49 protein-coding genes and 1 pseudogene (1 of these 50 cut by a window edge) are annotated in these 57671 nt (G+C 72.8%); 21 read left to right on the top strand and 29 right to left on the bottom strand.

What is annotated here, in order from left to right; genetic code table 11:
* From clpS to FRADC12_RS19145, 3 genes are all read right to left on the bottom strand, one after another.
* A protein-coding gene (gene clpS, locus FRADC12_RS19155) for an ATP-dependent Clp protease adapter ClpS (protein ID WP_013426957.1) crosses the window boundary here: on the bottom strand, nucleotides 1-122 show its 5' end (the start). 169 nt of this gene lie to the left of the window's left edge; only the first 122 of its 291 coding nucleotides appear in the window; the start codon lies at nucleotides 120-122; the stop codon falls past the left edge of the window.
* A gap of 108 nt (nucleotides 123-230) precedes the next feature.
* Complete coding sequence (locus FRADC12_RS19150; protein WP_157488926.1) at nucleotides 231-929, bottom strand: NUDIX hydrolase; 699 nt, start codon at nucleotides 927-929, stop codon at nucleotides 231-233.
* A 23-nt stretch (nucleotides 930-952) separates the two neighbouring features.
* Nucleotides 953-2347: a nicotinate phosphoribosyltransferase gene (locus FRADC12_RS19145; protein ID WP_045877667.1), complete on the bottom strand. Its 1395-nt coding sequence runs from the start codon at nucleotides 2345-2347 to the stop codon at nucleotides 953-955.
* An 893-nt stretch (nucleotides 2348-3240) separates the two neighbouring features.
* On the opposite strand from FRADC12_RS19145, the gene FRADC12_RS19135 reads away from it, so the two are divergent.
* The 6 genes from FRADC12_RS19135 (at nucleotide 3241) to FRADC12_RS19110 (ending at nucleotide 10429) form a co-directional block, all read left to right on the top strand.
* A complete protein-coding gene (locus FRADC12_RS19135) occupies nucleotides 3241-4737 on the top strand; it encodes a helix-turn-helix domain-containing protein (protein ID WP_045877665.1) in 1497 nt (498 codons plus the stop codon).
* A gap of 22 nt (nucleotides 4738-4759) precedes the next feature.
* On the top strand, nucleotides 4760-5776 hold the full coding sequence (locus tag FRADC12_RS19130) for an NAD-dependent epimerase/dehydratase family protein (protein WP_045879866.1): 1017 nt from the start codon (nucleotides 4760-4762) through the stop codon (nucleotides 5774-5776).
* Between the two features lie 283 nt (nucleotides 5777-6059).
* The gene (locus tag FRADC12_RS19125; protein WP_045877664.1) at nucleotides 6060-6626 is read left to right on the top strand and encodes a hypothetical protein; all 567 of its coding nucleotides are present in this window, start codon (nucleotides 6060-6062) and stop codon (nucleotides 6624-6626) included.
* 4 nt (nucleotides 6627-6630) lie between these two features.
* Nucleotides 6631-8883 carry an ABC transporter permease gene (locus FRADC12_RS19120; protein ID WP_045877663.1) on the top strand — a complete coding sequence of 751 codons (2253 nt, stop codon included), beginning with the start codon at nucleotides 6631-6633 and terminating at the stop codon, nucleotides 8881-8883.
* Nucleotides 8880-9644 carry an ABC transporter ATP-binding protein gene (locus tag FRADC12_RS19115; protein ID WP_045877662.1) on the top strand — a complete coding sequence of 255 codons (765 nt, stop codon included), beginning with the start codon at nucleotides 8880-8882 and terminating at the stop codon, nucleotides 9642-9644. The genes FRADC12_RS19120 and FRADC12_RS19115 overlap by 4 nt, the downstream gene beginning before the upstream one ends.
* Nucleotides 9641-10429, top strand: a complete 789-nt coding sequence (locus FRADC12_RS19110) for an ABC transporter ATP-binding protein (RefSeq protein ID WP_045877661.1) — start codon at nucleotides 9641-9643, stop codon at nucleotides 10427-10429. The genes FRADC12_RS19115 and FRADC12_RS19110 overlap by 4 nt, the downstream gene beginning before the upstream one ends.
* 439 nt (nucleotides 10430-10868) lie before the next feature.
* On the opposite strand, the gene FRADC12_RS19105 is transcribed toward FRADC12_RS19110, so the two are convergent.
* From FRADC12_RS19105 to FRADC12_RS19090, 4 genes are all read right to left on the bottom strand, one after another.
* Complete coding sequence (locus tag FRADC12_RS19105) at nucleotides 10869-12233, bottom strand: ABC transporter substrate-binding protein (protein ID WP_045877660.1); 1365 nt, start codon at nucleotides 12231-12233, stop codon at nucleotides 10869-10871.
* Nucleotides 12234-12427: 194 nt separating this feature from the next.
* Nucleotides 12428-13219 carry a pentapeptide repeat-containing protein gene (locus FRADC12_RS28570; protein ID WP_157488924.1) on the bottom strand — a complete coding sequence of 264 codons (792 nt, stop codon included), beginning with the start codon at nucleotides 13217-13219 and terminating at the stop codon, nucleotides 12428-12430.
* Between the two features lie 385 nt (nucleotides 13220-13604).
* On the bottom strand, nucleotides 13605-14093 hold the full coding sequence (locus FRADC12_RS19095; protein ID WP_045879864.1) for a hypothetical protein: 489 nt from the start codon (nucleotides 14091-14093) through the stop codon (nucleotides 13605-13607).
* Between the two features lie 232 nt (nucleotides 14094-14325).
* Nucleotides 14326-15162 (bottom strand): ABC transporter ATP-binding protein, encoded by an 837-nt coding sequence (locus FRADC12_RS19090; protein ID WP_045877659.1) that lies wholly within the window; start codon nucleotides 15160-15162, stop codon nucleotides 14326-14328.
* Here FRADC12_RS19090 and FRADC12_RS33270 point away from each other — a divergent pair.
* Nucleotides 15106-15597, top strand: a pseudogene (locus FRADC12_RS33270) (dienelactone hydrolase family protein); the annotation flags it as partial. The gene FRADC12_RS19090 and the pseudogene FRADC12_RS33270 sit on opposite strands and share 57 nt — an antisense overlap.
* A gap of 48 nt (nucleotides 15598-15645) precedes the next feature.
* Here the strand turns inward: FRADC12_RS33270 and FRADC12_RS19085 are convergent.
* A complete protein-coding gene (locus FRADC12_RS19085) occupies nucleotides 15646-16107 on the bottom strand; it encodes a DUF2752 domain-containing protein (protein ID WP_045879863.1) in 462 nt (153 codons plus the stop codon).
* A 210-nt stretch (nucleotides 16108-16317) separates the two neighbouring features.
* Between FRADC12_RS19085 and speB the strand changes: the two genes are divergently transcribed.
* The gene (gene speB, locus FRADC12_RS19080; protein ID WP_198152965.1) at nucleotides 16318-17406 is read left to right on the top strand and encodes an agmatinase; all 1089 of its coding nucleotides are present in this window, start codon (nucleotides 16318-16320) and stop codon (nucleotides 17404-17406) included.
* Between the two features lie 477 nt (nucleotides 17407-17883).
* Here the strand turns inward: speB and FRADC12_RS19075 are convergent, their stop codons facing one another.
* Nucleotides 17884-18729, bottom strand: a complete 846-nt coding sequence (locus tag FRADC12_RS19075; RefSeq protein ID WP_084011000.1) for a TrmH family RNA methyltransferase — start codon at nucleotides 18727-18729, stop codon at nucleotides 17884-17886.
* A gap of 35 nt (nucleotides 18730-18764) precedes the next feature.
* On the opposite strand from FRADC12_RS19075, the gene FRADC12_RS19070 reads away from it, so the two are divergent.
* Both FRADC12_RS19070 and add read left to right on the top strand, forming a co-directional pair.
* A complete protein-coding gene (locus FRADC12_RS19070; RefSeq protein ID WP_045877658.1) occupies nucleotides 18765-20201 on the top strand; it encodes an 8-oxoguanine deaminase in 1437 nt (478 codons plus the stop codon).
* Between the two features lie 55 nt (nucleotides 20202-20256).
* On the top strand, nucleotides 20257-21327 hold the full coding sequence (gene add / locus FRADC12_RS19065; protein WP_045877657.1) for an adenosine deaminase: 1071 nt from the start codon (nucleotides 20257-20259) through the stop codon (nucleotides 21325-21327).
* A 196-nt stretch (nucleotides 21328-21523) separates the two neighbouring features.
* Here the strand turns inward: add and FRADC12_RS19060 are convergent, their stop codons facing one another.
* Complete coding sequence (locus FRADC12_RS19060; protein WP_045877656.1) at nucleotides 21524-21841, bottom strand: hypothetical protein; 318 nt, start codon at nucleotides 21839-21841, stop codon at nucleotides 21524-21526.
* A 526-nt stretch (nucleotides 21842-22367) separates the two neighbouring features.
* Between FRADC12_RS19060 and FRADC12_RS19055 the strand changes: the two genes are divergently transcribed.
* The 3 genes from FRADC12_RS19055 to FRADC12_RS19045 all read left to right on the top strand — a co-directional run bounded on the left by FRADC12_RS19055 (nucleotide 22368) and on the right by FRADC12_RS19045 (nucleotide 25548).
* Nucleotides 22368-23303 carry a helix-turn-helix domain-containing protein gene (locus FRADC12_RS19055; RefSeq protein WP_502685270.1) on the top strand — a complete coding sequence of 312 codons (936 nt, stop codon included), beginning with the start codon at nucleotides 22368-22370 and terminating at the stop codon, nucleotides 23301-23303.
* A gap of 50 nt (nucleotides 23304-23353) precedes the next feature.
* Entirely contained in the window at nucleotides 23354-24580 is a 1227-nt protein-coding gene (locus tag FRADC12_RS19050) for a hypothetical protein (RefSeq protein ID WP_157488923.1), read from the top strand.
* A gap of 206 nt (nucleotides 24581-24786) precedes the next feature.
* The gene (locus FRADC12_RS19045; RefSeq protein WP_045877654.1) at nucleotides 24787-25548 is read left to right on the top strand and encodes a GNAT family N-acetyltransferase; all 762 of its coding nucleotides are present in this window, start codon (nucleotides 24787-24789) and stop codon (nucleotides 25546-25548) included.
* 507 nt (nucleotides 25549-26055) lie between these two features.
* Here the strand turns inward: FRADC12_RS19045 and FRADC12_RS19040 are convergent.
* The 7 genes from FRADC12_RS19040 to FRADC12_RS19005 all read right to left on the bottom strand — a co-directional run bounded on the left by FRADC12_RS19040 (nucleotide 26056) and on the right by FRADC12_RS19005 (nucleotide 36197).
* A complete protein-coding gene (locus FRADC12_RS19040) occupies nucleotides 26056-27339 on the bottom strand; it encodes a DUF6986 family protein (protein ID WP_045877653.1) in 1284 nt (427 codons plus the stop codon).
* Between the two features lie 92 nt (nucleotides 27340-27431).
* Entirely contained in the window at nucleotides 27432-27758 is a 327-nt protein-coding gene (gene uraH, locus FRADC12_RS19035; RefSeq protein ID WP_045879859.1) for a hydroxyisourate hydrolase, read from the bottom strand.
* 1095 nt (nucleotides 27759-28853) lie between these two features.
* Complete coding sequence (locus FRADC12_RS19025; protein WP_045877651.1) at nucleotides 28854-30404, bottom strand: allantoicase; 1551 nt, start codon at nucleotides 30402-30404, stop codon at nucleotides 28854-28856.
* A 343-nt stretch (nucleotides 30405-30747) separates the two neighbouring features.
* Entirely contained in the window at nucleotides 30748-32145 is a 1398-nt protein-coding gene (gene allB / locus FRADC12_RS19020) for an allantoinase AllB (RefSeq protein ID WP_045877650.1), read from the bottom strand.
* A complete protein-coding gene (pucD, locus tag FRADC12_RS19015; protein ID WP_084011380.1) occupies nucleotides 32135-34603 on the bottom strand; it encodes a xanthine dehydrogenase subunit D in 2469 nt (822 codons plus the stop codon). The genes allB and pucD overlap by 11 nt, the downstream gene beginning before the upstream one ends.
* 92 nt (nucleotides 34604-34695) lie before the next feature.
* Entirely contained in the window at nucleotides 34696-35304 is a 609-nt protein-coding gene (locus FRADC12_RS19010; RefSeq protein ID WP_045877648.1) for a (2Fe-2S)-binding protein, read from the bottom strand.
* Nucleotides 35301-36197 carry an FAD binding domain-containing protein gene (locus FRADC12_RS19005; RefSeq protein WP_045877647.1) on the bottom strand — a complete coding sequence of 299 codons (897 nt, stop codon included), beginning with the start codon at nucleotides 36195-36197 and terminating at the stop codon, nucleotides 35301-35303. Before FRADC12_RS19005 ends, FRADC12_RS19010 begins: the two co-directional genes overlap by 4 nt.
* A 468-nt stretch (nucleotides 36198-36665) precedes the next feature.
* On the opposite strand from FRADC12_RS19005, the gene FRADC12_RS19000 reads away from it, so the two are divergent.
* The gene (locus FRADC12_RS19000) at nucleotides 36666-37781 is read left to right on the top strand and encodes a Rieske 2Fe-2S domain-containing protein (RefSeq protein ID WP_045877646.1); all 1116 of its coding nucleotides are present in this window, start codon (nucleotides 36666-36668) and stop codon (nucleotides 37779-37781) included.
* A 176-nt stretch (nucleotides 37782-37957) separates the two neighbouring features.
* Nucleotides 37958-39292 (top strand): ATP-binding protein, encoded by a 1335-nt coding sequence (locus FRADC12_RS18995; protein WP_052711006.1) that lies wholly within the window; start codon nucleotides 37958-37960, stop codon nucleotides 39290-39292.
* Nucleotides 39293-39394: 102 nt separating this feature from the next.
* Here the strand turns inward: FRADC12_RS18995 and FRADC12_RS18990 are convergent, their stop codons facing one another.
* The 5 genes from FRADC12_RS18990 to FRADC12_RS18970 all read right to left on the bottom strand — a co-directional run bounded on the left by FRADC12_RS18990 (nucleotide 39395) and on the right by FRADC12_RS18970 (nucleotide 45222).
* Nucleotides 39395-41038: an adenine deaminase C-terminal domain-containing protein gene (locus FRADC12_RS18990; RefSeq protein WP_045877644.1), complete on the bottom strand. Its 1644-nt coding sequence runs from the start codon at nucleotides 41036-41038 to the stop codon at nucleotides 39395-39397.
* Between the two features lie 398 nt (nucleotides 41039-41436).
* Complete coding sequence (locus tag FRADC12_RS18985) at nucleotides 41437-42327, bottom strand: ABC transporter permease (RefSeq protein WP_084011379.1); 891 nt, start codon at nucleotides 42325-42327, stop codon at nucleotides 41437-41439.
* The gene (locus FRADC12_RS18980; protein WP_084010994.1) at nucleotides 42324-43172 is read right to left on the bottom strand and encodes an ABC transporter permease; all 849 of its coding nucleotides are present in this window, start codon (nucleotides 43170-43172) and stop codon (nucleotides 42324-42326) included. The genes FRADC12_RS18985 and FRADC12_RS18980 overlap by 4 nt, the downstream gene beginning before the upstream one ends.
* A gap of 7 nt (nucleotides 43173-43179) precedes the next feature.
* On the bottom strand, nucleotides 43180-44064 hold the full coding sequence (locus FRADC12_RS18975) for an ABC transporter ATP-binding protein (protein WP_045877643.1): 885 nt from the start codon (nucleotides 44062-44064) through the stop codon (nucleotides 43180-43182).
* Between the two features lie 57 nt (nucleotides 44065-44121).
* Nucleotides 44122-45222, bottom strand: coding sequence for an ABC transporter substrate-binding protein (locus FRADC12_RS18970; protein ID WP_232303893.1), 1101 nt, complete (start codon nucleotides 45220-45222; stop codon nucleotides 44122-44124).
* Between the two features lie 328 nt (nucleotides 45223-45550).
* On the opposite strand from FRADC12_RS18970, the gene FRADC12_RS18965 reads away from it, so the two are divergent.
* From FRADC12_RS18965 to FRADC12_RS18955, 3 genes are all read left to right on the top strand, one after another.
* Nucleotides 45551-45853, top strand: coding sequence for an urease subunit gamma (locus FRADC12_RS18965; RefSeq protein ID WP_045877641.1), 303 nt, complete (start codon nucleotides 45551-45553; stop codon nucleotides 45851-45853).
* An 82-nt stretch (nucleotides 45854-45935) separates the two neighbouring features.
* Nucleotides 45936-46271, top strand: coding sequence for an urease subunit beta (locus FRADC12_RS18960; protein ID WP_045879856.1), 336 nt, complete (start codon nucleotides 45936-45938; stop codon nucleotides 46269-46271).
* Between the two features lie 121 nt (nucleotides 46272-46392).
* Nucleotides 46393-48120, top strand: coding sequence for an urease subunit alpha (locus tag FRADC12_RS18955; RefSeq protein WP_045877640.1), 1728 nt, complete (start codon nucleotides 46393-46395; stop codon nucleotides 48118-48120).
* A 30-nt stretch (nucleotides 48121-48150) separates the two neighbouring features.
* Here the strand turns inward: FRADC12_RS18955 and FRADC12_RS18950 are convergent, their stop codons facing one another.
* The 3 genes from FRADC12_RS18950 to FRADC12_RS18940 form a co-directional block, all read right to left on the bottom strand.
* Nucleotides 48151-48582, bottom strand: a complete 432-nt coding sequence (locus tag FRADC12_RS18950; protein ID WP_255355250.1) for an SAM-dependent methyltransferase — start codon at nucleotides 48580-48582, stop codon at nucleotides 48151-48153.
* Nucleotides 48583-48859: 277 nt separating this feature from the next.
* Nucleotides 48860-49756 (bottom strand): phytanoyl-CoA dioxygenase family protein, encoded by an 897-nt coding sequence (locus FRADC12_RS18945; protein ID WP_084010988.1) that lies wholly within the window; start codon nucleotides 49754-49756, stop codon nucleotides 48860-48862.
* A gap of 196 nt (nucleotides 49757-49952) precedes the next feature.
* Nucleotides 49953-50261 (bottom strand): hypothetical protein, encoded by a 309-nt coding sequence (locus FRADC12_RS18940; protein WP_052711004.1) that lies wholly within the window; start codon nucleotides 50259-50261, stop codon nucleotides 49953-49955.
* 128 nt (nucleotides 50262-50389) lie between these two features.
* Between FRADC12_RS18940 and FRADC12_RS18935 the strand changes: the two genes are divergently transcribed.
* Entirely contained in the window at nucleotides 50390-51151 is a 762-nt protein-coding gene (locus FRADC12_RS18935) for an urease accessory protein UreF (RefSeq protein WP_502685269.1), read from the top strand.
* On the opposite strand, the gene FRADC12_RS18930 is transcribed toward FRADC12_RS18935, so the two are convergent.
* The 3 genes from FRADC12_RS18930 to ureG all read right to left on the bottom strand — a co-directional run bounded on the left by FRADC12_RS18930 (nucleotide 51141) and on the right by ureG (nucleotide 53650).
* Nucleotides 51141-51443, bottom strand: coding sequence for a winged helix-turn-helix domain-containing protein (locus FRADC12_RS18930; protein WP_232303892.1), 303 nt, complete (start codon nucleotides 51441-51443; stop codon nucleotides 51141-51143). The two genes, FRADC12_RS18935 and FRADC12_RS18930, sit on opposite strands and share 11 nt — an antisense overlap.
* A 242-nt stretch (nucleotides 51444-51685) precedes the next feature.
* Complete coding sequence (locus FRADC12_RS18925; RefSeq protein WP_045877638.1) at nucleotides 51686-52765, bottom strand: urease accessory protein UreD; 1080 nt, start codon at nucleotides 52763-52765, stop codon at nucleotides 51686-51688.
* A gap of 66 nt (nucleotides 52766-52831) precedes the next feature.
* Nucleotides 52832-53650, bottom strand: a complete 819-nt coding sequence (gene ureG / locus FRADC12_RS18920; protein WP_045877637.1) for an urease accessory protein UreG — start codon at nucleotides 53648-53650, stop codon at nucleotides 52832-52834.
* A 235-nt stretch (nucleotides 53651-53885) separates the two neighbouring features.
* On the opposite strand from ureG, the gene FRADC12_RS18915 reads away from it, so the two are divergent.
* Nucleotides 53886-55547 carry an MFS transporter gene (locus FRADC12_RS18915; RefSeq protein ID WP_232303891.1) on the top strand — a complete coding sequence of 554 codons (1662 nt, stop codon included), beginning with the start codon at nucleotides 53886-53888 and terminating at the stop codon, nucleotides 55545-55547.
* Between the two features lie 188 nt (nucleotides 55548-55735).
* Complete coding sequence (locus FRADC12_RS18910; RefSeq protein WP_045879851.1) at nucleotides 55736-56392, top strand: TetR/AcrR family transcriptional regulator; 657 nt, start codon at nucleotides 55736-55738, stop codon at nucleotides 56390-56392.
* A gap of 725 nt (nucleotides 56393-57117) precedes the next feature.
* Here the strand turns inward: FRADC12_RS18910 and hpnH are convergent.
* The coding region (gene hpnH / locus FRADC12_RS18905) for an adenosyl-hopene transferase HpnH (protein ID WP_084010984.1) at nucleotides 57118-57671 on the bottom strand (554 nt) is incomplete at its 5' end.

Here is a 57671-nt window from a genome sequence, read left to right as displayed (position 1 = left end):
TAGGTCACGTAGGACATCAGGTTGATCGGGTCGTTCCAGACGATCGTGACCCAGGGTCGATCGTCACTGAGCGCCTCTTCGATCTCCTCGACGTCCGCGGGTGAGACGGCGGTGGCGGTCACGGCACCTATTGTTACGCACCCCGCCGCTCCCTACCCGTCGGCTGGTGAACCTCCGACACGGTCCGTCGCCGGCACGCGCCTCTCGGGCACCGAGCCCGCGACGGTCCGTCAGACCGAGCGGCGCAGCAGCGGTGGATACAGCGCGGTCGCCGACCCCCGCCGGTAGAGCTGGGCCGGCCGGCCGCCACCGCGCGGCGAGCTGACGGCGCCGACCGGGACGACGAAGTCCGGCGTGCTCAGCACCTTGCGGCGGAAGTTCGGCGGGTCGAGGCTCACGCCCCAGGCCGCCTCATAGACCCGGCGCAGGTCAGCGAGCGTGAACGGCTCCTCGCAGAAGGCCGCCGCCATCGGGGTGTACTCCAGCTTGCCGCGGGCCCGCTCGACCCCGTCCGCGACGATGCGCGGATGGTCGAACGCGAGGGTCGGCCCGTCGGGTGAGCCCAGATCCTCGACCGGCCACCAGCGGGCCTGCTGGCCCCGGCGGCCGGGCTCCGGCTGCGGCAGGTTCGGCAGCAGGGCCAGGTAGGCGACGCTGACGACCCTGGTGCGTGGGTCGCGGCCCGGGTCGCCGTAGGTATAGAGCTGCTCAAGGTGGCCGGCCGCCGTCACGCCGGTCTCGTCGGCGAGCTGGCGGCGGGCCGAGGCGTCCAGGTCCTCGTCGGAGCCGACGAAGCCGCCGGGCAGCGCCCAGTAATGGGTGAAAGGGGCCTCGTCCCGCTGGATGACCAGGACGCACAGGCGGCCCGAACGCAGCGTGAGCAGGACAACGTCGACGGTGACGCTGATCGCCGGCGGCCCTGGACTCACGGCGTCCAGCTTCTCGCACGGCGTCAGGGATGCGGCACCGAGGTGATAACCGGCAGGCAGGGGTGGCCGAACGCGACGTCGCGGGCCCGCTGCGGCAGGTCGGCGACGGCGGCCCGGTGATGGTCGCGGGCCCGGCGCAGCCCGACCGGGCCGGTAGCCGTGGGGTCGACGACCGCCCCGTCGCGCATCAGCTCGACGAGCAGTGGCCGGTCCCGGCCCGGACCAGCGAGGCTGCCGCCCACGGGGTGTGCCTGCTCGGCGGGCCCGTCCAGGGCGGCCGGAGCGAGACCGTCGACGGACTGGCCGCGCGAGGCGGCCCCGCCGGGACGCTCGCCGGCCGGCAGCACGAGGTCCACGACGGCGACCCCACCCGCGTCGTGCCGGCGCAGCACGTCTTTGCGGCCGCCGCGGGTGCTCTTGCCGATGGAGGTCTTCGCGACCGGCCGGCCGTCGATCTCGACGAGCTTGTAGACGAAGCCGGCGGTCGGCGCGCCCGAGCCGGTGACCAGGCTGGTGCCGACGCCGTAGCCGGCGGCCGGCACGCCGGCGAGCCGAGCGATGCTGTGCTCGTCGAGGTCACCCGTGACGATGATCCGGGTCTCGGTGGCGCCCAACGCGTCGAGCTGGGCCCGGGCGGCCCGCACGCCGGCGGCCGGGTCGCCGCTGTCGATCCGGATGGCGCCGAGGCCCGGTCCCGCCGCCGCGACGGCCGCGGCGATGCCCGCCTCGACGTCGTAGGTGTCGACCAGCAGCGTTGTGTCGACGCCCAGGGTGTCGACCTGGGCGTCGAAGGCTTCCCGTTCGGTCGGGTGCGCCAGAGTGAACGCGTGCGCGGCGGTGCCGCTGCTCGGCACCGCCCAGCGCCGGGCTGCCTCCAGGTTCGACGTGGCCGCGAACCCGACCAGGTACGCCGCCCGGGCCGCGGCGACCGCCGCCTCCTCGTGGGTGCGCCGGGAGCCCATCTCGATCAGCGGCCGGCCCCCGGCCGCCTGCACCATCCGGGCACCGGCGGCGGCGACGGCACTGTCGTGGTTGAGCACCGACAACGTGAGCGTCTCCAGCAGCACGCATTCGGCGAACGGGCCCTCGACCACGAGCACGGGGGTGCCAGGCAGGAAGGGCTCACCCTCGGCGAAGCCGCGGATGTCGCCGGAGAAGCGGTAGCTGGCCAGCCAGTCGGCGGTGGCCGCGTCGACGACGCCGCTGCCGGTGAGCAGGCTGAGCTCCTCGGGGCCGAACCGGAAGTCGGCGAGCGCGGCGAGCAGCCGGCCGGTGCCGGCGACGACACCGTAGCGGCGGCCGGCGGGAAGCGAGCGGGCGAACACCTCGAAGGTGGCACGCCGGTACGCGGCGCCGGACTTCAGCGCGGCGCGCAACATGGTCAGCTCGTAATGATCAGTGAGAAGCGCCGTGGACATCCGCACCAGGTTAGGTATCCGCGGCCCGCGACGCGGCTCAAAAGTCCGATTGGGGGCGAGTGGCTCAGGGCACGCGGCTCGGAGGGCGCTTGCGCGCCCGCTCGCCACGCGCCGGTCGGGGCGCTGAACGCCCCGACCAATGCTGGACCGAGGCGCACGGCGATGACACTGGCCGACCTGATCCAGGGCCGGGACCTCGGCTGAGTACCGCTGACGTGGCTGGCCGGGGGCCGGGACCAGGCTTAGTCTCGCTGGGGCTACAAACCGCCCGAACCGGCCGAAAAGGCCATGACTGGATGTCCTGCGCCCGTCTCGAGGCTGGGCGGCGGGCTGCTGTCCGGGGTGAGGTGCCGGGTGGTCCCGCGGATGCGGGTAACCGAGCACACAGGTAGATCACGCCCGACACGGGCCGCGGCTATAGAAAGCCGGGCGGGATCGGGCAGGCTAGGACGTGCACGGTCCGACCGGGCGTGGGCTGATGAACAGGTCACATCATTCGCCCAGCACCGCAGTGCCGCAAGCACGTGGTGGCCGCCGCGAACCCCAGCAGGGGCGCCGGCGGCGGCGTGCGATCGTGACTGTGTGCACGGCAACTATGCGGGGGTTTTTCTCGTCGTGGTCGGCGGGGCCCTACTTGCCCTACTGGTCATGGCACGTAGGGCCAGCCGGAGCCTCGCGCGAGACGTCTGGGGCCGGATGAGGCTGCTGCGCTGGATCGGAGTGGCGATTGTGATCGTCGTCGCACTGGCACTGGCGGGCGTGATTCCGGGCCGGTAAAGCGGGCAGCCCGAAAGGATCTGCACGATTTATGCCAGTGAGTCCGCAGATGTACCACTAGCTAGGCTCACGTCCTGTAACCAACGTTCCGCCGCTACGACCCGAGAGGATCCCGGGTGACCGGTCAGACCTGGCTGTGGACACCGCCACCGCCGACCCCTGTTCCTGTCGGCGTCGGGCAACTCCTCCGCGCCTACCGGCAGGCGCACGGGCTCACGCAGCAGCAGCTCGCGGACCAGCTCGGGTTCGACCAGTCCTACGTGTCCAAGGTCGAGAGTGGCCGTCGGGCCATCCACGACATCTCCACGCTGCGCCACATCGCCCGCCACCTGGAGCTCGCGCCCGAGGACGTGGGCCTGGCCCCCGGCACGCTCGCCGAGCGGCGCCGCGAGCCCGGCCGGGACTCCCTGTCCGAGCAGGCCACTGCCAGCCAGCGCGCCTGGCGGGTCACCCGGGACACCCTCAACCGCAACCGGATCCGGCTGGCCAAGGCGGCCGCCGGGCTCTACCCGGAGGCCTACCGCCTCTGCCCCGGCCTGCTGGCCAGGCCCGGCTGGATCTGGCCGCAGCCGCTGGACATCAGCGACGTCGGCCTGCGCTGGTCCGACGAAGTCCCCGAGCCGGCCATCACCGGCGGCGAGCCCGAGACCGACGGCGCGCGCCCGCTGATCGCCGACGGCGGCCCGTACGTGCGCTACCAGCGCTACACCCGCGCCATGCGTGACCTGGACCGCCCGACGCTGTTCGAGAACCGGCTGAGCTTCCGGCTGGTCGACATCACCCGCGACGACCTGGGGTCAGGCCAGACCGGCGATGGCGGGAACCCGATGCTGGCCTTCGGCCACACCACCTACTTCGACGCCGTCGACGTCTGCGAGACCGTCGCCCACGAGACCGCCGCCGCGATGATGTCCAGCGGGCTGTCCTGGCCGGCGCTGCCGTTCCGCCGCCGGATCGGCGATCCCTTCGACCTGGCCGCCCGGCCGGTACTGCCGTCGATCAACACGCTGACCATCCGGGTCGACCGGGGCTCGGCGAGCTTCCTGCTGCACCGGCGCAGCGCCGGGTCGGTCGCCACCGCCGGCGGGGTGTACCACGTGATCCCGGCTGGCGTGTTCCAGCCGTCCGGGATCACCCCGGTCCACCACCGGGCCGACTTCGACCTGTGGCGCAACATCATGCGCGAGCTCTCCGAGGAGCTGCTCGGCAACACCGAGCACGACGGGAACTCCTCCACCCCGATCGACTACGCGGCGGACGAGCCGTTCCGGGAGTTCGACGAGGCGCGCCGCGACGGCCGGATCCGGGTCGCCTGCTTCGGCGTCGGCATCGACGCGCTGACGCTGTTCAGCGAGATCCTGACGGTCGTCGTCATCGAGGCCGACACCTTCGACGGCATGTTCGCCGAGATGGTGCACAGCAACGCGGAGGGCTCCGTCGTCTCGGCCGGGCCGAACCGCGCGGCCGCCGAGGGCATCCCGTTCACCTACGCCACCCTGCGCCGGCTGATCGACGGCGAGCCGCTCGCACCCGCGGCCGCCGCCTGTCTGGAGCTCGCCTGGCGCCACCGTGAGCTACTACTGCCGGGGCTACGGCTGCGAGCGGCGTCCTAAGTTGCCTCCGTACGGGGGCGGCCTGCGGGTCCTCGTCACAGGGGCGGGCGGCTTCATCGGGGCCGTGCTCACCGACCTGCTCGCGGCCCGGGGCGACCAGGTCACCGCGCTGGTGCATGGCCGCGAGGGCGGCTCGCGACCGGACCACGCGGCCACGGCCGGCGGGAGCCCGCCGGCCCGCCGGCTCGCACCGGGCGTCGAGGTCGTCGCCGCGGACCTGCTCGACCCGGGCTCCCTGCTGGCCGCCCGGCTGGACCGGGGCTTCGACGCCGTCTGCCACCTGGCCGCGCTGACCCGGGTCCGCCAGTCGGGCGCCGAGCCGCTGCGCTACTTCGAGACCAACGTGACGGGCACCGTCAACCTGCTTACGGCACTCGACCGCGGGGTGGCCGCCGGCGGGCCGCCGCCCGCCGTGGTGTTCGGCTCGACCGGCACCGTCTACGGCGATCCCGGCGGCGGGCCCATCCCCGAGAGCCACCGGCCCGAGCCGAGCCACCCGTACGGGGCCTCGAAGCTCGCCGCCGAGCTGGCCATCACCCACCAGGCCGCGACCGGCCGGATCGGCGCCGTCGTCCTGCGCTCGTTCAACGTGGCCGGCGGCGCGGCCGGGCACATCGACCGGGACGTGACCCGGATCATCCCAGCCGCGTTGCGGGTGGCCGCCGGCGCGGCGGAGTCCTTCCGGATCAACGGTGACGGCGAGGCGCTGCGCGAGTACGTGCATGTCGCGGACGTGGCGGCGGCCTACGCGCTGGCGGTGGACGCGGCGCGCCCGGGCGACTTCCGCGTCTACAACGTCGGCGGGGCCGGCGTGACCGTCAACGAGGTGCTCGCCGCGGTCGAGCGGGTCACCTGCTGCCCAGTGCGCAGGGTGACCGGGCCGCCGGTGATCGAGCCGCGCACCCTGGTCGTCGACAGCGGCAAGATCCGCAAGGAGCTCTACTGGGAGCCGCACCGCTCGACGATCGACCAGATCATCGCCGACGCGTGGACCTGGTCACACGAGGCGGCGGCCGAGAGCCCCTCCGCGCCGACGTGATGACCGTCACATCTAGGTCAATCGCCGCCCCCGAGGCCGAGCTGAACCGTTTCCCTCCGTCACACCCGCGCCGCCCCAGCTGACGCGAGTCGTCACCGCGATACCTCTCGGCGACCCCCAAGGGCACACATCACCAGCTCCGCACACTAATCTGGCGTCTAACGGCTGGCGATCTCATCCACGTGCGTGCGTTCGGCGCGCCGTGGCACGGGGTCGCCTTGGCGGAAGCCAGCGGGGCGCGCCCGCGCGGCTTCCGGATCGCACACGTTCCTGGGGGAACACAGTGGACGAACAGAGCACTGGCGCGGCCGGGTCGCGGTCCACTTCGCGGTTGGTGGTGGACGTCGTCCGGGCGCTTCGCGGCTGGGTGGTGATCGCCGCCGGCGGAGTGCTGCTGCTCAGCTGCTACCTGGGCGTCTCGGCGGAGACCAACCCTGGCCTGCAGCTCCCGTACCTGGCGTCTGGCGGGCTGACCGGGCTGGCCCTGGTCCTCATCGGCTGCGCCCTGCTGATCGCCGACCGGATCGAGTCGGCCCGGACCAGCGGCGTCTCGGCCGCGCAGGCCCAGCTGGCCGAGCAGGTCGACGACCTGCACGCGCTGGTGGTGGCCGCGGCGAACGCGGCTCCCGGGCCCGCGGTCACCGCCGCCCCGGCGCCGGCCGCCGCCCCGGCGCCCGCGCCGGCTCCGGCCGACGACGGCTCCGTCTACGCGGTCTCGGGCGGCCGGACCTTCCACCGGCCGGGCTGCGAGCTGCTGGCTGGCAAGTCCGCGCAGCGGGTCGAGCCGACGCAGGTCTCCGCGCGCGGGCTGTCGCCCTGCTCGGTCTGCGCGCCGATCCTGGTCGCCTGACCCGGTGGCCAGCGTCGACCTCGCGATCGCCGGCCTGGCCATCGGCGCGATCGCGGCGCTCTCTGGCATCGGCCTGCTGGTCACCTACCGCACCAACGGCGTCCTCAACCTCGCGCAGGGCGGTATCGCGACCCTGGTCGCCTACGTCTACCGCGAGATGTCCGTCGTCTGGGGCCTGCCGGTCTGGCTGTCGGCGGTGCTCGCGCTCGTCGTGCTCTCGCCCGGCCTCGGGGTGCTGCTGGAACGGCTCGTCTTCCGGCCGCTCGCGCGCCGGCGGGCGTCGGCAGCCGAGTCGCTGGTCGCCAGCCTCGGCGTCATGGTGCTCACTCTCGGCATGTGCGCCGGGATCTGGGGCCTGGGGGCGCAGACCGACGTTCCAGCGGTCTTCCCGAACAAGTCGGTCGGGATCGGCGGGCACCACATCGGTGTCGACACCATCAGCACCCTGGTCCTGATACTCATCGCCTGTGTGTCCCTCGGCCTGCTGCAGGCCCGGACCCGGTTCGGCCGGCAGATGCGGGCCGTCGTCGACGACCGCCAGCTCGCCGAGCTGTCGTCGGTCCCGGCCGACCGGGTCGCCGCCGCGGGCTGGGCCTTCGGTACGACGCTCGCCGGCTTCACCGGGGTGCTGCTGGCTCCCCGGGTCTCGCTGTCGCCCTACTCGCTGTCGCTGGTGGTGCTCGAGACGTTCGCCGTCGTCGTCGCCGCCCGGCTGGTCAGCCTGCCGGCGGCGGTGCTCGCGGGTCTGGCGATCGGCATCCTGCAGAGCGAGCTGACCCAGTTCACCGTCAACGGCAGCTTCGCCGACCTCTACCGGACGCTCGGGTCGAACCTGTTCGTCGTCGTCCTGCTGGTGCTGCTGCTCGCGATCCCGAACCTGCGTGAGCTCGGTGACGCGGGCTCCGCCGGCCGCTTCTCCAGCCGCGGCGGGGAGGATGACACCGGCACGGCCGCCGACCGCAGCAAGGACCTGGTCGGGCGGATCGCCGGCTTCGTCATGCTGCTCACGCCGATGCTGTTCGCGCCCTCCGACCTGCGCCACGCGTTCATGGTCCCGGCGCTCGCGCTCATCTTCCTGTCGATCGTGATCGTCACCGGCTACAGCGGCCAGGTCTCGCTCGGCGTCGCCGGCTACGCCGGCCTGGGCGCGCTGTTCTCGATGAAGCTGTCCTCCAGCGGGATGGTCGGCATTCCGCACCTGCCGGGGCTGCTGGCGATCCTGGTCGGCGCCATCCTGGTCGCCCCCATCGGCCTGGTCACCGGTTACCCGGCGATCCGGCGACGGGGGCTCACGCTCGCGCTCGTGACGTTCGCCGTCGGCGCCGTCGTCAGCAGGTTCGTCTTCGAGCAGCCGTCGCTGGCCGGCAACCTGACGGTCAACCCGCTGTACATCGGCGGTTGGCAGCTCGGGGACAAGGCGTTCTACGTGGTCGAGCTGATCGGGCTGGGCCTGGGCATGCTGGCGGTGCGCAACCTGCACCGCGGCCGGCTCGGGCGCGCGCTGCTCGCGGTCCGGGACAACACCGGCGGCGCCGCGGCCGTCGGGGTCGACGTCCGCAACCTGAAGCTGCTGGCCTTCACCATGTCGTCGGTGGTCGCGGGCCTGGGCGGAGCGCTGCTCGCGTACAGCGCGTCGTCGTTCTCGCCGGACACCTTCCAGCCGATCCAGAGCCTGCTGTGGTTCACGGCCGTCGTCGTCTTCGGCGCGGACAGCGCGGTCGGCGCGATCGTCGGCGCGGCCTTCATGGTCGCGATCGACGTGATGGCGCCGTCCGGCTCCTCGACGCTGGCCGTCGGCATCCTCGCGCTGGCGCTCGGCTGGCTGCCGGGCGGGCTCGCCTCGGCCGTCCGCGGGCTGATCCGCTTCGTCGCGGAGCAGCTCGCCGACCAGTTCGTCGCGCCGGCCTCGCCGGTGCGGGGAATTCCGGCGCTGGCGCACGCGGGTCTGCCGGCGGCGAGCTCCGGGGCCGTCGCCTCGGCCACGGGAATGCAGCCCGCGGGCCTGGTCGAGCGGTCGGCGCAGCCGTCGGGCGGCGTCGTCGCCGCCGAGCGGGTCGCAGCGGGGCGCGGTCTCACACTGACCCCGTTCGGCCGTACGCTGCTCGGCCTGGTCGGCGGCGGGATCACCCCGGCCGCGCCGGTGCACGCCGTCCCGAACGGCGCCAGCACGGGCGCCGTCGGTGACGTCGACCGGCGCGCGACGGTCGGCGCGGGCGACTTCAGCTCGCGCAACCACGTCGAAGGGGGCCACCGGTGAGCCGCGCCGAACTGCGGGCGATCGGTCTGGTCCGCCGGTACGGCGGGCTCACCGCCGTCGACCACGTGGACATGTCCGCGCCGCCCGGGATGATCACCGGTCTGATCGGGCCGAACGGTGCCGGCAAGTCGACGCTGTTCAGCCTGCTCACCGGCGTCGAGCAGCCCGACGAGGGCCGCGTCATGCTCGGCGACCGGGACATCACGAAGCTGCGGCCGGACAAGCGCTCCCGGCTGGGGCTCGTGCAGACCTTCCAGGTGCCGTCGCTGTTCACCAGCATGACCGTGCGGGAGAACCTGCTCGTCGGCGTGGAGAACCGGCGGCGGGACTATGCCGGCGGCCTGTTCGGCCTCGGCATCCGCCGCAACCCCAAGTACGAGCAGGTCGTCGACGACATGCTCGCCTCGCTGGGGCTGACCGACCTCGGCGCCGCCGTCGCGGGCTCGCTCTCGACCGGCGCGCTGCGGCTGGCCGAGTGTGCCCGGGCCCTGTGCACCCACCCGGACGTGCTGCTGCTCGACGAGCCGGCCAGCGGCCTCGACGGCGCGGAGACCGACCGGTTCTCCCAGCTCCTGCGCCGGATCGCGAACGCCGGCGTGGCGATCGTCCTGGTCGACCACGACGTCGAACTGGTGTTCACCGTGTGCGACCAGGTCTACGCGATGGTGGGCGGGAAGGTGGTCTCGCACGGCGACCCGGCGACGGTTCGTTCGAACCCGACAGTCCAGTCCGTGTACCTCGCGCAGGGAGCGATGACATGAGCACTCCCCCGCCGCGTGGCCCGCTGGACGGCGCCGATGCGATCGCGGCTGGCAGCTCGGCCGCCGCGCTGGCGGCCTCCGTCGGTGGCCGGGCGGCCCAGGCACCCGCGCCCGGCGGCATCGAGCTGCGGCTGACCGGCGCACGGGCCGGCTATGGTGCTGTTGAGGTGCTGCACGGCCTGGACCTCGTCGTCCCCGCCGGCAAGGTGACCGCCCTGCTCGGCGTCAACGGCGCCGGCAAGAGCACCACACTGCGGGTGCTCGCCGGGCTGGTGCCGCTGCGCAGCGGCACGCTGACCTGGCGCGGGGACGTCATCACCAAGCTGTCGGCGCTCGACCGGGCCCGGCGTGGCCTGCTGCTCGTGCCGGACGAGCGGGCCGTGTTCGCGAGCCTGTCGGTGCGCGACAACCTGCTGGTGGTCGCCGAGGCCACCGGGAACCCGCAGGGCATCGCCCCCGCGCTGGACGCGTTCCCCAAGCTGCGGGACCGGCTGCCGCAGCGGGCCGGCTCGATGTCCGGCGGCGAGCGCCGGATGCTCGCGCTCGCACGGGCGCTGCTGGCCCGGCCGGCCGTCCTGATGGTCGACGAGCTGTCGCTGGGCCTCTCGCCCAAGGTGGCCGCCGAGCTGTTCGAGTGGCTCGCGACGATCGCCGCCGCCGGCACGACCGTGATCCTCGCCGACCAGTACACGGACGCGGCGCTGGGGATGGCCGACATCGCCTACGTGCTGCACCGCGGCGAGCGCTCCTTCGTCGGCGACCCGGCCGAGCTCGCGAACGCGTAGGGCGGTCGGCCGGAGACGGCGCTTCGCGCCTCCGGCCGCTCCGCCTGGTTCGGGCGCTTGGCGTCCTCCCTAACGCTGTATCGGGGGGACGGCGACCAGCGGGGGCGGCCCTCGTCCAGGGCTGGCATCTTGGGTGCGTTTCGCTCCGCTCCGCCTCGGGGTTCCTGCCGGATCGGCGTAGCCGATCCGGCAGGTCCGGGGCGCCCAGGGCCGCCCTCCCCAACGTGGAACGGGGCTGGCGCAGAAGATCTGGGCTGGCGCGGTCAGTTGTCGGGGCTTGGTTACGTTTCGCTCAGGCGGCCGGGTCGCGGAAAGCCGGGCCCGCCCTGGCCCGGCTTCCGGCGTCCCGCCTGCGGAGTGCGCCACGGCTGAGGGGCGGCTACCGGGGTCTCGCCCCGGCCAGCCGCCCCTCAGTTGAGCTATCCGGCTGCTATCGGTATCAGGTGGCCGGGATGCTGTAGGTCGGGACGTTGAAGCAGTTCTTCTGCATGTCGTTCGTCTGCGAGGTCCAGCCGGCGGTGCCGGTCGGGGCCTTCGACGTCCAGCGAACGACGTTCAGGCAGCCGACCTCGGTCTTCGGCGCCGGGACGACCGGCTTGAAGTCCCGCGGGATCATCAGACCGCCCGCGTCGTACGTGGTGGTGTTCATGTAGTTCGTGACGCACTTGCGGGTCAGGTCGGCGCCGCAGGACTTCATCGCGTCGCTCAGCCACATTGCCGAGAGGTAGCCCTCGAACATCCACATGTTCATCTTGCTGACCCGGGCCGGGAAGTACTTCGCGATCGCGTCGCGGTACGCCTTGACCCCGGGGTCGCTCACGTTGTTGTAGTTCTGGTCCTGGCTGACCGCGTAGAGGTTGTCCAGGCAGGTCGGCGTCGAGGCGTACTGCGCGCCGGCGTCGTCCGTCCAGCTCTGCGTGGTGGTGATCTTCGCCTTCAGCGGCATGCCCTGCGACTGGATCGACTGGCAGATCTTCACGTTCGCATCCGCCGTCAGCGCGTCGTAGACCAGGTCGACGTTGTTCCGCTTCATGTCGAGGACCGCGGCGTCGTAGTTGGGCAGCGAGAGGTTGATCTGCTCGGGGATGACCTTGAACCCCTCGGTCTTCAGCCCCTCGCTGATCTGCTGCGCGTACTGCTGCGACTGCCCGATGTTGAAGAAGACGATCGCGGCGGTCTTCGCGCCGAGCTTGTCCTTGAACCAGCGGTAGTCCTGGGTGTCCGCGACGAGCTGGCCGTTGTAGCCCGGGGACTTGCCGTCGCGCGGGTAGCCGAACCCACCGTAGATCGAGTACAGGTTCGGGTACTGGTTGTACGCGTTGCCGGAGACCGGCTGACCGCCGACGTCCGGGACGCCCTTGGAGTTCACGTACTGCGCGCCGGCGTACTGGAACGAGGTTGTGCCGGCCATCGCGAAGATCTTGTCATCGTCGATCATCTTGTGCACGCAGGTGACGTTGCCGTCGGGGCTGCTCTTGTCGTTGCACGCGTCGACGGTGACCTTGCGGCCGTTGATCCCGCCCTTGTCGTTCAGGCTGTCGAAGTAGGCCTGCGCGCCGTAGAGCGAGGACGAGAAGACGTCCCCACCGAGGAAGCCATCCTGGCCGGTCATCACTCCGACCTTGATCTCGGTCGGCGTGACACCCGTGTCGGACGCGGTGTTCGCGGCGGCGTTCGTCGCGCCACCGGTCGCGCCGCTTCCGCCGGACGTGTTCCCCGCGTCGTGCACTCGGCTGCCACAGGCGCTGAGCGCCAGCGTCGACAGCGCCAAAGCGGCGACGAGCGCTCGGGCTCGGTTAGACATGCTCTCCCCTGACTAGTTCCGTGACGCTGCCACGCTACGTCCGGCCGGCGCCGCCCCGGCGCCTACTGGCCGGGACGCGGCTCACACCATGCGCGACTGGCGGGCCCGCCAGACCAGCCGCGTTAACCCTCCGCGAGCCAGTAACCGCGCCCCGCTACGAGTGTTAAGAGTCGAAGGCAGGATGGCGGCGCCGCCTAACGCAACGGCAGCAGGCGCCGCCACCACGACCGGCGCGCGCCGTTGGTCGCCCGCGGCGGGGCGGCGGCGGGCGCGCTGCTCGGCGCGACATCCTCAAGGTCGGCGTCCTCAAGGTCGGCGTCCTCAAGGTCGGCGTCCTCGATCTCGGCGTCCTCAAGGTCGGCGTCCTCAAGGTCGGCGTCCTCGATCTCGGCGTCCTCGATCTCGGCGTCCTCGATCTCGGCGTCGTCCGCCGTCGGGGCAGGCGCAGCCGGCTCACCGATGATCTCGGCCTCGGCGACCTCGGCGACCTCCACGGGGGCCTCGCTCACGTCCGCCACCGGCTCGGCGGCCGGCGCGGCCGGCTCCGGGACGACAACCGGCTCCGGAGCGGCCGGCTCCTGCGCGGGCTCCGCTGCGACGGCCGGCGACGGCTCAGCCGCTTCCGGCTCGGCGGCCGCCGGCTCGGGCGGAAGCTCGTCGTCACCCGGCAGCCGGGCCGCCGGGATGCCGGGCACGTCGTCCGGGCCCTGGCGCGCTTCTGGGATACCCGGGACGGCCGTCGTGCCACCGCCGGCGACCTCATCGGCCGCTGGCGACGCCGCGTCGGCGGAGCCGTCCGGGATCAGGTTCATAATCTTGCCGTCGACGCCGACGGCCCGCACCAGCCGCCCTTGTTCGGCGAGCTTGCGACACACATTGTTGACAGAGCTGCGGCTGGCACCAATAGCCTCCGCGAGCCTGCCGTCGTCCAAACCGGCCGGCGCTCCGGCGAGATGGCCGAGGATCCGGTCCGCAACAGTAGCCACGACGGTGGACGCTATACGTTATCCGCACTTCACGGACCAGCGGGGTCTTACTACGGCGATCGGCCGGAACGGGCGCGGAACGCCCCAGACCTCCCGGATCGCCGACTGCCCAGATCAACTCCGTCGATCCGGCAGGAACCGCCGATCCGGCAGAACCCCGGGCCGCTCTGCCTGGTTCTGGCGCTGAGCGCCCCCCAGCCTGATCCGAAGCCGCAGCGCGAACTGCGCGGTGCGCGCCTGTCCAGGGCCGGTACGTGGACGGGTTCCACCGAAGCGAGCGACCCGAACCGCCGCGACAACTGTCGCTCTCGCAGGTCCACGAGAGTGCTCACCCGCTGGCGGCTACCGGCACCGAGCCTGCCGTATGCCGACCCGGTAGCTCCCATTAGTCCAGGTGTAGGGCGTCGTCCTCGGCGGCGAGGGGCCAGGCGAGGTCGCCGGCTGGGTCGAGCGGACGGGCGACGGACCAGCCGGTCAGCTGGTCGCTGAGCGGGCTGCCGTCGGCGACGAGGCCGGCTGGGCGCGGGTCCGGGTCGCCGTCCGTGAACGGAGTTCCGATCCCGGCGACGTCGTCGTCCAGCACGAGTCCCGACTCGGTGCGCTCCGCGTCCAGGTAGGGGTCGACGTCCGGGACCTCCTGGGCAAGCTGGTCGTCGAGCGACGTGCCGGCGAGCAGCTCGGTCGCGGTGGGCCGGGACCGGACCTCCTCGCTCGGCCGGTCCGGGGCGTCCCAGCTGTCGTCGAGAGGGTCCAGGCCCGCGTCGGTGTCACCGAGATCGTCGCTGTCCAGGCTCTCCTCGACGGTCAGCGGCACGTCGTCGAGAACGCCGGACAGGTCACTGCCGTTCTGCGGATACTCCGCGGGCTCGGTCATCACTGCCTCCCGGTGGGTCTGGGTCGAGGCCCCGGTATCCCGGTGCGCCGGCGCGGGCTGCCCGCCTGCCGGTTCACGGGTCGCTTGACCGAGCGATTCCCAGCAGGAACGGCGGTAATCAGCGCCCGGCACCCGCGCCGGTTCCGGGCCGGCCCGAAGGCCCGTCGAGTTCGGGACCCGGCAGCGGGAGAGGTTCGCGGCCGCCTCATCCGGGAAAACCGTACTTCGGACGTCAGGCCGCCGGGGCGCCCGCGACCGTTCCGTCATCCTCGGTGAGCAGGGCGTCGCCCGTCGGGGCCACACCGTCCGCGTCGTCGACGCCGCCGGACCGCGCCACCGCGTCCTCGGCGGGTTGGGCCTCCAGCAGCAGGCGGCCCTCGGCCAGGACGGCCACCCGGTCCGCTACGGCCGACGCCTCACCGGCCGACCGCGTCGCGTACAGCAAGGTGACGCCGACCTGGCGATGCAGCAGGCGCAGGTCCTCGGCCAGCCGGACACGCAGGCCCTCGTCGTCCACCGTCCCGAGCGGCTCATCGAGCACCAGGACCCTCGGGCGCCGCACCAGCGCCCGCGCGATCGCCACCCGCTGCTGGTGGGCCGCGGACAGCTGAGGCGGGCGGCGGCGGGCATAGTCGCCCATCCGGACCAGCTCCAGAGCCTCCCGGACCCGCCGGGAGGTGCCAGCCTGGCCGGCCGGCGTCGCAGGCGCGCGGCCGCGCAGCTCGGGCGCGCCGCCGCGCAGGCCGAAGGCGACGTTGGCGGCGACATCGAGGAATGGGAAGAGGCCGTAGCGGCCGAACACGGCGGCGACCGGCCGGCGCGCCACCGGCAGCCCGGCGACGTCGACACCGTCCACCAGGGCATGACCGTCGGTCGGCGTCTCCAGCCCCGCGACCAGCCGCAGCACGGTCGTCTTGCCGGCTCCGACGGGGCCGACGAGCGCGAGCGACTGACCAGCGGCGACCGACAGGTCCACGTCGACGACCGCGCTGCCCGCCGCCCCCGGGAGACGATGCGTCAGGCCGACCAGCCTGACCTCGCCCGCCCGCGGGTTCGCGCCGCGCGTCATCCTCACCCCCACAGGTGCCCCCGCCGCCTGGCTGGACTCCCGAACTGTAGCGAAGCCCACCAAGCCACCGGCATCCCCGCTTCCGTCAACAAGCGGGCCAGCCGATCGGCCGCAAGCCCATTAAGATCGCCGGCCTGTGCCGGGGGTCGTCCTGTGCCCCCGGTCCGCTGCCGCGGACTCCGGACTGCTCCTTGGCGAAGATGGGTCGTCGCCAGCTACGGCGCTCGCGACCTCGACCTTCACCGCGGCGCCGCGGCGAAGGTCGAAGCGGCGCTGAGCGCCGTGGGCGCGCCGCACGACGTCAAGGAGTACCCGACGGCCGGGCATTCCTTCATGGACGGCTACCCGGTCCGCTCAGGCGCCGTCGGGAAGGTCATCGGCACGCACCACGACGGGCCTGCGGCCGACGACGCGTGGCGGCGCATCCTGGGCTTCTTCGACGAGCACCTGCCTGACGGCTCCCGCGCCGGCCGGCTCCCGGGGCTACGAGTGCAGCCAGTGGCCGACCGGTCCCGGCGTGTCGCGCAGAATCCAGAAGGCGATCACGACGACCGGGATCGCCCGGTTAAGCAGGCTCGGCATCCTGGGGGTCCGGACACCGACGCCGAGCAGGCGCAGCACCGCCACGAACCATCCGGCCACCAGCCAGGGCGCCGCGATGACGAAGAGGATGTTGTAGTTCGCCGCCTGGCCGACGTGGCCGTGCAGCAGCTGATGCAGACCCCGCATCGAGCCGCAGCCAGGACAGTCCAGGCCGGTGGCCCACTTGAACGGGCAGAGCGGGTAGTGCCCCGGCTTCGCCGGGTCGACCAGGTAGATCATCGTCGACCCGGCGGCCGCGACGGCGGCGACCCCCAGGTACCCGGCGAGCCGGGCCCGGCGGGACCAGCTGCGGATCGGCCACGACGGCAGCTCGGGCCCGGCGCCCGTCGGCACGGCGCTCATGGGCCCCGCGGAAGACAGCCCCGCGGCCGTCGGCGCGGCGCCCGTCGGCATGGCGCCTGGATGATCGGCGGGAAGGCCCGGCCCGGCCGGCTCAGCGGGTAGGGACACCACGGACGGTCCCAGGGGTGCGAGTCCGCGTGACGCGGCCGTGGACGGACATACTCGGCAGCGTAGCCGTCGTCCCAGGAACCGGGCGAGAGCGGAGGTCCGATGACTGGATCGCTGGATGGACCGGGCGAGAACGTCCGCCCGGCGGGGCCGACCGATGCGCCGGTGCCGCCCTACGCCGCGCGCGAGGCGGCGGCCGAGCTGCCGGACGCCCCCGGCTACGCGGGCCTGGCGACCTTCTGCGGCCGGCCGTGGCTGGAGACCGAGGCCGAGCTGCTGGCCAGGCGCCCGGACGTCGCCGTCGTCGGCGCACCGTTCGACATCGCCACCACGCACCGGCCCGGCGCGCGGTTCGGCCCGCGCGCGCTGCGCGCCCAGGCCTACGACCCGGGCACCTACCACCTCGACCTGGGCATCGAGATCTTCGACTGGCTGGATGTCGTCGACGCCGGCGACGCGCACTGCCCGCACGGGCTGACCGAGGCGTCCCACGCCAACATCCGCGCCAAGGTGAACCAGGTGGCGAGAAACGGGATCTTCCCGCTCATCATCGGCGGCGACCACTCGATCACCTGGCCGGCGGCGACAGCCGTGGCCGAGGCGGTCGGCTGGGGCGAGGTCGGCCTACTGCACTTCGACGCGCACGCCGACACGGCCGACATCATCGACGGCAACCTCGCCTCCCACGGCACCCCGATGCGCCGGCTGATCGAGTCGGGCGCGATCCGGGGACGCAACTTCGTCCAGGTGGGCCTGCGCGGCTACTGGCCGCCGCCGGACGTCTTCGCCTGGATGCGCGAGAACGGCCTGCGCTGGCACCTGATGCACGAGGTCTGGGAGCGGGGCTCGCGCGCCGTGGTCGCGGACGCCATCGCCGAGGCCGTCGACGGCTGCAAGGCGCTGTACCTCTCGGTGGACATCGACGTGCTGGACCCCGGGTTCGCACCCGGCACCGGCACTCCCGAACCGGGTGGGATGAACCCGGCCGACCTGCTGCGCGCCGTCCGCCAGATCGCGCTCGACACGCCGCTGGTCGCCGCCGACATCGTCGAGGTCGCCCCGCCCTTCGACCACGCGGACACCACGGTCAACAGCGCCCACCGGGTGGCCATGGAGGTCTTCGCCGCGCTGGCCCACCGCCGCCGCACCGCCGCGGGCGGCGTCCCCGACCTCCCGGGCACAGCGCCGTAGCGCCTGGCCGACGCCCGAGGCTCGCCGTGGGGTCCGCGGGACCGAGGCAAGGCCCTGCCAGGGATTGGTGCCTGGCGCGGGCGCGGCGGTGGGAAGGCCGGTCGCGGACACCTGCTCGTAGATGATGATCGCGTCGGTCGTCGTCAGCGGGCCCCGATAGAGGTCATCATCTCCGTAAGTGATCCCCCAACAGTTAATGTGCCGAGACTGGTCGGCGTCAGCGATGCGCTGGCGGAGCCGTCGTGGACGGGGACCTTGACGTCCTTCCCCTCGTACTGGAACCGCACGCTGCCGATCAGCGGTGGTCCGCCCGGCTGGGTCGGGCGCACGCTGACCGTGACGGTGAACGGGTCCCGTTGGCGACCCGCATGGTCTGGGTGGGCGGTGGGATTCCGGCGTCCGCCTCGGACGGATCGCCACCCGGCCCGTCGCCTGCGGCACCCGGCCGAGGCTTGCGGTGCGCGACCCCTCACACCGTCAGCGGCGGCCGAGGGCGTAGCAGGCGATGGCGGCGGTGGCGGCAACGTTGAGGGAGTCGACGCCGGCGGCCATCGGGATCCGCACGCGGCGGGTCGCCGCCGCCTGGGCCGCGGTGGAGAGGCCTTCGCCCTCCGTGCCGAGCAGGACTGCGAGCCTCCCGTCCGGGGCCGGGCGGAGGGTGGCTAGGTCGGCGGCGTCGGCGGCGGGGGTGAGCGCCAGGGTCTCGAAGCCGCGGTCGGCGAGCATGCCGAGGGCCGCGGGCCACGGGTCGAGGCGGGCGTAGGGGACGGCGAACACCTCACCCATCGAGACCCGGACGGAACGGCGGTACAGCGGGTCCGCGCAGCGCGGGCTGAGCAGGATGGCGTCCATGCCGAGGCCGGCAGCCGAGCGGAACACGGCCCCCAGGTTCGTGTGGGAGACGAGATCCTCCAGGACGAGGACGCGCAGCGCCCAGGAGAGCAGTTCGGCCGGGTCGCGGGCGGGATGGCGGGCCATGGCGGCTAGCGCGCCGCGATGCACCTCGAACCCCGTGATCTTGGCCATGACGTCGGGTCCGGCGCGGTAGACCGGAACATCCGGACCTAGCTCGGCCGGGACGGCGTCGAGCCGGTTCGGCGTGACCAGCACGGAACGCGCCCGGTAACCGGCACGCAGCGCTCGCTTGATCACCCGCTCGCCTTCGGCGATGAAGAGCCCCTCGGCCGGCTCCTTACGCCGTCGTAGCACAACATCGGTCAAGGCAACGTAATCGGCGACCCTCGGGTCGCCCGGATCGTCTACCGGGATGATCGTCAACGCCATCGGCGCAGGCAGCGGGACGGCCGGCATCGAAGCCGTCATGCGGCCGTAATCCCAGGCCAGCAGAATCGGCGCTCATGACCGCGCAACCGGGTGCCCCCTCTCCTTCCGCCGACCGGCCCGCCGACCTGTTGGTCGTCGGGGCCGAGCTGGTTGCGACCGTCGACGCCGAGCGCCGGGAACTGCCCGGCGGCTGGGTGGCGATCACCGGCGGGCTGGTGAGCGCCGTCGGTGCCGCCGGCGACCCGCCGCCGCGGGCCCTGCGCACGGTGCGAGCCGAGGGCTGCCTCGTCACCCCCGGGCTTGTCAACACACACCATCACATCTACCAAAACCTGACTCGCGCCTTCGCGCCGTCGCTGCACGGCACACTCTTTCAGTGGTTGTCCACGCTGTACCCGCTGTGGTCGCGGCTGGACGAGGAAGCTGTGAACGTCTCCGCCTATGTCGGGCTTACCGAACTGGCGCTCGGCGGCTGCACGACGTCGACCGATCACCTGTACGTCCACCCGAAGGGCGGCGGCGACCTGATCGGGGCAGAGATCGCCGCGGCGTGCGAGCTGGGTATGCGGTTCCACCCGACGCGTGGGTCGATGTCGTTGTCGCAGAAGGATGGCGGGCTGCCGCCGGACTCGGTGGTGCAGGACCCCGACGAGATCCTGGCCGAGTCGGCCCGCCTCGTCGCCGCTCATCACGACCCGTCGCCGGGCGCGATGGTGCGGATCGCGCTCGCGCCCTGCTCACCGTTCTCGGTCAGCCCGGAGCTGATGAAGGCCACCGCTGAGCTGGCCGAACAGCTGGACGTCCGGTTGCACACCCATCTGGCTGAGGATCCCGAGGAGGACGAGTACTGCCTCGCGGTCTACGGGCGGCGGCCCATCGACCACTTCGCTGAGGTTGGCTGGGGTGGGAGCCGGGCCTGGGTCGCGCACTGCATCTGCCCGAATGAGGCCGAGGTCGCCCGGTTGGGCGCCTGGGGCACAGGTGTGGCGCACTGCCCGAGCAGCAACATGATTCTGGGCGGCGGGCTGGCTCCGATCCGCGAGTTCCGGGCTGCCGGAGTTCCCGTCGGCCTGGGCTGTGATGGGTCGTCATCGGCGGACTCGGCCTCGCTGTGGATGGAAGCGCGAAACGCGATGCTGTTGGGCCGGCTGCGGCATGGCTCCGCGTCGATGTCGGCCCGGGAAGCCCTTGAGATCGCGACCCGCGGCGGCGCGGGCTGCCTGGGCCGGGTCGGTGAGATCGGAGAGCTTTCCGTCGGCGCCGTCGGCGACCTGGTGGTCTGGCCGCTGACCGGGGTGGCCTTCGCCGGCGCCCTGTCGGACCCGATCGAGGCGTGGCTGCGCTGCGGCCCGGTTGCCGCGCGACACACCGTAGTCGCCGGTCGGCTCGTCATCGAGAACGGGCTTCCGACCCATCCCGCGCTCGACGAGATGCTGGCCCGGCACCGCGCCATCGCCAGCGGGATCCAGGCGGCCGTCGAGGACACCGGCCCGCTCCCGGCCCACGCATGACCGGCCCGGGCCCCCGCCCATGCGTGACCTGCCGGGACACGCGAGGATGACAGGCATGGGCACCAGCACGACCGAGCCGCTGACGTTGGCTACCGCGCTCGACCTGCTACCGAAGGTCGAGCTGCACTGCCACGTCGAGGGCACGATGCGGCCAGGAACGGTCCTCGAACTGGCCCGACGGCACGGGCTGACGCTGCCGACGGAGAACCTGGACGAGCTGTACACCTACGGCTCGTTGAACGAGTTCCTGGCCATCTTCTGGCTGGTGCAGTCGACGCTGGGTGGACGGGACGACTGGGCCCGGCTCGGCTACGAAAGCGTGGTCGACGCCGCGGCGCACGGTCGGGTCTACGCGGAGATGTTCTTCACCCCGGCCCGGCACCTCGACGCCGGTCAGCGGCTGGCCGACATCGTCGCCGGTCTCTCCGCCGGAATCGCCGCGGGTGAGGCGGAGACCGGGTCGAAGGCAATGCTCATCGCCGACATCGACCGGGCGTTCGGTCCGGGGCCGGGCCTCCAGATGGTGACCGAGCTGGGCGAGCTGCGCCGTTCGGGCGCTCCGGGCATCGAGCGCGTGGTCGGCGTCGGGATGGACTCGACCGAGCTGGACGTCGACCCGAAGTCGTTCGCCGAGGCGTACCGGACCGCTGCCGGCTTCGGCTTCCGCCTGACCGGGCATCAGGGCGAGAACTCGCCGCCATCGGCAATCGCCGAGGTGGTCGACGTACTCGGCGCCGAGCGCATCGACCACGGCCTCTCCCTGGTCGAGGACCCGGCGCTGGTCCGCAGGTTCGCCACCGAACGGATCCCGCTCACCGTGTGCCCGAACTCGAACATTCGCATCGCCAACGCGTTCCCCACGCTGGCCGACCATCCGTTCCCGGCGATGCGCGCGGCCGGCCTGCTGGCCATGCTCAACACCGATGACCCGGCGATGACCGACCTGGACCTCGGCTACGAGTACGCCTCCGTCGCCGAAGCCTTCGGCTACCGGTTCGACGACATGGTCGGCATCGCCCTCGACGGCGTCGAAGCCACCTGGCTCGACGAGGCCGCCAAACGCGACCTCCGCGACCGCGTCGTCTCCGAGGCCGCGGCCCTGGCCGGGCGCCTGGCGAAGGCCTGACGACCGGACCGACTCCCGTCGCTCGGTCCGCATCGAGCCAGCGGCTCGCTGCCACTGGACCGCGCCTCAATCGGAGACACCCGAAACGGGATGCGCGAGTAATTACGGGACTAATGCGCCGCAAGCCGCTGCCCGAGTCCCGCGCCGAACCTCTTGTTAGGCCCGGCGCCGGTCTTGGGCACGCGGCTGGAAGCGCCTAGAGCTGGCGCTCCCCGCCCGCGTGCACTGAGGTGACCGTCTGCCCCGGCGTCACTGGTGCTTCCGACGAACTGTCCTTGGGAATCCCGCCGAGCAGCACGATGATCACGATGATCACCGTGACGAGAGCACCGGCCAGCGCCAGCACCGGCCGCAGGACCGGCGCGAGGACGGCCCAGGCCCCGCGCAGGAGGCGGAGCAGCACGAGCGCCGTGACCAGCGCCAACAGCAGCGCGATCGCCCCCGACCCACCCCCTCCAGAGGCGGCCGACGATGGGTCCTGCGCCGCTACGAAGAACGACTCTGCCACGTTCACGTCAATATCCTTTCCGAGCTCCACCCCATTCACCGTCGATACGCCGCCGCGCGCGGCCGCGTCGTCAGTGCGGTTCCATCTCGCCCCCCGGCTACTTCTTTCGAGACCCTGCCAAGCCGATTTACCGGCTGCTCCAGGAGAATCCCCGCGGGGCCGTCACGCACACTCGACAGGCACTTAACGTCAAACAGGGTTGTGCACGGAGGTCTGAGCGTTGGCCGACTGGCTCCGGGCGTTCCCGAGGTGAATCCAGTCGTTCTCCAGCCCGGTTCCGGCGCGCCCCAGCGGACCGCCAACCGCCACGCCGGAGTCGGCTACCCGACTGCCCAGACCTAATTCAGACCCAACAACCCACGTTGGGCTACCATGGAGTCCACTGGGATCGCCTGGGAAGGGGGGCGGCGTGTCTCCAGGTCAAAGACGGACGCCTCTTGCCCTACGGCTGCGCGACCTACGGACCCGTCATTGGCCCCGTCAGCTGACCCAGTCGGCGCTGGCTCGGATCCTTCTCGTCGCCGAGACGACCGTGTCGTCTTACGAGACCGGCCAGGCCGCTCCCGGCGACGACAAGCTGCGCGCCTACGCCTGCCTCTTCGCGGCGCCGCGCTCCGTGCCCAACAGCCAGATCCGGCTTCTCGCCGAGGAGGAGCTCTCACCCGAGGAGCGCGCCCGGCGTGACGCGCTGCTCAGCGAGCTGAGGCGGCTTCGCGACCATGGCGCGCCCTCGCATGCGAACGGCCGCCGAAGGACCTGGTATTTCCCTGACGACACCCCTATCCGCCTGGTGTGCGGCCGTATCCCGGCGCTGGACGTCTCCCGGCTGGCCCACCCGAGCCACCCCAACTTCACCCGGCTCCTGAGCTACGCCGACCTCGACCCGATGGTCGAGCTCTTCGGTCATATCCGCGCCGAGAACCCAGCCACCGACGTTCGCTTCATGCAGCCTGAGGACATGTCCGACGAGGAGTTCTCGCACCACGTCGTGGTCGTCGGCGGACTCGAGTGGAACGACATGACCGCGTCCTTTCTGAGCCAGCTCGAGGATCTACCGGTCAATCAGGTGGAGCACAGGGACTTTCCTGACGGCGAGATTTTCGTGGTCAGGCCGTCCGACGGAGGCGAGCAGGTGGAGTACAAACCTCAGTACCGGGCGCAGCTCAACAAGGGAGCGACCTTCCGGTACGTCGAGGACGTCGGGTATTTCGCCCGGGTGCCGAACCCGTACAACCTGACCGCCACCCTCACCATCTGCAACGGAGTTCACTCACGCGGCGTCCTGGGCGCGGTACGAATGCTTACGCACGCGAAACTCCGCGAAAGAAACGAGGACTACCTGGCGGCCCGTTTCGAGGACGCACAGCGTTACGGCCTGCTTTTCCGGGTCCCGATCAACGCCGGGAGGACGGTGACGCCGGAACTCGACAACCCGAGGACCAGGCTCTTCGAGTGGTCGGACGTGTGAGTTTGCTGGGAGCAACGGGTGGGCCGTCGGCCCAGGATCAGCAACGCCCCGTGGACTCCGCCGACTCCGGTGGACATGCGGGTTGCGCCGTACAGGTGCCGGACGCCGCCGGCTCGGCGTCCCAGGTCAGGTCGCTGGAAGCCGCCACGCCGGCCGGCGGCCCGAGCGGCGCGCGCCACTTCCCCAGCCACGACCGTTTCCTGCGACCGTGGCAACCGGCGGCCGATGACGCCGTCGACCTCCTCGACGCCGTCATCGTGCCCACAGTGCGGCCGGTCGCCAACCTTGACGAGGCCGCGACCGTCGCCGCCACCGCCAGCAGGCGCCTCCTGGTCCTCTGCAGCCAGAAAGCCGAGGCCACCGCCGTGCGCGCCCGCTTCGCCGGCGCAGGCCTCGACGTCGCGGCGATCGACGTTCCACCGGGTTACCGGCACGACCTCCTGGTGTTCGCCACGTCGGCCGAGGAGTTCAGACGGCTCTCACCGCTGACCGCACCCCGCGACCTGAGTCTGAAGCGGAATCTCGGCCTTTTGCTTGCCACCCTGCTGGGCTGGGAGAAAATCCTCTTCCTGGACGACGACATCTACGGAACAAAGCCGGACGACCTCGGCCAGGTCGTCGCCGCCCTGAGTTCTCGGGGCGTGCCCTGTTTCCTGGTCGAAACGGAGGACGACCGGGCGCCGGACCAACCCCCGACCGAGGACAACTCGGCGGTCTGCCACGCACGCAGACTGGTCGGCGACGAGCAGGGCGTCTTCGCCAGCGCGTCGGCACTGGGTGTCAGTTGCGGACCACCGCGCGCCTTCTTCCCGGACGTGTACAACGAGGACTGGTTCTTCCTGCTGGACGAGATCCGAAGGTCGAGCGTGACCCGCGTCGGTTTCGTCCGGCAGCGGGGGTACAACCCGTACATAGCCGAAAGAGCCAGGTACGAAGAATTTGGCGACGTCCTCGCGGAGGGCCTCCTGGCCCATCTCCACCTCGAGATTCCCGGCGAGCCGACGCGAGACTACTGGCGGGAGTTCCTCGAGGCCCGCGGGCAGATGCTCCGAGCGCTTGACGCGGCCCTCGCGCGGAACGCCAGCCCATTCGCCCCGGCGGCGCGCATCGCCGCCGCGGCGGCGGAGCAACACCGGCTGTCGTTGACCCCAGACGACTGCGTCAGGTTCCTCGACCGCCTCCGCGCGGACAAGGAGGTCTGGGCAAAGCGCCTCGAAGCATTGCCACGGTGCGACAACCTGGCCGATGCCCTGCGGTTCCTCGGCCTCGGCGAGTAGCCGGCGGCCTCCGACCTGCCGACAGGGTGCCCGGCAGCCGAGGTCGGCGTGTGTAAGATGACGCCCATTGGGTGATCAATCAAGGATGACCCTGACACGCAGGCGCGCAGGCGCGCAGGCATGACGCCACGCAGGCATGACGCCACGCAGTCATGACGCATAGTCCTCAGCGCGTGATCTTGCCGCGTGATCACGACTTACGTAGGGTGAACGACGGGGGCGCCGTGTGGCGTGATGTGGTGAACCGGGTGCGTCGCCTGGCCCGATCGACGCGATCGGCGGCCAGGCGAGGTCAGGTTCGCGGCCCCCAGCCGACCGACTGGGCCGTCGTCAGGCTGGACGCGGCGGACTGGCGGCCGTTCCGCCGTGTCCGTCTCAGGTCGCTCGACCGTTCCGGGCGCCACCTCGGCGGCGAACTCGACGCCGAACGCCGTTTCCGGAAGTCGGACTGGCAGGACCGGACCCGGGCGGAGACCTGGCTTGCCGTCCGCCATCCGAACCCGCTGTTGCGCGCACACCTCATCGTTGGCGTCGCCGCACTGAACCGCGCGGAGCAGTGCGATCGGCTTGACGGTCGCCCGCACCCGCACATCGAATCCATCTGGGTGTCGCCCAGGTGGCAGCGAAAGGGCATAGCCTCCGCTCTGACCACCGAGATCGTGAACTCGGCGGGTGTTCCGGAAATCGGTCTCTGGGTGTTTGACGGTAACGACCGGGCGCAGAACCTTTTCAGCCGCCTCGGATTCGCGGGCGACGGATCGATGCAGCTTTTCAAAGACGGCCGGCGAAAAGAAACACACATGTCGATGGAAGTCAAGCGACAAGACAGCGTGGAGCGCCGCGGACTCGAGGTTGACGACCGCTTTCGGCCGAGCGAGAGAATTCCTCCGCCCCGACGGTCCGCGGGATCGGCCGGGGTCTCCAACACCACCGCCCATAGCCCGGCCGGCGCCCCGCTCTACCCGTAGCCATGCTGGCAGCACAGCCAGAGGCTTGGTCCCAGCCGAGCCACCCGAGCGGGACAAGGTGCACCGACCGGGTCGTCCGACGTGACGTCCCGAAACCCCAGGAATGGACGTCGCGCGCCGGTCTCCCGGCCCGGAAACGGCCGAATCACTCCGCCAGCCCGTCCGCGTAGCTGAAGAGCTCCGTGTATTTCAGATCGTCGACGCGACCGAATTCCGGCCACGACTCCGGAGGAGTTTTCCCATAGGAGATCCGGTCACGCCCAGCGCGGCACAGAGCACGGAGCCGGCGGCGAGCTCTTCATATTGACATGCCAGCCGAGCTCCTCCTCTTCGTTCGTGTTCGGCGAACATGGTGAGGCCGCCCTTCCGCGGTGCGCGGGTCATTTCACCTACCCGTCTTCATTTTGCGGATGGGCCTGGCGGTGGAAGTACCCGAGGGCAGGACGAGTCGGAGCGGACGGGCGGGGCCGAGCGAGCGCGGGACTGACGGGGAGAGTTCAGCCGGGATCAGGAGCAACGGCCGCCGAGCTTGGCGACGACGGCGCGGTCGAGGTCGGCGGCGACTAGGCCGGCATCGTCCAGGAGGCCGGCGTCGAGGGCGCGCAGGACGTGGCCGGCCAGCGCCCGGGCCGTCGCCGGCTCGTCCGCGACAGCGCCGGCGAACCGCGCCTCGGCGTAGGCGGAGAGCCGGCCGAGCGCGGCCGGCAGGCCGGCGAGCAGGTTCGCGGCGACGGCGGCATGTCGGCTGACGAGCTGAGCGGGGTGCAGGTCCCAGCCCTGGTAGAGGCCACGCCGCCAGGCACGGGTCACCAGGCCGGCGTGCCGGTGCCAGGCGGCCCGCACGACGGGCGTCGGGCCGACCGGCAGGAAGTTCGACGAGCCGTCGGCCACCCGTATCCCCGTGCCGGCGGTCACGAGCTGCATGAGGGTCGTGGCGTACTCGACCGAGGGATGGTCGCTGGCCTGGTGCTCGGCCGCGATCCCGAGCGCGGCCGAGTAGTCGTAGGTGCCGACGTGCAGGCCGGTCACCCTGCCTCGGCCGGCCTCGACGAGCGCGGGCAGCGCCAGTACGGCCGCCGGGGTCTCGATCTGCAGCTCGACGGCCGGCGGGCGCAGGTCGATCCGCGGAATCAGCTCGTCGAGCACCGCGAGGAAGACCGTGACCTGCTCGGGCGCGCTGACCTTCGGCAGGGTGAGCACCAGTCCGGGAGGCCCACCGTCGTCGCCGGCGAGCGCGGTCAGGAACAGGTCGAGGCTGCGCAGGCCACGGTCACGCACCGCCGGGTCGAGCGACTTGGGCCGCAGGCCGTAGCTCGCCGGCAGCGCGCCGGCCTCGTGCGCCGCCCGCAGGGCCGTCGCTGCGGCGATGGCGTGCTCGTCCTCGACGTCGTCCGGGCGGATGCCGTAGCCGTCCTCCAGATCGGCCCGAAGGTCCTGGACCGGTTCGAGGGAGAGGGCCGCGAGGACGTGCGCGTACACCCGTTCGGCGAGCGCCGGATCGGCGCTCGCCTCGGCCGGCCCTGGTGCCGCTCCGCCGGGACCGCTGGTCGCGCCGAGGCCGGTCGCGGCGGCGAGCTCGGCCGGCGACGGCGCGTGCGCGGCGAGCGCCTCGCGGGCGCTCTCGCCCCAGTCGAGCACGACGTCGGGATGCAGCCGGTCGGCCGGGATGTAGCAGGTGTGCACCGGCTGACGGCTACCCGGGTCACCGGGGTGACGGGCCGCGAGCTCCGCGTCGACCGGCGCCAGCGACGCGGTCAGCCGGGCGAGCAGGTGTTCCGACAGGGTGGGCACCCCCCGAGTGTCTCCCGTCGGGATGCGGCGCTCCTGTTGAAAGCTCACGGGGTGACGCAGGCGGCGCCGGCCAGCTGCGGCACAGCCGGGGTTCAGCTGCCGCGGTAAGAGGACAGGCCGTAGGGGGCGAGCAGCAGCGGGACGTGGTGGTGCGCCGCCGGGTCGTCGATGTGGAAGGTGATCGTCACCTCGGGGAAGAACGGCGAGCGTTCGGCGGTGTCGAAGACCAGGCGCCACCTGCCGGGGCCGTCGGCCGGGAGCGCGGCGACCCGGCCATCGGTGTCCGTCTCCGCCTCGGCGACGAGCCTCCAGCCCCTTGGCTGGCCGTCGAAGCCAAGGATGATCTTTTCGAGGCGCACCGCGATGCCGGCCGCGGGCCGGCCGGCTCCAGTGTCCAGCACGTGGGTGGACAGCGACATCAGGTCCTCACTCATCGGCAGGCCCCGACGGCCGCCCTGCCGCAGTATCTGGCGAGATCCGATGCTCGGTCGCCCACGCCGTCCGGGAGGCACCAATGTGGCACCACCGGGTAACGAACGTGAAACGCCGCCAGGCACGGGCGGGTCCGGCGTGCCGGGTCCGGGCTGGCGCCGTCGCGGTCGCGATCCCGGCGGATCCGACGCGGGCCTGGCCGGCGCAGGCAGCCGTCCCGGCCTGGGCCCGCCGGGTCGATGCCAACCGGTCCCCTGGACGCGACCACGGACCTGGTTCGCCGCCGTCATCGTTCGGCCACGGGGCGTCTACTATGCGCCGTACCCGCATGCGGCCGGATTCGGCCGAATCCGGGATGGGGGAAGCAGTTTGGGGGTGAACGAACGGGCCGGAACAGAGTGGGCTGAGGCGGCGGCATGGTGTTGTTTGTCGGACGAGGGTCCGAGCTCGACCGGCTGGCGGCCCAGTACGCCGCCGCCGCCGTTTCCGGTGACGACTTCGAGGCGATCGCGCGGGAGCTGTACCTGTCCCGCGGGCACGCCGAGAACCTGGCCCGGGATCTGTACCGGATGCACGGGGTCTCGTCGCGGGCCGAGCTGGCCGGGATCTACCTCGGCCTGCGCGACCCCGCGGGCGCCGCGCTGCCGCTCCCCGAGCCTGGCGCCGGCGAGCCACCCCCCGGCCAGTGGCCGCGCCGCCGGGCACCCGGCCTCGGTAAGGCGATTCCAACGAATCCTGTCGTCGGCAGCCAGCAGCCGTCGCGGTGTCGTCCGCTCCGGCGCCGTGACCGAGCCCCGAGCCCCGAGCCCCGAGCCCCGAGCAGCAAACGGGAATCAGGGTCGGCGATTTTCCCGGTTCGGTGCATGGGTTTTTCCACTGTCGAGCGCGGATTGGCCGCTTTACGCTCGATCCGGGCGGATCCCGATCGACCCGGCGTGCCCGGCCCGCGGTCAGGCAGGTGGGCGCCATCGCGGGCCGGCCTGGGCCGGCCGGCGACACCGAACGGCCCGGGCCGGCGAGACGGGGGGCGGCGGCCCGGGCGTCGGTCCGCGTTCGTCAGGCTCGTGGCCTGGTCCTGAGCCTCAGGAACCCGCGATCAGGCGGTGCAGCCGCATCGCCGTGATCTCGGCCTGCTGACCCGCCGCGACCCGAAGCTCGCGGTCGGGATCGTTGCCCAGCCGTTCCCGCAGCAGCGCGAGAATCTCCTCGGCGGACCGTCCGGCGGCCCGGATCAGGAAGATGTAGCCGAAACGCTCCTCGTAGGCCTCGTTGCCCTCGGCCATCGCGGCGCGCACCCCTGCGCTGGCCGACTCCATCGCCGCCTGTTCGCGGCGCGGCGCGTCCAGCCCCGCGAGGGTGGCACGCGACGACGTCGTCGGCGTCCCCGACAGGATCGGCCGCTCGCCGATCCGCGGATGCGCGGTGAACGCCTCCAGCCACGCGGTCTCCGGCAGCTTCCACCACTCCTGCTCGGCGACGGCGAGCATCTCCTCCAGCGTGCCGAACGGCCGGCGGGCCGCGACGGCGTCCGCCCAGTCCTCCGACCCGCAGCAGGCGAGCAGCTCCTCCTTGGCCGCCCCGATCGAGAGCGCGTCCAGCCAGCGGACCGCCAGCGCCTCGCGCCCGTGCTCGGTCGGGGCGCCGAGCAGGCGCAGCCTGGCCAGGCCTCCGTCGGGGATCGCGTCGACGCGGACGTGCGTCGCCTCGACCGGCACCTCAAGGTCGAACAGGTGGCGGGTGTTCGGCTGGGTCCTGGTGGGCGGCAGCATCGGGCGCCAGTCCGTGATCGTCGAGATGTCGTCCGAATGCGTCAGGTCAGGCGCGTTCGCCGCCCACAGAGCGACGGCACGTGGCGCGTTGCCGCGGAAGTGGCGGGTGTCGACCTCGGCGCGCACGACCCGGCCGGCCGTGGCCAGCCGGATGACGGCCCAGTCGTAGCCGGGGGTGCGCCGGCGCCGGGTCTCCCAGCCCTCGCCCATCACCCGGGCCTCGCCGCCGGCGTTGAGGTTGTGCCGGTCGCCGTAGTGCATGTCGCTCGCGGCGACGACGACGCCGCCGAGGTACGCGGCGGCCAGGTCGGAGGTGACCCGGTCGAGCAGCCGCGGGTCGGGCACGACCTCGCCGTGCGCGCGCAGCCGGGCGACACCACCGTCCGGGTAGATCGTCAGGCGCAGGTGGGTGATCCGGATCCGGCCGTTGCCCTCGACGGGCAGGACGTTGACCGCGTCGGCGGCCACCGGCGTGCGCGGGACCAGGGTGACCCACTGGACCGAGTCGTCGAGCAGTTCCTCCGGCGACGGGTAGCCGCCGGCCGTGGCTCCCTGGATCTCGACCGCCTCGGGCGAGTTGCCGGTGAAATGCGACGTGTCGACGGTGACGGCGTGCACGATGCCCGGCACGCCGAGGCGGACGACCGCCCAGTCGGCGCCGGGCAGCACCCGGCGCCGCCGGGTCTCCCAGCCGTCGGTCCAGCTCCCGCGCTCGGTGAACACTCCGGGGCGCACGACCGGCGGCTCCGGCAGCAGCATCCGCTCGGCGAACGCGAAGAACTCGTCGTTGACGGCCACCACCGAGCCACCGAGCCGTGCCCCGGCCAGGTCGACGAGATTGGTCAGGTCGGGGGCGTCAGCCATCCGGGATCTGTCCTCCCTGCGGCGATCGGCCGGAACGGGCGCGAAGCGCCCGCCGGCCGCTCCGCCTGTCGGGCGCTTCGCGCCCTCCCAACGCCGCTGGGCGGTGGGCGTGGAAGTCGGGGTTGGGGGCCTGTCTGGCCCGGTTTCTTGGTCGCGCCCCGACGGGTCTGTCGGTGTGCGGGTCTATCTACTACCCGGAGCAGGCCTGCCCAAGGCAGGTCGCGCGGCCGGGTGGCTGTTCAAGATAAGCACGCCTGGGCGGTCCGGTCGCCCCGGGAAGGGTGCTTCTCGCCACACGCACCGCGGCGGCGAACGGGCTGGTCACGGTAGGTCGCCAACCCGGTCAGCGGGTGAGCAGCTGGCCCCGCGCCGGACGGTCGCCGTCGATCCGCTGGCCGCGCAGGTAGGTCGCGTGGACCACACCGTCCAGCGTGCGCCCAGCGTAGGGGGTAAGCGGGTGGCGGTGGGCCAGCATCGCGGCGTCCACCACAGCGGAGCCTTCCGGGTCGAAGACGACCAGGTCGGCGTCCGCGCCGGGGGCGATCCGGCCCTTGTGACCGAGCCCGGCATGGTCGGCCGGGCCGGTCGCCACCCAGCGGGCCAGCTCGGCCAGCCCGTGACCGCGCCGGCGGGCCCCGGTCCAGACCGCGCGCGGGCCGAGCTGGACCGAGGCGATGCCGCCCCAGGCCGTGCCGAAGTCGCCGGTGTCGACCGACTTGACGTCGGGGCTCGCGGGCGAATGGTCGGAGACGACGCCGACGAGCAGGCCCTCGGCGAGCCCGCCCCAGAGCCGCTCGAGGTTGGCCGCCTCCCGGATCGGCGGCGCGCACTTGAACTCGGTGGCGCCGTCGGGAACCTCCTCGGCGGTGAAGCTGAGGTAGTGCGGGCAGGTCTCGACGGTCAGCGCGAGGCCCTCGTCGCGGGCGGCGAGCACGTCGTCGAGCGCCCCGGCGGCGGCCAGGTGCAGCACGTGCAGCCGCGCGCCCGTCGCGGCGGACAGCGCCGCCAGCGAGGCGATGGCCTCTGTCTCGGCGGCCGGTGGGCGGGAGCGCAGCCAGCTGGCGAACGACCGGCCGGCGGCGGGCGGCGCCGTGTCGAGGACCGTCGGGGACTCCGCGTGCACGACGGTGAGGGCACCGAGCCGGGCGGTCAGCCGGGCGGCGGCGGCCAGCGCGTCCAGTGAGACGTGCGGGAACTCCTCGACCCCGGACGGCGCGAGGAAGGCCTTGAAGCCGAACACGCCGGCGTCGTGCAGCTCGGCCAGGTCGCGCAGGCTGTTCGCGTCGGCGCCGATGATGCCGCCCCAGAACCCGACGTCGACGGCGATCTGCCCAGCGGCCGCGGCACGCTTGGCCGTGAGCGCGCCCACCGAGGTGGTCGGCGGGATCGAGTTCAGCGGCATGTCGATGATGGTCGTGACCCCGCCGGCCGCCGCCGCCCTGGTCGCGGCCGCGAAGCCCTCCCAGTGGGTGCGGCCGGGCTCGTTGACGTGCACGTGGGTGTCGACGGCCCCGGGCAGCAGCGCGAGGTCACCCAGCTCGGTGACGTGCGCGCCGGGGCTGACCTCGTCCGGGCCGGTGACCGCGGTGATCCGGCCACCGGCGACGTGGACGGCCGCCGCGATCACTTCGTCCGGGGTGACGACCCGCCGCGAGCGCAGCACCTCCACCCGCTCCGGCAGCACGCGCCGGGCCGGCGCGCGGCCCGTCTGGCCGCCAGGCTCGGCCGGTTCAGTCGCCATCTGACCCACTCTCCAGGTGCGTACCCGGCGGTTCGGACGGATCCGCCGGCCGGCCCACCACGATCGGCGTGTACACGGTCGTCTCGGTGCGGGCGGCCGCGCCGGTCGGGGGCGACACCACCAGGTCGACGGGCCGGACCGGCACACGGCGCAGGTCCCGCCCGACGGCATCCCGGATCGCCGCGACGACCGCCGGCGTGGCCGTGCCGGTCGGCGCCTCACCGACCCCCTTCACCCCGTACGGCGCGTCGAGCTGGGGGTAGGTGACCGCGACGAAGTCGAGGTCGGGAACGTCGGCCATGGTCGGCAGCAGGTAGTCGTGGAAGGTCGGGTTGGCCACGACGCCGTCGACGGTCACCAGCTCCTCCATCACCGCCACTCCGAGGCCCTGCGCGGTGCCGCCCTCGACCTGGCCGAGCAGGGACAGCGGGTTGAGCACCGTCCCGCAGTCCTGCGCGAGCGTCATCGACACCACCCGGACCAGCCCGAGGTCGAGATCGACGTCGACGACCGCCCGGTGCGCCGCGGCGGCATAGGCGACATGCGCGTGGCCCTGGCCGTAGGCGTCCATCGGCTCGGTCTCCCGGTGGCGGTGGGTGAACTCGGCCTCGACCGGCCCGTCGGCCAGCGCGTCGGCCAGTGGGAGGCGCACCCCGACCTCCGGTCCGATGATCTCGCCGTCGCGCAGGCTGAGCACCCGGCGCGGCGCCGCGACAACCGACGGCGGCAGGCCCAGCGAGCGGGCGACCCGGGCCAGCAGCCGGTCGGCGACACCGACGCAGGCGCCGCGCACCGCCCCACCGCTCATCCACGTCTGCCGCGACGCGCTGGTCGAGCCGGCGCTGCCGACCGCGGTGTCTGCCGGGGCGAGCACGACCTCCTCGACGGCCAGCTCGGTGCGCGCGATCTGCCCGGCGATCGTGACGAAGCCCTGCCCGACCTCGGCGCACGCGGAGTGGACCCAGGCCCTGGCCTGCCCGTCGGGGCCGATCTCCAGTCGGGCCCTGGCGACCGCGAGGTCGTCGAAGCCCTCGGAGAACAGCAGGTTCTTCACGCCGAGCGCGTAGCCGACGCCGCGACGGACCCGGGCCGGGTCGGCGCCGGCCGGCCGGCCGCCGGGCAGCGCCAGCCCGCTGGAGACGCCCGGGTCCGCCAGGTCGAGCTGCGGAGGCAGCGGCCGGGCGGCGACCAGCTCGATCAGCTCCCGGGCCGGCATCGGGCCCGGAATCGGCTGGCCCGTCGGGAGGATGTCGCCCGCGGCCAGCGCGTTGCGGGCCCGCAGCTCGACGCGGTCCATCCCGAGGGCGTCGGCGAGCCGGTCCAGCTGGGCCTCGTGACCGAACGTCACCTGGGGCACCCCGAAGCCGCGCATCGCGCCGCACGGCGGGTTGTTCGTGCGCACCGACGCGCCGTAGAGATGCGCGTTCGACACGCGGTAGGGACCAGCGGCGTGGGTGACCGCGTTCGCGATCACGGCACGTGACGACGACGCGTACGCCCCGCCGTCCAGGATCACCCGGGCCTGCACGGCGACCAGCCGGCCGTCGTGGGTGGCCGAGTGACGGAACCACATGACCGCCGGATGCCGGTGCGGATGGCCGAGGAAGGACTCGACCCGGTCGTAGGCGATCCGGACCGGCGACCCGGTACGCAGCGCCAGCAGCGCGCCGTGGACCTGCAGCGTGACGTCCTCGCGTCCACCGAAGGCACCGCCGACGCCGGCCAGCGTGAGCCGGACCCGCTCGTCCGGCAGCCCGAGGCAGGCGGCGATCTGCTCACGGTCGGAGTGCAGCCACTGGGTGGCCACCGCCAGGTCGACCCCGCCGTCGGCCGCGGGGGTCACCAGCGCCGCCTCCGGAGCGAGGAACGCCTGGTCCTGCAGGCCGAAGACGTAGGTGTCCTCGACGGTCACCGGCCCGACGAGATCCGGCTCGGGGCCGTGCCGCAGGTCGATGGCGCGAAAGACGTTCGGATGTCCCGAGTAGGCCCAGCCGCCGGGACCATAGGCGGGGCTGTCCGGGTGCAGCGGCTCGGCGCCGGGCGCCATCGCCAGCTCCGGGTCGACGACCGGCGCGAGCGGCTCGTAGTCGACCCGGATCGCGGCCAGCGCGCGGCGGGCGGTGGCCGCGTCGACGGCGGCCACCGCGGCGACCGGTTCGCCCGCGTAGCGGGCCTCGGTCGACGCGAACACCGGCTGGTCGAGGCCGATCAGCCCGTAGGTCGTGACGCCGGGGATGTCGGCCGCGGTGACGATCGCGGCGACCCCGGGGACCCGGGCCGCGGCGGCGGTGTCGACCGCCCGGATCCGGGCGCGGGCGTAGGGGCTGCGCAGGGTGCGGGCGTGCAGCATGCCGGGCTGGGCCAGGTCGCCGGCATAGGGGAAGACGCCGGTCACCTTGGCCGGACCGTCCGGGCGCAGCGCGGGCGCGCCGATCCCCTCCCGACCGGGCGCCGGCAGGGTCGTCGAGCCGGGATCGCCGGCCCGACGATTCCGCGCCCCCGGCCCGTCGCCGGCCGGGGGCGCGGAGCCGTTCTCATGCCTGCCCGCGCTCACCGCGGGCCCGCCAGCTCGGCCTGGACCGCTCGGACCGCGGCCAGGATCCGGCCGTAGCCGGTGCAGCGGCAGATGTTGCCGGCGAGCGCCGCGCGGATCTCCTCCTCGGCCGCGTCCGGCCGCCGGCCGAGCAGGTCGGTGACCGCGATGACGAAACCCGGGGTGCAGAAGCCGCACTGGACCGCGCCGCCGCGCAGGAACGCGGCCTGCACGGCGGGCCCGAGGCCGTCCGCCGGCAGGCCGGCGACGGTCGTCACCCGCGCGTCGACCGCGTCCGCGGCGAGCACCGTGCAGGCGGCGACCAGCTTCTCGTCGAGCAGCACCGAGCACGAGCCGCACCGGCCCTGCTCGCAGCCGTCCTTGACGCTGGTGATCCCAAGCCGCTCGCGCAGCACGGTCAGCAGCGAGTCCGCGAGGGCGGCCGCGGAGACGGACCGCAGGGTGCCGTCGACGCGCAGGTGGTAGGTGGCGGCGACCGGGTCCGTCTCCTCGTCGAGGAGGTCGTCGCCGGCCGGCGCGGCAGCGCCGCGGTCGAGCACCCGACGGGCGGGGCGCGCCTCGTCCTGGTCCAGCCTGGACCTGGGGCCGGTTCCCGCCGCTGTCACGGCTTATCCGTTTCGCTCGGGTCGGCGCCCGGAGCACCGGCGGCCAGCGCCCGGTCCAGCGCCCGCGCCGCCAGCACCCCGGCGGCATGCCACCGGTAGTCGGTGGGGTCGCGAGGCCCGGCCGGCAGCTGCCCGGGAGCCTCCCGCGCCGCCCGGGTGACCAGCTCACCAAACCGGCGGGCGACGCCGGCGCCAGCCGGCGGGGGCGATTCCCAGTCGATCTCGTCGGCGGCGAACTGCTCGGCGGCGCTGGGCCGCAACCGGCCCGTCGTGACGCCGCCGACGGCGCACCGTACCCGGCCGGCGGCCCGGTCGACGACCAGCGCGCAGTTCAGCAGGGCCGGGTACGCGGCCTGGCGGCCCCCGATCTTCAGGAACATCTGGGGACCGTGGGTCACCGGGACGCGGACGGCGGTGACCAGCTCGCCGCGCCGCCGGCCGGCGGCCAGGAAACTCGCCAGCGGAGTGGCGCGTGAGCCCGCGCGGGCCGAGCGGGTGAGCACGTCGGCGTCGGCCGCGGCCAGAAAGGTCAGCAGGTCGCCGCGCGGGTTCGCCGAGCCGAGCGCGCCACCGACCGTGCCGGTGTTGCGGATCTGCGTCGAGCCGACGGCCTGGGCGGCCGCGGCGAGGCCGGGCGCCGAGCCCCAGCCGGCGAGCTCCGCGTAGGTCACGCCGGCGCCGATCGTCAGCTGGTCCGGCGCCATGGCCCGGGCCCGCAGCTCCAGGACGCGACGCAGCGCGACCAGCGCGCGCGGCCGGCGCAGGCCGGTGCGCAGCGCGGGCACGAGGTCGGTCCCGCCGGCGAGCAGTTCCACGTCGCCGACCTCGGCGAGCACGCGGACCGCCTCCCCGACCGTGCCGGGCCGGTGCAGCACGGCAGTAGCCCCTGTCACCTGGCTCCCCTCTCGCCTGTCACTCCCCGTCAATACAGCTCGGGACCGCCGGGTGCATCGCGACCACCGGCCCGGCACCCTGGGCCGGCGGTCACCGCTCGACCGGCCGAACGACAAGGTGGCCGGCGAATCAGACACAGTGGCCAGAAGCAGCCTGAACGCCGCCAACCAGCCTGAACGACCCGCGCTGCGACGATAGGACCCGCAGGTTACGACCATGTTCAGCCCTCGGTCCGGCCGGCGGGCCGCCGCGACAGCGCCGTCTCGCCCGGCATCCGATCCCGGCGGTAGGGCGTGGATCCGGGGCACCGGTCGGGCGTGTGCCGATGGCCAGGCTCGGCCACGGTGACCGGGTTCACCCGAGACCGACTCTCACTGAGTGTTATGTCGCACCGCGCCCCGGGGAAACGGCGACGCCATGAGGGCAGAGGATGATGTGCTGGTGGACCGCGAGGAAGGGTGGTGTGCGTGTCACTCCGTCTGACGAACACGGATCCGGCGTTGCGGCACGGCTGGCACCCGGTGGCGCTGTCCACCGAGCTCGGCGACGGGCCGCTCGGGGTGCGCCTGCTCGGCGAGCCGTGGGTGATCGCCCGGCTGAACGGCCTGCTCACCGCGTTCGAGGACCGCTGCCCGCACCGCCTCGCGCCGCTGTCCGCCGGGCGGGTGGACGGCGACACGCTGGTCTGCCCCTACCACGGCTGGCGGTACGGCTCGGACGGTGGCTGCACGCTCGTTCCCGCGCTCGGCCCGGGCGTCCCGGCACCGCGGCGGGCCCGCGCCACCACCGCGTGGGGGGTCACGGAGCGCCACGGTCTGCTGTGGATCGCCCCCGAGGAGCCGTTCTCCGAGATTCTCGCGCTGCCCGAGGCCGGCGAGGACGGGTTCGACTCGATGTGGCTGGAGCCCGCGCGCTCGAGCGCCGCCGCCGGGCTGCTCGCGGACAACTTCCTCGACACGGCGCACTTCCCGTTCGTGCATGCCGCCACCATCGGCGGCGTCGGCGAGGACATGCTGGTGCCGCCCTACCGGGTGGACGCCGACGGTGACGGCTTCCGCGTCGTCATGGAGCAGGACGTGTCCAACCCGGAGGACCCGGGCGTCGCGGCCGGCCTGCGCCCGCTGGTGCAGCGGCGGGTGTCGACCTATGTGTTCCGGCCGCCGTTCATGCTGCGGCTGCGGATGGAGTACCCGGACGCGGGGATCACCAACGCCATCCTGTTCTGCCTGCAGCCGGAGGACGACGGCGCGAGCCGCGTCTACACCCGGCTGATGCGCAACGACATGGGCGGGGACCTGGCCCGGCTGGCGGACGCGGCCCGCTTCGAGCAGGCGATCCTCGACGAGGACCTCGCCCTGCAGCACCGGTTCGCGATCGATGGGCTGCCGCTGATCAGCGGGGACGGTGAGCTGGCCGAGGAGGTCCACGTCCGGGCCGACGCCGCCGGTGTCGCGCTGCGCCGGGTGCTCGCCGCCTTCGTCACCCGGGCCGGCCGCTACCCGCGCCGGGCCGCCGCCGGGGCCGAGCCGGACGGCCGCTTCACCCGGGCCCCTCGACGGCCACCGACCCGCGCCGGTCGTTGACATTCGTCCGACAGATCCTCGTCAGAGCCCAATACTGGTAGTAGCGTCAGCCGAACGGTCAAGATCGACCTGAGCCGGCGTCTCACCAGACCGAACGCCGAACCGGAGCGCTGGACCGAGACGAGCGTCGGATTCGCGGCTTCGCAAGAGCCGCTCTTCTTTCAGGTGGCACCGCTGTGCGAAACGCTGATGGCGCCCCGGCCGGCCAGGGATCGTCCGCCTACCCGGTGACCGGGACGGTCGACGTCACCGGCCGGGTCGTGCCCGGCGCTTCCTGGGCTGACCTGGACCCGGTCGAGTTCGACCGGCTGCGCCGCCTCATCGGTGCCGCGCGAGAGAAGGCCGACCAGCGGCTCGCGGTCCTCGACGACCTGTCGCTGGCTCGCGAGCTTGGCGTGGTGCGGGTGGCGCCGCCCGACGGCGCCGACGGTGCCGAGGACGCCGCCAGGCCGTCAGCGGCCACCGCGCAAGGGGCCCAGGACGCGGACCCGGCGCGGGTCGAGATCCTGCTGGCCGGGCTGTTGCTGTTCGGCCGCCCGGAGGCCCTGCGACGCTTCGCGCCGACCCACGAGGCCGCCATCCAGGTCTTCGACCGCGTCGACGGGCTCTCGACCGGGACCAACGTGTTCCTGCGGTGGCCGCTGCTGCGGCTCGTCGAGGAGTTCCTGGCCCGCTTCCGGGAGCTGAACCCGGCCCGCGAGGTGCGCTTCGACCTGGTCCGGATGCGGGTGCCGGTGTACTCGGAGGCCGCGTTCCGGGAGGCGCTCGCCAACGCCCTCCTCCACCGTGACTACACCGCGCCGGGCGCCGTGCACGTCCAGTGGTCCGAGGACCAGATCATCGTCTCGAACCCGTCCGGCCTCCCCGCGGGGATCACGGTGGACTCGCTGCTGTCCGCTCCGCCGAGCCCGCGCAACCCACTGCTGGCCGACGCGTTCCGCCGGGCCGGCCTGGTCGCGCGCACCGGTCGGGGCATCGGCCAGATCTGGCGGGAGCAGCTGCGCCACGGGCACGCGCCGCCGGACCACGGCCGCAGCGGCGACCACGCCGTGGTGGTGGTGCTCCCGGGCGGGCGGCCGGACCTGGGCTTCGCCCGGTTCGTGCTCATGCACGAGCTGGTCGGCCGGGTGCTGTCGCTGCCCGACCTGCAGATCATCAACCGGATGCGCCGGCAGCCCAGGCTGCGGACCGAGGACGTCGCGCAGATGCTCGCTGTCTCGAAGACGGAGGCCCGCCGGGCACTGTTCCGGATGGTCCGGGCCGGGCTCGTCGAGATCGAGAACGCGGCGACCCCACGACGGTCCTGGACCCTGTCCGAGTACACCCAGCGGGCGTTGCGCGAGTCCGCGGCTGCCGTCGCCACCGGAGAAGCGGCAGCCGCGGCCGCCAGGGACGCGGGGGCGCCCAGCGCCGGGGAGGCCGCCGGAGCCCCGGCGGGCGGAACGGACGCCAGGCCGGCCCCGGCGCCGCCCGTGGACAAGGCCGCCCCGCCCTCTGAGGCCGCTGGCTGACCGGCGAGGCGCGGCCGGCTCCAGCCGGGAGCGCTGTCACCGGGCCCGGCCGGGCTGATCACGGGCCCGGCCGGGCTGGCCGCGGGCCCGGCCGTGTGCTGGTCAGGGATCGGGACGGGTGAACAGGGCAGCTCCCAGGTCGGCGAGGGTCTGGAGCGGCCCGGCGAGCCGGCAGCCGATCGCCGCCGCGGCCGCGTCTGCAGCGGCGAGCTGGCCGTCGACGGCCTCCCACGGTGCGTCACTGACGACGCCGGCGACAGGCAGCGGGCAGGCGGCCTGCACCCAGCCCCGGTCGATGACCACGTAGCCGCCGCCCATGCCCTCCAGTGCCCGGGCGGCGGTGAGCATGTCGGCGTCGTTGGTGCCGACGAGCACGAGGTCGCCGGGCGGGTCGGTACTGGTGACGCCGAGAGCGCCGCTGGTCAGCCCGACCCCGCGCAGCAGCCCGACCCGGACCGGCTTTGGGCTGCCGGACCGGTCGACCACGGCGACCTTGAGCAGGTCGTGGTCGGGGTCGGCGACGATCAGGCCGTTGCGGACGGCGGGCTCGATCCGCACGTGCCGGGACACCGGGGCGCCGGCCGGCGCCGTCGCCGGTGGGTGGACTGGCACCACCGGGGCGAGTCCACCGACGCCGGGCACCACCGGCAGCCCTGGGAGCCGCCCGCGGACACCGGGCGTCCGGGACGAGGGCACCACCGGGGTGGAGAACCGGGCGGCGAGCTCGACGGCCACCGGCAGCGGCGCCGGGTGCCCGGGCCAGCCGGCGACCGCGAACGAGTCGACATGCAGGTTCACCGGCAGGCGGACCGTGTCGAGGGCCCAGCCGGGGGCCCGGTCGGGGTTGTCGAACAGCGGCCGGCCCTGAGCGGCCGCGATCCGCCCGCCCGCGACGACGAGGTCCGGCGGTTCGACGCCGCCGATCTCCGTGACGATCAGCAGGTCGGCCAGGTGCGCCGGGAGGATCGCGCCGAGCACCTGTTCGAGCCCGTGCCGGCGGGCGGGCGCGAGCGTCGCCCGCCGGACGGCCTCGGCGGGCGGCAGCCCGGCGGCGATCCCGGACCGAACGGCACAGGCGAGCTGGCCGTAACCGACCAGGTCGGCGAGCGCCCGGTGGCCGCCGGACTGCTCACCGGGCAGCAGGTCCCCCGCCGCCGGCCCAGGCGCGCCGGGACGGCTGGCGAGCACTCGCAGCGGAGTGTCGGTCGTCGTCGCGATCCCGGCGCCACGCTGGCCGCAGCGGGCGATCAGGCCGGCGGGATCGGTCAGCACGGTCACCGTGCCGCGCGGCACGAGGAGCCTGGCGGCCTCCCCGGGCAGCAGCAGGGTCCGTTCCGGGCGGACGTGGGCGTCGACGTAGGCGGGCAGCAGGTAGCGCCCGGTCGCGTCCAGCGAGCGGCGCCCGGCGAGCGCGCCAGGCCTCGTCACCGCGGCGATGAAACGTCCGACGATCGCGACGTCCCGCGCCAGCAGCTCGCCGGTCTGCACGACGACGACGGTCCCGCTGTGCACCAGCAGATCGGCGTCTTCCTCGCCGACGGCGACCCGCCGCAGCCGCGCGAGCTCGCCGTCGCTGGGCCCCAGCCGGCCGGCCCCGCCGGCGGCCACCGGGCCCCGGCTGCTGGTGGTGAACGCCGGCATCGGCGCCACCACGAGGTCCGAGGAGCTCAGTCCAGGTGCCGTGGTCCCCGAGCCCGGCCACCCCGCCGCCAGCGCCGTCCCCACTCCGGCCGTCGTCACACTCACACGGGCCCTCCGGTCGGGGGGTCTGGGGGCTCTGGCCCCCAGGTGACGTGGCGGGCCGGCGGAAAGTCACCCGAAGGAGGGCGAACGGATTTGTCCGCCTCGACTTCACCTACCGGCTTGCCCTGAACGGCCGCCGCCGATGTCATTGTCGCAGCCGCGGACGGGACAGTCACCGATTGCTGCCGCGCCTCGAGTGCTCTGGGGCACAAAGGCCGCTGACCAGGAATGACGTAGGTAGTTCGGCCGCCCCGGCACGTCTCGCCGGGAGACCTGCCGAAATGGCGTTCCCGCCGATCCGGTGTGAATCGGCGGGAGAACCGGGTCAGCATCGCCGCCAAGAAACGCGCGTCACCCTCGTGGTGGGGGACGGCGGCTGTACGGCGGGCCGGCTCAGGGTGTCACTTCCCGCGGGCTGGCGCCGGGCCGTAACGGGCGAGGACGACCGTCTCGATGATGCCGACGACGCCGTAGAGCACCACGCTGACCGCCGTGATCACGACGACGGACGCCCAGACGCCGCCGTAGTCGAACACCTGCTGGGCGTGCTCCATGTAGTAACCGAGCGCCTTGCCGGTGGCCAGCCACTCGGCGAGCAGTGCTCCGATGATGGCGCCGGGTACGGCGATCCGGGCCGAGGCGAACAGCGCCGGCAGCGCACTCGGAATGGCAACCTTGCGCAGCACCGTGAACGAGCTGCCGCCGTACGCGGTGACCAGGTCGGCGGCGGCCTTCGGCGTCGAGCGCAGACCGAAGACGATGTTCACCAGCGACGGGAAGAACACCACGATCCCGGCGATGACCGTCACCCCGACCAGGTGCCGGCCGAAGACCAGCGTGATGATCGGCGTCATCGCGACCAGCGGCACCGAGCGTAGCACCATCGCGACCGGCAGGAATGCCTGTTCGACGGGCCGGTACAGCACGAACAGAACGGAGACGACGATCGCCGCGGCGGTGCCGGCGATGTAGCCGGCGAGCGCGTCCCCCAGGGTCTGCATGAGCCCGTGAAAGATCACATGCCGGTTCTCGTGCGCCTTCGGGACGGTGAACAGGTAGTTGTAGACGGCCTTGGGGTCCTTTGCCACCAGCGGGTTGAGGTGGAAGACCTTCAGGAACGCGTACCAGAGGATGAGGATCACGACGGCGGAGGCGAGCACCTGAGCGAAGGTGCGGCCCAGCCGGGCGAGCGCGGTGACGAGGAGCAGCGAGCCGGGTGAGCGCTGCTCCACCGGCGGCGCGACGGACGCGGCCGGCGCGGACTTGGTCGCGGGAGCGGCCGTGGTCGTCACGATCCACCTCCGGGGTTGCCGCGCGGCGCCCACGGGGTGAGCAGCCGGGCGATCAGCGAGGTAACGCCGTAGCCGAGGGCGGCGATCGCGGAGGCGATGATGGCCAGCGCCCAGGTACGCGGGACGTCGAACGCCTGCTCCGAGGCGATCATGGTGATCCCGATGCCCTTGTCCGCGCCGAGGTACTCGCCGATGATCGCGCCGAGCAGCGCGGCGGGCGGCGCGATCTGCAGCCCGGCGAACGTGCTGGGCAGGGCCGCGCGCAGCCGGACGAACCGGAGCTGCGCGAACCTGCCGCCGCCGAAGGCGCGGATGGCGTCGAGCGTCGTCTGGTCGGCCGCGCTCAGGCCGGTCAGGGTGCCGACCAGCGTGGTGAAGAAGACGGAGATCCCGGCGAGCGCCATCTCCGGCGCGGTGCCGTTGAAGACCGTCGTCAGGATCGGGCCGATCGCGATGATCGGCAGGCAGTACGACGCCACCCCGATCTGCAGCAGGATCCGGTCGACGACCGGGATGCCGAAGCACAGGATCGACAGGCCGATGGCCAGGCCGTTGCCGATCAGGTAGCCCTGGAAGGCGATCCACACGGTCGTGGCGACCGGGGTAGGCCAGAGGTGGCGGTCCGTCCAGAAGTCCTTGACGACTGCCCACGGAGTCGGCACCGCGCCACCGTGCTTGAGGACCGTGACCGCGAGGACCCACCAGATCGCGATGATCGCCACGGTGCCGATCAGGCCGCCCAGCCAGGAGGGCGCGCCCGCGCGGGCCCGGGAACCGTCCTGGGGTGAGCTGCCGCTGGGCGGGGCGGCGACCGCGCCGGCGGGAGTGTCCTGGAGTGCTGTCATGCCGGCGTCACGCCGCCCGCTCGTCTTCGCTCTGGCCCCCGAACAGCAGGCCGGACAGCTCGTCGTGCAGCTCGTGGAAGCGCGGGGTCCGCAGCATCTCCGGAGTGCGCGGGCGAGGCAGGTCGATCTCGACGATCTCCTTGATCCGGCCCGGCCGCGGGGTCATCACCGCGACCTTGTCGGAGAGGATGACCGCCTCCGGGATCGAGTGAGTGACCAGCAGGGTCGTGGTCGCCCGCTCGCTCCAGATCCGCAGCAGCTCGAAGTTCAGCCGCTGGCGGGTCATGTCGTCCAGGGCGCCGAAGGGCTCGTCGAGCAGCAGCACCTTCGGCTCGACGACCAGCGCGCGGGCGATCGCCACCCGCTGACGCATGCCGCCGGACAGCTGCGCCGGGCGGGCCTTCTCGAAGCCGGTCAGGCCGACGAGCGAGATCAGGTCGGCGATCACCTTGCGGTCCGCCTTCTTGCCGCCGACCTCCAGGGGCAGCCGGATGTTCGCCTCGACGGACCGCCAGGGCAGCAGCGCGGCGTCCTGGAACGCGATGCCCAGGTGGTGGGCGCGGCGGGCCGCGGCCGGGCGCTCGCCGTGGACGAGCGCCTCCCCCTGGGTCGGCGCCTCCAGGTCGGCGAGGATGCGCAACACGGTCGACTTCCCACAGCCGGAGGGCCCGATCAGCGTGAGGAACGAGCCCTCCGCCGTGGAAAGGTTCACGTCGTCCAGCGCGACGACCGAACGACGGCCGAGCCTGAACTCCTTGCGCAGTCCGGTCACGCTTACCCCGGAGCCGGGGGCCGGTTCGGCGGCGGCCGTCGGGACGGCCGTCTCCTCCCCGAGGGTGACTGCCGCCGGTTCGACGGCGGACTCCGGTGTGGGCGTGGCGGAAGCGCTCATGTCAGGCTCGGCTTCTCCTCTAGGTCAGGAACGGGACGTGACGATCGGCGTGGTGGGTCAGCCCAGCGCGGGGATCGTCTTGAGGTCCGGCTGCTCCTTGTACAGCTCGTCGATGATGCTGGTGTCGAAGAGCTGGTCGGCGGTGATGTCGACCTTCGCCAGCTTGAGCGTGGCGATGTTCTCCGCAATCAGAGCCGGCGTGATCGTGAACAGGCCGTTCGCCTTGGTGTCAGCGGTGACCAGCAGCTCGTTCTGGGCCTTGGCCTCGAGGGTCTGCTCGGCCGTGTCCAGGCCCTGGTCCTTGCCGTAGACGGTCGCGGCGAGGCTCGCGCCGGTGCCAGGGGCCGCGATCTGGTCGTGCCAGCCCTTGATCTCGGCGGTCAGGAAAGCCTTGATCTTGTCCTTGTCCTTCTTGAGCGTGTCCGTGGTGACCATGTAGGTCTCGGACACCAGCGGGTACTTGAAGTCCGCCAGCAGGAAGGTGGTAGTGTCGATGCCCTTCACCTTGAGCAGGTTCGGCTCGTTGGTGACGAAGGAGAACCAGCCGTCGACCTGACCGGTGGTCAGCGGCGTCGGGTCGAACTGGACCGGCACCTTGTCGATCTTCGACGGGTCGATGCCGTTGGCCGCGAGGAAGGCGGACCAGACCGACTCGTTGGTGGCCTGGACACCGATCTTCTTCCCGATCATGTCCTGGGGCGTCTTGATCGGCTTGCTCGCCAGCGACATGATCGCGAACGGGTTCTTCTGGTACTGCGCACCAATGATCTTGATGGGCGCGCCCTGCAGGATCGCGGCACCGGTGATGTCCGGCGCCGAGACGCCGACGAACGCCTTGCCGGTCGCCACGTCGGCGTCCTGCGGGGTGGCGCTCGGGCCACCGGCGATCAGGTTGACCGACGTGAAGCCGGCCGACTTGTAGTAGCCCTTCTGGTCGGCGATGTACGCGCCGGCGAACTCCACGTTCTTGATCCAGGAGAGCCGGTAGGTCAGCGCGCCGAACGACGTCGGACCGCTGCTGGCCGCTGAGCTTCCCCCGGAGCCGCTGCTCCCACACGCGGCCAGCAACTCGCTGCCGCCGATACCCAGTGCGGCCGCGCCCGCGGCCATGCCCGCGCCGCGCCGCAGGAAGCTGCGCCTGTCGAATCCCGTTGTCACCGAACCCCCATCGTCGCCCCGGGGTTGAGTTCCCCACCGCCGGCCCATCCGGCCCTCCCGGGCGGTTCCACGGGACGTTAGAAAGCGGCGGTGTCGCGGCCATCGCCCCTTTGTGAACACGGTGTAACTCCCGCAGGTTGTGACGAATTCGGCGTGGCCGCGCAGGCCAGACCTGCCGGCCGGACGCGCGTCAAGCGGCACCGACGGCAAGCAGACACCGCCAACGGTGACTCAACGTGACGATTTCCGGCCCCCAGTCCGCGACGACGGCGACGCGCCAGCGGTAGGTGTTACGCGGCCGACATCTGCTGGCCCTAGGTTTGGCGCCGTGCTGCTGAGCCCGCATGAACAGGAACGCCTGCTGATCCATGTCGCGGCCAACCTCGCCAAGGAGCGCCGGGGCCGCGGCCTGCGGCTCAACTACCCCGAGGCGGTCGCGCTGCTGACCTCCTTCCTGCTGGAGGGGGCGCGCGACGGTCGCACCGTCGCCGAGCTGATGGCCGCCGGGCGCACCGTGCTGACCAGGGACGACGTCCTGGAGGGCATCCCGGAGATGCTCGCCGAGGTGCAGGTCGAGGCGACCTTCCCGGACGGCACGAAGCTCGTCACGGTGCACCACCCGATCCCGTGACCGGCCTGCCCAGGGCTGCCACCGGCCGGTGCCGCCCGCCGAACAGCCAGCCAGCCGCGGCCCCAGGAACGAGCGGATGCCGATGATTCCCGGCGAGGTCCTGCACGACGACGACCCGATCGAGATCAACCCGGGCCGTCCGACGCTCACCCTGGTGGTCCGCAACAGCGGCGACCGGCCCGTCCAGGTCGGTTCGCACTACCACTTCGCCGCCGCGAACCCGGCGCTCGACTTCGATCGCTCGGCCGCCTGGGGCCACCGGCTCGCGGTGCCCGCGGGAACGGCGGTCCGCTTCGAGCCGGGGATCGAACGCGAGGTCACCCTGGTGGCCCTCGCCGGTTTCCGCGACGTCCCCGGCCTGCGGCCGGAATGGGCCGGCAAGCTCGACGAGCGCGACGCCACCCCGACCTCCCCCTGACGCTCCCGTCCGGGCTGGGCCACGGCCCGGGTCCGGCCGGCTGGCCGGCTGGCCGGCTGGCCGGCGAACGGACGCGCTCAGGCTCCCCGTTGACACCTTCTCCTAGGGTGAGAGGACAGACATGGCTTCGCTGGACCGGTCGCGGTACGCCGCGCTGTACGGACCGACGGTCGGCGACCGGGTCCGGCTGGCCGATACCGACCTGTTCATCGAGGTCACCGCGGACCTCAGCCGCGGGCCGCGCGGCGCCGGTACCGGGGACGAGGCGGTCTTCGGCGGCGGCAAGGTCATCCGCGAGTCGATGGGCCAGGCCAGGACCACCCGGGCCGAGGGCGCGCCCGACCTCGTGATCACCGGCGTCATCGTGCTGGACCACTGGGGCGTCGTGAAGGCCGACGTCGGCGTCCGCGACGGCCGGATCGTCGCGCTGGGCAAGGCCGGCAACCCGGACACGATGGACGGCGTCCACCCGGAGCTCGTGATCGGGCCGGGCACGGAGATCATCTCGGGTAATGGGAAGATCATGACGGCCGGGGCGATCGACTGCCACGTCCACTTCATCTGCCCCCAGCAGGTCCCCGAGGCCCTGGGCGCCGGCATCACGACGCTGATCGGCGGCGGCACCGGGCCGGCCGAGGGCACCAAGGCGACGACGGTCACCCCAGGTGGCTGGAACCTGAGCCGCATGCTGTCCGCGATGGACGACTGGCCCGTCAACGTCGTTCTGCTCGGCAAGGGCAACACGACGAGCGAGGACTCGCTCTGGGAGCAGCTGCGCGCCGGGGCCGCCGCGTTCAAGCTGCACGAGGACTGGGGCACCACCCCGGCCGTCATCGACGCCTCGCTGCGGGTCGCCGACGCCGCCGGAGTCCAGGTCGCGCTGCACTCGGACACCCTCAACGAGGCCGGGTACGTCGAAAGCACGCTGGCGGCGATCGCGGGCCGGGCGATCCACGCGTACCACACCGAGGGCGCCGGCGGCGGGCACGCACCGGACATCATCACCGTCGCCGCGGCCGGCAACGTCCTGCCGTCATCGACGAACCCGACCCGGCCGCACACCGTCAACACGCTCGACGAGCACCTCGACATGCTGATGGTCTGCCATCACCTCAACCCAAGCATCCCCGAGGACCTCGCCTTCGCGGAGAGCCGGATCCGGCCGTCGACGATCGCGGCCGAGGACATCCTGCACGACCTGGGTGCCATCTCGATGATCGGCTCGGACTCGCAGGCGATGGGCCGCATCGGCGAGGTCGTGCTGCGCACCTGGCAGACCGCGCACGTCATGAAGGCGCGGCGCGGCGCGCTGCCTGGTGACGGGCGGGCGGACAACCTCCGGGCCCGGCGCTACGTCGCCAAGTACACGATCTGCCCGGCCGTCGCCCACGGCCTGGACGGCGAGATCGGCTCGGTCGAGGTCGGCAAGCTCGCCGACCTCGTGCTCTACGAGCCGGCGTTCTTCGGCGTCCGCCCGTCGCTCGTCCTCAAGGGCGGCTTCATCACCTGGGCCGCGATGGGCGACGCGAACGCCTCGATCCCGACCCCGCAGCCGATCCTGCCCCGGCCCATGTTCGGCGCCGCCCGTGGCCCGGCCGCCGCGTCGTCGCTGACGTTCGTCGCCCCGGCCGCGATCGAGGCCGGCCTGCCAGCCCGGCTGGAGCTGGCCACCCCGGTGGTCCCGGTGCTGGACGTCCGCCGCCGGGGCAAGGCCGAGCTCGTCAACAACACCGCCACCCCGGACATCCGGGTCGACCCCGACACCTTCACCGTCACCATCGACGGCGAGGCCATCGAGCCGGCCCCCGTCCGGGAACTGCCGATGGCCCAGCGCTACTTCCTGTTCTGATCCTGCTGACCGTGCCGAGCCGTGGGCGGGTCACCCGGGGTGGCTCGCCCTACGCCTTGCGGCCGATCCCGCCGGCGACCAGACGGATGCCGGCGTCGACGCGGCCTGCGAACATCGTCTCCCGCGCCACATCGCCGCGTAGCTGAGGCCGGGCGGGACCGACGCGAGGCCGCCGAAGTAGGCCGAGGTCTCGGCCCGGGACCGGAACCGGCCGGTGCCCCGGTGGGCCAGCAGCGTCTCCTCCAGCTCCGCCGTCGCCGCGCCGCGATCCAGGTAGTGGCTCAGGAACAGGTAGCTGCCACCGGCCAGGGCGTCCCTGTAGCCGGCGACGACGGCGGCCGGGTCGTCGTCGTCGCCCAGGTGGTGGACGACGCCGATCATCAGCAGGCCGACGGGCTCGTCGAGGTCGATGAAGGCGCGGACCTGCGGGCCCGCCGCCGAACCGCCTACCCATCTGGCGATCTTCGGGCGGTCCAGCGGTGGGTGACGGCCGGTGATCGCCAGATGTGCAGGGATAAATGCGACACGCTGGGCACGGAACGTCCGTTTCCCAGCCCCAACTGGCGATCATGAGGAATCTTGGCGGCGCAAGGGCGCGATGATCGCCAATTGCGCAGGGGGAACTGCGACCACGGGGCGCCAAGCACTCAGGTTTGACGCGCTGCCCAGACAACCACTCCTGGAAACCGCCGCCCGACTCAACCTGGCCACCCAACCGGCGAACGGGCGGCGACGCTCGCTAGCGGGCGGCGTTCTTGAGGAACTGCGGCCGGTAGTTGGCCGGTGGGCCACTCCAGTAGCCGCCGCGGACGTGGCGGCGGACGCCGTCGTCGTCGGTGGCCCGGGAGGCCGAGTGCCACAGGTAGCCGTCGTGCAGGATCACGTCGCCGCGCTCGGTGTAGACGGGCACCTCACCCGGGATCTTGTCGAAGCCGAGCGGCATCTCGACGGGGGGCGGCGTGTCGGTGTAGCCACCGGCCGGGCGGGCGTCGGCGGGGACCTCGACGCTGTTGACGTTGCGGTACGGCGCGGGAGTGGCCCAGTTGTTGCTGCCCGGAACGACCCGCAGGAACCCGTTGGCCGGGCTGGTGGCGTCCAGATGGAAGGTGAAGGCGAGGCCCGGCCAGATGTCGACGCTGGGCATCGCCTGCCAGTCGGAATGCCAGCCGATCCGGGTGTAGCCGGACTCCCGGCCGGGCCGGGAGTCCTGGTAGACGACGCCGGCCTGCGCCGAACCGTTAAGCCACGCGGAGTCGCCGATCAGCCTTCGGATCACCATCAGCAGTGCTGGGAGCGTCGCCGTCTCGAGCACGGCCGGAGACAGCTCCTGGACGTGCTCGACGTAGTTGACGAACTTCTCCGCCTTCTCGACGGCGTCCAGGTACTTCGTCGAGCCATACCGCTCAGGCAGCCGCCCGGCCAGCACGTCCGCCTGGACGGCGGCGCACTCCGTCTCCATCCGGGTGGTCAGCTCCTCGGGCACCAGGCCACGCAGCAGCACGTAGCCGAAGGCCCGGTAGAACTCCTCGATCTCGGCGAGCGCCGGCAGCGACGCGCCTGCGGAAGCCTCGGCCGCGGTCCAGCCCACCTCGAAGACCCCGAAAGTCGCCGGTGTCGCGAGCACGGTCGAACGCATGCGCAGCCTCCCTGCGGTCCGGCCCCGGGGTCGGCACGGGGTCTCGGTCAGCCAGGTCCCGGGCGGGCGCCACGTCCCGCGTTCGGACGACCTGCGACGACACCGTCGACGCTAGGACGCGGCCGTTACGCCCGCGTTTCCGGCCAGCGGCGCCGGCGGCTGACGTAACTGGTATCACCGCCTCGCCGGGCGGCTGTCAGTGGCGCCGGCCGCCGCGGCGCGACGAGCTGGACCCCGAGCTGCCGCTGTTCGACGACGACTTCTTGGGCATGCACTCCCACCGGTCGTGCTGGTCGTTCCACTGCACGGTGTTGCCCGCGGCGCAGGTCAGGTTCGTCGGTTTCGGCGGGTGATGCGGCCCGCAGGCGGCCAGGCCGCCGGCCGTGAGAGCGACCGCGAGCACGACGAGCGGTAGTCGCGACCAGCCCCGGGGCGACGGCCTTCCCGGCTGGGCGGACATCCTGGCGTCGTCACGCCGATCCCGGCCGTCACTGTCGTTGATCACTACCCCGGCCCTCCCGTGGTGGTGAAATGGTCGCTGTAGGACCAGGCCGGGGGCACGAGGCCGCTGCTGGACGACCGGATCACCGGTACCAGCTACTACCACCTTGCGGAAGGTCCAGGATGACGGACATGTCGGCCGCGCGACCGAGGCTGTCGGGCGGTCCGCCCGGTGGGTCAGCCGGGCGAGCGGGGGCCCGGGCGGCGCTGCTGGTGCTTGCCGACGGGCGGCTGCCCGCCGGCGGACACGCGCACTCGGGTGGCATGGAGGCCGCGGTCGTCGACGGGGGCGTCCGCGGGCTGGACGACCTGGCCGGGTTCCTGCGCGGCCGGCTCGCGACGGCGGGCCTGCTGTCCGCCGCGTTCGCCGCCGCCGCCTGCCAGATCAGCCATGGCCACGACGAGACGCGGGCTCCCGCGGCCGGCGATCTGCTCGCGGCGCTGGACGCCGAGCTCGACGCCCGGACGCCGTCCCCGGCCCAGCGCGAGGCAAGCCGGGCGCAGGGCCGGACGCTGCTGCGCGCCGGCCGCGCCGCCTGGGACCTGGCCGGCGCGGCCCTCCCGGCCGCCCCGCACCACCCGATCGCGCTGGGCGTCATCGCCGCCGCGGCGGGGCTCGAACCGGCGGACGCGGCCCTGGCCGCCGTCTACGGCGCCGTCTCGGGGCCGGCCTCGGGCGCGACCCGGCTGCTCGGCCTCGACCCGCTGGCGGTGACCGGCCTGCAGGCCCGGCTGGCCGAGGAGCTGGAACGCACCGCCACCGCCGCGACGACCGCCGCCGAGGACGCCGTCGCTTCCGGAGCCCTGGACCTGCTGCCCGCCCCGTCGGCGGTCCGTCTCGACCTGCTCGCCCAGCGCCACCGAGTCGCCCCGGTCCGGATGTTCACGTCCTGACGGCCGTCTCCAGCCGGTAGCCCATGCCGCGCACCGTCGCGATCCTGGCGGCCCCGAGCTTGCGGCGCAGGTAGCCGACGTAGACGTCGACGATGTTGCTGCCGGGATCGTAGTCGTAGCCCCAGACGGCGGACAGCAGCTGCTCGCGGGCCAGTACCTGGCCGGGGTGGCGCAGGAACGTCTCGGCCAGCACGAACTCCCGCGCCGTCAGGTCGACGACCCAGCCACCGACGTGCGCCTGACGGGTCCGCAGGTCCAGGGCGAGATCGCCGCTGCGCAGCACCCCAGTCACGCGGCTCGTCGTCGCGGCCCACCTGGTCGGGCTGGCTCAGCTCCAGGATGAGCACCGGCGCCCAGCTCCGCCTGATCACCTGCGGCGGGGCCTTCAACCACATCACCGGCCACTACGTGGACAACGTGGTCATCTTCGCCCACATCGTCTAGCACCGTGGCCGGCCAGGAGGCGAGTCATCCCTGGTGGCTGGGCGAGGACTCCGCGCCGCAGCCATCACGCATGACTCAGCGGCCGGCCCGTCACTCCCCGAGGTGGCGGCGAAGGGTGACGGCGTCGTCGGCGAGGGCCGTCACCAGGACGCCCGGGCCGGCCAGCGGGAGCACCGTTGCCCCGCCGGGAAGGCGCCCGGCGGTCGCCGGCTCGGCCGGGCTCACGGACGCGGCGACGCCCAGCCCGGGCAGGCCCAGCCCGGGCAGGCCCTGCCCGGGCTCCTGGCCGAGTCGGCCAGCGGGGGGACCCGACGCGGCGGGACTGCCGCCTGCCGGGATGCGGTGGTAGTCGGGAGGCGCGGCGATCAGCAGCGAGCCGACGGCCCGAGCCGAGCCGATCAGCGCAGCGCCGCCCAGGCCCGGAATGTCAGGGCCGAGGACGAGTTGCTGGCGCAACAGTGGGCGGTGACCAGTGCCCGCGTCCGGACCGGCCGGCCCGGAACTGACGTCGACCCGCAGGTCGGTCTCGATCTGGCCCGAAGGCTCATTGAACCGGCCCAGGACGATCTCCTCGCGCCACCGCAGCCAGCCACCCGCTCCGACGGTCGCGCGGCCGACCAAGCGGTGCCGACACCCGCGCACCGCGACCGTCGGCTCGGGCAGCAGGTCGAGGGCACCCCCGGCCGCGACGTCCGCGTGGATCTCCAGCACGGACGGCCCGGCCCCGTGCCCGGGCATCGCGAGCGTCGCCGCGACCGAGCGCAGCACCAGGCGCACGCCGGCGCCGACGCTGATGTCGAGGCGCAGCTGGTCCCCGGTCAGTGGACCCGCCGCCGCGCCGACCAGGTGCACGGTGACGGTCGGCAGCCCGGGCGGGATCAGATCCTCCAGCCGCCACGCCGCGCCGTGCCCCGCCTCCGCGCGCGACGTCTCCGGACGCGACGCGACCGGCTGCGCCACCTGCCGCATCACCAGCGGCACAGCCGAGCGCAGTTCCGAAACCCGCGCGGCGCCGTCGGAGCCGGCCTCGACCCGCACGACGGCGTGCGCCCGGACGACTGTCCGGCCACCACCAGCCGCGCCTGGGCCCGCTGGCGGCGGCTGTGAGGCCGACCCGTCGGGTGCCGTGCCAGCCGTCGGCGCCGGCCCGGCACTGGCGATCGTCGTCATCGAGCTCCCGGCCCATCGCCGAGCGCGGCCCTCACCGAGCCGCCGCCCCGGCCGCGCGGCCGGGCCTCACTGCGTGCCGGGCACGTCGAGGCCGACGGAGGCGAGCGGGGTGAGGTTGGACTCGTAGGCGCCGGCGCCGGCGGCCCGGGCCTCGACGAGCTGGCTGAAGACCCAGCGGGCGACGTCGGTCGCGGCCGGGTCCTCGACGAGGCTGGTGAACAGGACCGGGCGGCCGTCCCGCATCGCCGTCGCGTCGCGCTCCATCACCCCGAGGTCGGCGCCGACCAGCGGCGCCAGGTCGGTCTTGTTGATGACGAGCAGGTCGCTGCTGGTGACGCCGGGACCGCCCTTGCGCGGCACCTTGTCACCGCCGGCGACATCGACGACGAAGATCTGCCGGTCGATCAGGCCGTAGCTGAAGGTCGCGGTGAGGTTGTCGCCGCCGGACTCGACGAGAATCAGGTCCAGCGGGCCGAACGCGGCGTCGAGATCCTCGACGGCGTCCAGGTTGGACGTGATGTCGTCGCGGATCGCCGTGTGCGGGCAGCAGCCGGTCTCGACGGCGCGGATCCGGGCCGGGTCCAGCACGCCGGCGCGACGCAGGAAGTCGGCATCCTCGGTCGTGTAGATGTCGTTGGTGACGACGGCGAGGTCCACCTTGCCCGACAGTGCCCGGCACAGCGCGGCGACGAGCGCGGTCTTGCCGCTGCCGACCGGCCCGCCGATCCCGATCCGCAGCGCCCGGCCGGCCGGAACGGCCGCCGGAGCCGCCGGAGCGGCCGTCCGCCACGCCGCCGCCAGCCCCGGCCCGCCCGAGCCCCCGGAACCCGGGCCGCCACCGAGCAGCGAGGAACCATGCTCGTGGTGATCGTGGTCGAGGTGCACCTACGCCTCCCGGTCTCGTGTCCGTGCTGCCAGCGCCGGCCCGATCCTGGCGAGCCCGCGGCACTGCCGCCAGCCTAGGCCCCGGGGATGACACATCCGTTACTCCGACCGGGGGCGCCCGCGCGCCGGACTTGGGCGGGGCGTGGCGACCGCGACTGATCTGTGCTCGGAAGCATTCCTTCCGGTTAGTTTCGTTCGACGTACGGAACTCCCGCCCACCGCCGAAGGCTGGTCCATGACGACGTCCGCGGAACGCTCGGCCAGCCCAGGTCCGGGGCCCGAGCGCGACCCCGGGGCGCCGGTGGCGACGACGGCCTCGCAGGCCGTGGCCCGCGCGACCAGCCCGGAGTACCGGCCGATGACGCAGCGGGAGATCAGCCAGGCCGTCTGGGCGCTGGTGCTGGGCCTGTTCGCCACCATGATCGCCGGAACCGTCGTGGCGAACGCGCTGCCGCGCATCATGGCCGACCTGCACGGCAGCTCGACCGACTACACCTGGGTCGCGACGATGACGCTGCTGACGATGACGGCGACCGTGCCGCTCTGGGGCAAGCTGTCGGATCTGCTGAACCCGAAGGTCCTTCTCCTGCTCGCCCTCACGTTGTTCACCCTCGGATCGTGCCTGGCCGGCCTGTCTCATTCCCCCGCCTGGCTGATCGCCGCGCGCGGGGTCCAGGGCGTGGGCGCCGGCGGCACCAGCTCGCTGACGCAGGTGGCGATCGCGGCGATGGTCCCGGCGCGGGAACGTGCCCGTTACAACGGCTACATCGGCGCGGTGTTCGCCGTCTCGAACATCTCCGGCCCGCTGGTCGGAGGCCTGATCGTCGACACACCGGGGCTCGGCTGGCGCTGGTGCTTCTACATCTGCCTACCGGTCGCGGTGGTGGCCTTCGCGCTGCTGGTCCGCACGCTGCGGCTGCCGACCGAGCGTCGCCCGGTTCGCATCGACTACTTCGGCGCCGTCCTCATTCCCGGCGGTGTGGGCCTGCTGCTGCTGTGGCTCACGCTGGGCGGGAACCTGGTCGGCTGGCTGTCCGGTACCGGGCTGGCGCTGCTGCTCGGCGGGGTAGCCACAGTGCTGCTCGCCGTCTTCGTGGAGACCCGGGTGGCCGAGCCAATCGTGCCGCCGCGGCTGTTCCGGGACCGGACCATCGTGCTCGCGGTCATCGGCGTCGTCGCCACCGGCGCCGTGACGGTCACCGTGCCGCTCCTGTTCAGCCAGTACTTCCAGCTGGGCCGCGGCGAGACGCCGACCGTCTCCGGCCTGCTGACCGCGCCGATGGTGGTCAGCTCGGCGGTCTCGGCCAACCTCGCCGGCCGGGCCATCACGCGGACGGGCCGCTGGAAAGGCATCCTCGTGGCCGGAGCGCTCTGCATCTGCGGCGGACAGCTGCTGTTCGCGACCATTCGCGCGGGTACCCCGCTCGTCGCGGTCTGCACCTATCTGGCGCTCGTCGGCGTCGGTATCGGCATGACCCAGCAGAACCTGATGGTGGCCGTGCAGAACAGCGCCGCACGCAGCGATCTCGGCGCCGCGAGCGGTGTGGTCGCCTTCTTCCGCAGCCTCGGCTCCACCGCGGGGGTCGCCGCGCTCGGGGCGTTGCTGGGCAATCTCGCCGCCAGCCGGACCGGGCATGGCCTCGTCGCCGCCGGCCTGCCCGCGAACGCCGTCGCGGACACCCACGGTGTGCCGAACCTGGCCACGCTGCCCGCGCCGGTCGCGGCCGTGGTCCGGCACGCCTACGGTGACGCGGTCGGGCACGCCTGGCTGTGCGCGGTGCCACTGGCCCTCGTCGGGCTCGTCGCCATGCTGCTGATCCGGGAGACCCGCCTCGCGACGACCAACGAGGACGTCCCCCGCGCCGCCGGCCGGCAACAGGCCGCGCCCAGCCGGTAACGGCCGCCGGCGAACCGGCGCGTTCCGGCGCGGCTGAATCAGCCCGAACGAGCGTCCCCATCGCCACGCGCCCCGCGATTCCACGTAGTGTTCCGAGCGGGTTTCAGGCGGCGACCTCAGGGGTGTTCGAGGTGAAAGCCCGACGGCCTGTGCACCATAATCGAGCTGTGACGAGTGCCCGCCAGGATCTGCGCACGGCGGACAACGCCCGAACGGGTGACCGGACGCCGGACAACCGGTCGTTGGAAACGCGAGCCGCGTTGGTAGCGGCCGCCCGCCGGCGGTTCGCGGAACAGGGATATGTGGCCACCGGTACCGAGGAGATCGTGGCCGACGCGCGTGTCACCCGCGGCGCTCTCTACCACCACTTCCGGGACAAGGCCGACCTGTTCCGCGAGGTGATGAAGGAGGTCGCGAGCGAGGTCGCGACCGCCCTGGTCAAGAGTGAGCTGGAGGCCACGATCGGTGGCGACGCCTGGACGCAGCTGCGTCGCGGCTTCCAGTCGCTGCTGGACTTCTCCACCAGAACGGATACGGACTTCCAGCGGATCGTGTTGGTCGACGGCCCGGCCGTGCTCGGCAACGACGCCTGGAACACCCTGGTCGAAAAGCACGGCTACGGTCTCCTGTCGGAATGGCTGGAGCGCGCCATAGCCGAGGAGATCATCGACCCGATTCCGGTCGCGCCACTGACCCGGCTGGTCACGGCGCTGCTCGCCGAGGCCAGCCTCTACGTCGCTCGCGCCGCCGACCCGTCACTGGCCCGCCGCGAGACCGGCGTCGTCCTGGACCGCCTCCTGTCCGGCCTGGTCCACAACTCCCGCCCAGCCCCCCAGCCCCTGTAACCGGCCACCGCCACGGCGAGCCCGTCCCGGGTTACCCAGGGCCGCGGCAAGATAACAGTCCGGATTGATCAAACTACACTTCCAGTCTGGTCGGGCCTGGAGAAGTGCTTAGAGTTGATCAGGAAACCCGGCAACCACAGGCGGTTCACGTCGCTGCCGGCCTATCCGTGCCGGCCGAATCCGACTACCTTGAGTAGTCATGCGCTGCCGAGAGCGATCTCGCCGCAGCCCTGCGGGTTACCCGGGCCGCCACCAGCCGCAGAAACAACAGCAGGCCCGCCCCCACGGGACGGGCCTGCTGTAATTCACACCCCGGGCGCGCCGCAATTCAGCCCGCCCCCGGCAAAAACGCGACCCAGAATCCAACCGGTCGGCGCGCAGCGCCCGACAAGCCCATCCGACCAAAACCGCCAGCCGGCGCGCAGCGCCCGACAGACCCAGCCCAGCCACCGGACGACCCGTCGGGCGCGAAGCGTCCGACAAACGCAACCCAGCCAGGATCCCGACACTGGACAGCGGCCAGCCCCCGATGTCCCGCCCCAGCCGACAACCAAGGCTGGGGCGGGCGCGAAGCGTCCGCACCGGTGAAGCGCCCCACCCCCACCTCACCCAGCCAGGATCCCGACACTGGACAGCGGCCAGCCCCCGATGTCCCGCCCCAGCCGACAACCAAGGCTGGGGCGGGCGCGAAGCGTCCGCACCGGTGAAGCGCTCCGCGCCCCACCTCACATGCGGACGGCGCGGATCTGCTCCTTCAGCGAGCCCATGGTGGCCAGCACGGCGGAGGTCTCGTACCCGCAGTGCGCCATGCAGTTGGCGCAGCGCGGGTCCTTGCCACGGCCGTACTTGTCCCAGTCGGTGGTCTCGGTGAGCTCCTTGTAGGAGCCGACATAGCCGTCACTCATGAGGTAGCACGGCTTCTGCCAGCCGAACAGGGAGTAGCTCGGAATACCCCAGGCGGTGCAGGCCAGCTCACGCTTGCCTTCCAGGAAGTCCAGGAAGACCGGCGAGTGGTTCAGCCGCCACTTCTTGCGCCGGCCCTCGGCGAAGACCTTGGAGAACATCTCCCGCGTCTCCTGGACGCCGAGGAAGTGCTCCTGGTCCGGCGCCTTCTCGTACGCGTAGCCCGGTGAGAGCTGGATCGCGTCGACCTTGAGATCGTCGTTCAGGAAGGTCAGGATGTCGATGACGTCCTGCGGGCTGTCGTTGTTGAAGAACGTCGAGTTGGTGCCGACCCGGAAGCCCGCGGCCTTCGCCTCCTTGAAGGCCTCGACGCACT

Source organism: Pseudofrankia sp. DC12, assembly GCF_000966285.1.
Classification (GTDB): Bacteria; Actinomycetota; Actinomycetes; order Frankiales; family Frankiaceae; genus Pseudofrankia.
Note: the sequence above shows the minus strand (reverse complement) of the source record. Positions and strands in the feature narration are given on the sequence as shown.

Bases quoted from the DNA above. Each gene is read 5' to 3' on its own strand.
- FRADC12_RS19110 (WP_045877661.1), top strand. From the start codon at position 9,641: ATGAGCACTCCCCCGCCGCGTGGCCCGCTGGACGGCGCCGATGCGATC.
- FRADC12_RS18945 (WP_084010988.1), bottom strand. From the start codon at position 49,756: ATGCGTTCGACCGTGCTCGCGACACCGGCGACTTTCGGGGTCTTCGAG.
- FRADC12_RS18935 (WP_502685269.1), top strand. From the start codon at position 50,390: ATGTCGGCCGCGCGACCGAGGCTGTCGGGCGGTCCGCCCGGTGGGTCA.
- add (WP_045877657.1), top strand. From the start codon at position 20,257: ATGGGCACCAGCACGACCGAGCCGCTGACGTTGGCTACCGCGCTCGAC.
- FRADC12_RS19145 (WP_045877667.1), bottom strand. From the start codon at position 2,347: ATGTCCACGGCGCTTCTCACTGATCATTACGAGCTGACCATGTTGCGC.
- FRADC12_RS19085 (WP_045879863.1), bottom strand. From the start codon at position 16,107: ATGAGCGCCGTGCCGACGGGCGCCGGGCCCGAGCTGCCGTCGTGGCCG.
- FRADC12_RS18980 (WP_084010994.1), bottom strand. From the start codon at position 43,172: ATGACAGCACTCCAGGACACTCCCGCCGGCGCGGTCGCCGCCCCGCCC.
- speB (WP_198152965.1), top strand. From the start codon at position 16,318: ATGACTGGATCGCTGGATGGACCGGGCGAGAACGTCCGCCCGGCGGGG.
- FRADC12_RS18925 (WP_045877638.1), bottom strand. From the start codon at position 52,765: ATGACGACGATCGCCAGTGCCGGGCCGGCGCCGACGGCTGGCACGGCA.
- FRADC12_RS19105 (WP_045877660.1), bottom strand. From the start codon at position 12,233: ATGTCTAACCGAGCCCGAGCGCTCGTCGCCGCTTTGGCGCTGTCGACG.
- FRADC12_RS19070 (WP_045877658.1), top strand. From the start codon at position 18,765: ATGACCGCGCAACCGGGTGCCCCCTCTCCTTCCGCCGACCGGCCCGCC.
- FRADC12_RS18915 (WP_232303891.1), top strand. From the start codon at position 53,886: ATGACGACGTCCGCGGAACGCTCGGCCAGCCCAGGTCCGGGGCCCGAG.
- FRADC12_RS18955 (WP_045877640.1), top strand. From the start codon at position 46,393: ATGGCTTCGCTGGACCGGTCGCGGTACGCCGCGCTGTACGGACCGACG.
- allB (WP_045877650.1), bottom strand. From the start codon at position 32,145: ATGGCGACTGAACCGGCCGAGCCTGGCGGCCAGACGGGCCGCGCGCCG.
- FRADC12_RS18960 (WP_045879856.1), top strand. From the start codon at position 45,936: ATGATTCCCGGCGAGGTCCTGCACGACGACGACCCGATCGAGATCAAC.
- FRADC12_RS19075 (WP_084011000.1), bottom strand. From the start codon at position 18,729: ATGACGGCTTCGATGCCGGCCGTCCCGCTGCCTGCGCCGATGGCGTTG.
- FRADC12_RS18975 (WP_045877643.1), bottom strand. From the start codon at position 44,064: ATGAGCGCTTCCGCCACGCCCACACCGGAGTCCGCCGTCGAACCGGCG.
- uraH (WP_045879859.1), bottom strand. From the start codon at position 27,758: ATGTCGCTGTCCACCCACGTGCTGGACACTGGAGCCGGCCGGCCCGCG.
- FRADC12_RS19025 (WP_045877651.1), bottom strand. From the start codon at position 30,404: ATGGCTGACGCCCCCGACCTGACCAATCTCGTCGACCTGGCCGGGGCA.
- FRADC12_RS19095 (WP_045879864.1), bottom strand. From the start codon at position 14,093: ATGACCGAGCCCGCGGAGTATCCGCAGAACGGCAGTGACCTGTCCGGC.
- FRADC12_RS19090 (WP_045877659.1), bottom strand. From the start codon at position 15,162: ATGACGCGCGGCGCGAACCCGCGGGCGGGCGAGGTCAGGCTGGTCGGC.